Annotated in this window: 58 protein-coding genes (1 of these 58 running past the window's edge); 29 read left to right on the forward strand and 29 right to left on the reverse strand. The window is 67.9% G+C overall.

The window, feature by feature from the left end; all coding sequences use genetic code 11:
- A protein-coding gene (locus GLP40_RS27950) for a class I adenylate-forming enzyme family protein (protein WP_154790989.1) crosses the window boundary here: on the forward strand, positions 1–43 show its final stretch. Its footprint begins 1,529 nt before the window's first position; 43 of the gene's 1,572 nt are visible here — the last part of the coding sequence; its start codon lies off the left edge, out of view; it ends in the stop codon at positions 41–43.
- 142 nt (positions 44–185) lie between these two features.
- Here GLP40_RS27950 and GLP40_RS27955 read toward each other — a convergent pair whose 3' ends face one another.
- Positions 186–1,394, reverse strand: coding sequence for a L,D-transpeptidase (locus GLP40_RS27955; protein ID WP_154791076.1), 1,209 nt, complete (start codon positions 1,392–1,394; stop codon positions 186–188).
- A 97-nt stretch (positions 1,395–1,491) separates the two neighbouring features.
- Positions 1,492–2,586 carry a UDP-N-acetylmuramate dehydrogenase gene (locus GLP40_RS27960; RefSeq protein ID WP_328290772.1) on the reverse strand — a complete coding sequence of 365 codons (1,095 nt, stop codon included), beginning with the start codon at positions 2,584–2,586 and terminating at the stop codon, positions 1,492–1,494.
- A 41-nt stretch (positions 2,587–2,627) separates the two neighbouring features.
- On the opposite strand from GLP40_RS27960, the gene GLP40_RS27965 reads away from it, so the two are divergent.
- From GLP40_RS27965 to GLP40_RS27975, 3 genes are all read left to right on the forward strand, one after another.
- Positions 2,628–3,113 carry a DUF2505 domain-containing protein gene (locus GLP40_RS27965; protein WP_154790990.1) on the forward strand — a complete coding sequence of 162 codons (486 nt, stop codon included), beginning with the start codon at positions 2,628–2,630 and terminating at the stop codon, positions 3,111–3,113.
- Between the two features lie 85 nt (positions 3,114–3,198).
- Positions 3,199–3,714 (forward strand): DUF2505 domain-containing protein, encoded by a 516-nt coding sequence (locus GLP40_RS27970; RefSeq protein WP_328290751.1) that lies wholly within the window; start codon positions 3,199–3,201, stop codon positions 3,712–3,714.
- The gene (locus GLP40_RS27975; RefSeq protein WP_328290752.1) at positions 3,711–4,484 is read left to right on the forward strand and encodes a class I SAM-dependent methyltransferase; all 774 of its coding nucleotides are present in this window, start codon (positions 3,711–3,713) and stop codon (positions 4,482–4,484) included. Before GLP40_RS27970 ends, GLP40_RS27975 begins: the two co-directional genes overlap by 4 nt.
- Positions 4,485–4,585: 101 nt before the next feature.
- Here GLP40_RS27975 and GLP40_RS27980 read toward each other — a convergent pair whose 3' ends face one another.
- The gene (locus tag GLP40_RS27980) at positions 4,586–6,076 is read right to left on the reverse strand and encodes a hypothetical protein (protein ID WP_154790992.1); all 1,491 of its coding nucleotides are present in this window, start codon (positions 6,074–6,076) and stop codon (positions 4,586–4,588) included.
- Between the two features lie 60 nt (positions 6,077–6,136).
- Positions 6,137–6,754 (reverse strand): hypothetical protein, encoded by a 618-nt coding sequence (locus GLP40_RS27985; RefSeq protein ID WP_154790993.1) that lies wholly within the window; start codon positions 6,752–6,754, stop codon positions 6,137–6,139.
- A gap of 112 nt (positions 6,755–6,866) precedes the next feature.
- On the opposite strand from GLP40_RS27985, the gene GLP40_RS27990 reads away from it, so the two are divergent.
- Entirely contained in the window at positions 6,867–8,033 is a 1,167-nt protein-coding gene (locus GLP40_RS27990) for an LmeA family phospholipid-binding protein (protein WP_230330006.1), read from the forward strand.
- Here the strand turns inward: GLP40_RS27990 and deoC are convergent.
- On the reverse strand, positions 8,030–8,689 hold the full coding sequence (deoC, locus tag GLP40_RS27995; RefSeq protein WP_154790994.1) for a deoxyribose-phosphate aldolase: 660 nt from the start codon (positions 8,687–8,689) through the stop codon (positions 8,030–8,032). The genes GLP40_RS27990 and deoC overlap by 4 nt on opposite strands.
- 72 nt (positions 8,690–8,761) lie before the next feature.
- Between deoC and GLP40_RS28000 the strand changes: the two genes are divergently transcribed.
- Entirely contained in the window at positions 8,762–9,313 is a 552-nt protein-coding gene (locus tag GLP40_RS28000; protein ID WP_328290753.1) for a GNAT family N-acetyltransferase, read from the forward strand.
- A gap of 150 nt (positions 9,314–9,463) precedes the next feature.
- On the forward strand, positions 9,464–10,345 hold the full coding sequence (gene purU / locus GLP40_RS28005) for a formyltetrahydrofolate deformylase (protein WP_154790995.1): 882 nt from the start codon (positions 9,464–9,466) through the stop codon (positions 10,343–10,345).
- 63 nt (positions 10,346–10,408) lie between these two features.
- On the opposite strand, the gene GLP40_RS28010 is transcribed toward purU, so the two are convergent.
- The 6 genes from GLP40_RS28010 to GLP40_RS28035 all read right to left on the reverse strand — a co-directional run bounded on the left by GLP40_RS28010 (position 10,409) and on the right by GLP40_RS28035 (position 15,953).
- Positions 10,409–11,407, reverse strand: coding sequence for an alpha/beta fold hydrolase (locus GLP40_RS28010; protein WP_154790996.1), 999 nt, complete (start codon positions 11,405–11,407; stop codon positions 10,409–10,411).
- Positions 11,408–11,554: 147 nt separating this feature from the next.
- Complete coding sequence (locus GLP40_RS28015) at positions 11,555–12,577, reverse strand: alpha/beta fold hydrolase (RefSeq protein WP_154790997.1); 1,023 nt, start codon at positions 12,575–12,577, stop codon at positions 11,555–11,557.
- Between the two features lie 177 nt (positions 12,578–12,754).
- Positions 12,755–13,051, reverse strand: coding sequence for a DUF2516 family protein (locus GLP40_RS28020; protein ID WP_154791081.1), 297 nt, complete (start codon positions 13,049–13,051; stop codon positions 12,755–12,757).
- Positions 13,052–13,326: 275 nt separating this feature from the next.
- The gene (locus GLP40_RS28025) at positions 13,327–14,001 is read right to left on the reverse strand and encodes a heparin-binding hemagglutinin (protein ID WP_154790998.1); all 675 of its coding nucleotides are present in this window, start codon (positions 13,999–14,001) and stop codon (positions 13,327–13,329) included.
- The gene (locus GLP40_RS28030; protein WP_154791082.1) at positions 13,998–14,492 is read right to left on the reverse strand and encodes a helix-turn-helix domain-containing protein; all 495 of its coding nucleotides are present in this window, start codon (positions 14,490–14,492) and stop codon (positions 13,998–14,000) included. The genes GLP40_RS28025 and GLP40_RS28030 overlap by 4 nt, the downstream gene beginning before the upstream one ends.
- 165 nt (positions 14,493–14,657) lie before the next feature.
- Entirely contained in the window at positions 14,658–15,953 is a 1,296-nt protein-coding gene (locus GLP40_RS28035; protein ID WP_230330020.1) for a DUF445 domain-containing protein, read from the reverse strand.
- A 186-nt stretch (positions 15,954–16,139) separates the two neighbouring features.
- On the opposite strand from GLP40_RS28035, the gene GLP40_RS28040 reads away from it, so the two are divergent.
- The 3 genes from GLP40_RS28040 to GLP40_RS28050 all read left to right on the forward strand — a co-directional run bounded on the left by GLP40_RS28040 (position 16,140) and on the right by GLP40_RS28050 (position 19,690).
- Positions 16,140–16,880, forward strand: a complete 741-nt coding sequence (locus GLP40_RS28040; protein WP_407671687.1) for a TetR/AcrR family transcriptional regulator — start codon at positions 16,140–16,142, stop codon at positions 16,878–16,880.
- Positions 16,881–16,991: 111 nt separating this feature from the next.
- Complete coding sequence (locus tag GLP40_RS28045) at positions 16,992–18,425, forward strand: ABC1 kinase family protein (protein ID WP_154791000.1); 1,434 nt, start codon at positions 16,992–16,994, stop codon at positions 18,423–18,425.
- A 23-nt stretch (positions 18,426–18,448) separates the two neighbouring features.
- Positions 18,449–19,690 carry a saccharopine dehydrogenase family protein gene (locus GLP40_RS28050; RefSeq protein WP_154791001.1) on the forward strand — a complete coding sequence of 414 codons (1,242 nt, stop codon included), beginning with the start codon at positions 18,449–18,451 and terminating at the stop codon, positions 19,688–19,690.
- 15 nt (positions 19,691–19,705) lie between these two features.
- On the opposite strand, the gene GLP40_RS28055 is transcribed toward GLP40_RS28050, so the two are convergent.
- Positions 19,706–20,662, reverse strand: a complete 957-nt coding sequence (locus GLP40_RS28055) for a hypothetical protein (RefSeq protein WP_154791002.1) — start codon at positions 20,660–20,662, stop codon at positions 19,706–19,708.
- A gap of 83 nt (positions 20,663–20,745) precedes the next feature.
- Between GLP40_RS28055 and GLP40_RS28060 the strand changes: the two genes are divergently transcribed.
- From GLP40_RS28060 to GLP40_RS28080, 5 genes are all read left to right on the forward strand, one after another.
- Positions 20,746–21,375: a TetR/AcrR family transcriptional regulator gene (locus GLP40_RS28060; RefSeq protein WP_154791003.1), complete on the forward strand. Its 630-nt coding sequence runs from the start codon at positions 20,746–20,748 to the stop codon at positions 21,373–21,375.
- Between the two features lie 126 nt (positions 21,376–21,501).
- The gene (locus GLP40_RS28065; RefSeq protein ID WP_328290754.1) at positions 21,502–22,209 is read left to right on the forward strand and encodes an ESX secretion-associated protein EspG; all 708 of its coding nucleotides are present in this window, start codon (positions 21,502–21,504) and stop codon (positions 22,207–22,209) included.
- A gap of 71 nt (positions 22,210–22,280) precedes the next feature.
- Positions 22,281–23,132 (forward strand): polyphosphate kinase 2 family protein, encoded by an 852-nt coding sequence (locus GLP40_RS28070; protein ID WP_154791004.1) that lies wholly within the window; start codon positions 22,281–22,283, stop codon positions 23,130–23,132.
- A gap of 231 nt (positions 23,133–23,363) precedes the next feature.
- Positions 23,364–24,170 (forward strand): DsbA family protein, encoded by an 807-nt coding sequence (locus GLP40_RS28075; protein WP_328290755.1) that lies wholly within the window; start codon positions 23,364–23,366, stop codon positions 24,168–24,170.
- Complete coding sequence (locus tag GLP40_RS28080) at positions 24,170–24,736, forward strand: vitamin K epoxide reductase family protein (protein ID WP_154791006.1); 567 nt, start codon at positions 24,170–24,172, stop codon at positions 24,734–24,736. The genes GLP40_RS28075 and GLP40_RS28080 overlap by 1 nt, the downstream gene beginning before the upstream one ends.
- Before the next feature lie 45 nt (positions 24,737–24,781).
- Here the strand turns inward: GLP40_RS28080 and GLP40_RS28085 are convergent, their stop codons facing one another.
- Both GLP40_RS28085 and GLP40_RS28090 read right to left on the reverse strand, forming a co-directional pair.
- Entirely contained in the window at positions 24,782–25,930 is a 1,149-nt protein-coding gene (locus GLP40_RS28085) for a S1C family serine protease (RefSeq protein WP_328290756.1), read from the reverse strand.
- A gap of 64 nt (positions 25,931–25,994) precedes the next feature.
- Positions 25,995–26,732, reverse strand: a complete 738-nt coding sequence (locus GLP40_RS28090; protein WP_154791008.1) for a ZIP family metal transporter — start codon at positions 26,730–26,732, stop codon at positions 25,995–25,997.
- Positions 26,733–26,919: 187 nt separating this feature from the next.
- Between GLP40_RS28090 and GLP40_RS28095 the strand changes: the two genes are divergently transcribed.
- Complete coding sequence (locus tag GLP40_RS28095; RefSeq protein WP_154791009.1) at positions 26,920–27,972, forward strand: NAD(P)-dependent alcohol dehydrogenase; 1,053 nt, start codon at positions 26,920–26,922, stop codon at positions 27,970–27,972.
- Positions 27,973–28,112: 140 nt separating this feature from the next.
- Here the strand turns inward: GLP40_RS28095 and GLP40_RS28100 are convergent, their stop codons facing one another.
- From GLP40_RS28100 to aceA, 7 genes are all read right to left on the reverse strand, one after another.
- Positions 28,113–28,304: an antitoxin gene (locus GLP40_RS28100; RefSeq protein WP_154791085.1), complete on the reverse strand. Its 192-nt coding sequence runs from the start codon at positions 28,302–28,304 to the stop codon at positions 28,113–28,115.
- Positions 28,305–28,380: 76 nt separating this feature from the next.
- Positions 28,381–28,761, reverse strand: a complete 381-nt coding sequence (locus GLP40_RS28105) for a VOC family protein (RefSeq protein WP_154791010.1) — start codon at positions 28,759–28,761, stop codon at positions 28,381–28,383.
- Between the two features lie 108 nt (positions 28,762–28,869).
- Complete coding sequence (locus tag GLP40_RS28110; protein ID WP_328290757.1) at positions 28,870–29,574, reverse strand: helix-turn-helix transcriptional regulator; 705 nt, start codon at positions 29,572–29,574, stop codon at positions 28,870–28,872.
- A 41-nt stretch (positions 29,575–29,615) separates the two neighbouring features.
- A complete protein-coding gene (locus tag GLP40_RS34610) occupies positions 29,616–29,747 on the reverse strand; it encodes a hypothetical protein (RefSeq protein WP_268867186.1) in 132 nt (43 codons plus the stop codon).
- 127 nt (positions 29,748–29,874) lie between these two features.
- A complete protein-coding gene (gene metE / locus GLP40_RS28115) occupies positions 29,875–32,190 on the reverse strand; it encodes a 5-methyltetrahydropteroyltriglutamate--homocysteine S-methyltransferase (RefSeq protein ID WP_154791011.1) in 2,316 nt (771 codons plus the stop codon).
- Positions 32,191–32,477: 287 nt separating this feature from the next.
- Entirely contained in the window at positions 32,478–33,359 is an 882-nt protein-coding gene (locus GLP40_RS28120; RefSeq protein WP_328290758.1) for a 3-hydroxybutyryl-CoA dehydrogenase, read from the reverse strand.
- Positions 33,360–33,804: 445 nt separating this feature from the next.
- Positions 33,805–35,094, reverse strand: coding sequence for an isocitrate lyase (gene aceA, locus GLP40_RS28125; protein ID WP_154791013.1), 1,290 nt, complete (start codon positions 35,092–35,094; stop codon positions 33,805–33,807).
- Between the two features lie 515 nt (positions 35,095–35,609).
- Between aceA and GLP40_RS28130 the strand changes: the two genes are divergently transcribed.
- From GLP40_RS28130 to GLP40_RS28140, 3 genes are all read left to right on the forward strand, one after another.
- Positions 35,610–36,086, forward strand: a complete 477-nt coding sequence (locus GLP40_RS28130) for a DUF1772 domain-containing protein (protein WP_154791014.1) — start codon at positions 35,610–35,612, stop codon at positions 36,084–36,086.
- A 331-nt stretch (positions 36,087–36,417) separates the two neighbouring features.
- Positions 36,418–37,164 carry an NTP transferase domain-containing protein gene (locus tag GLP40_RS28135; protein ID WP_196054821.1) on the forward strand — a complete coding sequence of 249 codons (747 nt, stop codon included), beginning with the start codon at positions 36,418–36,420 and terminating at the stop codon, positions 37,162–37,164.
- Positions 37,165–37,177: 13 nt separating this feature from the next.
- Complete coding sequence (locus tag GLP40_RS28140) at positions 37,178–38,203, forward strand: XdhC family protein (protein WP_154791016.1); 1,026 nt, start codon at positions 37,178–37,180, stop codon at positions 38,201–38,203.
- A gap of 17 nt (positions 38,204–38,220) precedes the next feature.
- Here GLP40_RS28140 and GLP40_RS28145 read toward each other — a convergent pair whose 3' ends face one another.
- The 6 genes from GLP40_RS28145 to GLP40_RS28170 all read right to left on the reverse strand — a co-directional run bounded on the left by GLP40_RS28145 (position 38,221) and on the right by GLP40_RS28170 (position 43,319).
- Positions 38,221–39,318: an ABC transporter substrate-binding protein gene (locus GLP40_RS28145; RefSeq protein WP_154791017.1), complete on the reverse strand. Its 1,098-nt coding sequence runs from the start codon at positions 39,316–39,318 to the stop codon at positions 38,221–38,223.
- Between the two features lie 79 nt (positions 39,319–39,397).
- Positions 39,398–40,192 (reverse strand): ABC transporter permease, encoded by a 795-nt coding sequence (locus GLP40_RS28150; protein WP_407671689.1) that lies wholly within the window; start codon positions 40,190–40,192, stop codon positions 39,398–39,400.
- Between the two features lie 8 nt (positions 40,193–40,200).
- Positions 40,201–40,962, reverse strand: a complete 762-nt coding sequence (locus GLP40_RS28155; protein WP_230330007.1) for an ABC transporter permease — start codon at positions 40,960–40,962, stop codon at positions 40,201–40,203.
- Between the two features lie 11 nt (positions 40,963–40,973).
- Positions 40,974–41,768: an ABC transporter ATP-binding protein gene (locus tag GLP40_RS28160; RefSeq protein WP_154791020.1), complete on the reverse strand. Its 795-nt coding sequence runs from the start codon at positions 41,766–41,768 to the stop codon at positions 40,974–40,976.
- A 106-nt stretch (positions 41,769–41,874) separates the two neighbouring features.
- The gene (locus GLP40_RS28165; RefSeq protein ID WP_154791021.1) at positions 41,875–42,288 is read right to left on the reverse strand and encodes a hypothetical protein; all 414 of its coding nucleotides are present in this window, start codon (positions 42,286–42,288) and stop codon (positions 41,875–41,877) included.
- Positions 42,289–42,386: 98 nt separating this feature from the next.
- A complete protein-coding gene (locus GLP40_RS28170; RefSeq protein ID WP_328290759.1) occupies positions 42,387–43,319 on the reverse strand; it encodes a hexose kinase in 933 nt (310 codons plus the stop codon).
- 116 nt (positions 43,320–43,435) lie between these two features.
- Here GLP40_RS28170 and GLP40_RS28175 point away from each other — a divergent pair, with 116 nt between their 5' ends.
- Entirely contained in the window at positions 43,436–43,876 is a 441-nt protein-coding gene (locus GLP40_RS28175) for a DUF4254 domain-containing protein (RefSeq protein WP_328290760.1), read from the forward strand.
- A gap of 531 nt (positions 43,877–44,407) precedes the next feature.
- On the opposite strand, the gene GLP40_RS28180 is transcribed toward GLP40_RS28175, so the two are convergent.
- Complete coding sequence (locus tag GLP40_RS28180) at positions 44,408–45,925, reverse strand: ATP-dependent DNA ligase (protein ID WP_328290774.1); 1,518 nt, start codon at positions 45,923–45,925, stop codon at positions 44,408–44,410.
- A 174-nt stretch (positions 45,926–46,099) separates the two neighbouring features.
- Here GLP40_RS28180 and ramB point away from each other — a divergent pair, with 174 nt between their 5' ends.
- The 9 genes from ramB (at position 46,100) to GLP40_RS28225 (ending at position 55,041) form a co-directional block, all read left to right on the forward strand.
- On the forward strand, positions 46,100–47,509 hold the full coding sequence (gene ramB, locus GLP40_RS28185; protein ID WP_154791024.1) for an acetate metabolism transcriptional regulator RamB: 1,410 nt from the start codon (positions 46,100–46,102) through the stop codon (positions 47,507–47,509).
- Positions 47,510–47,569: 60 nt separating this feature from the next.
- Positions 47,570–48,193 (forward strand): hypothetical protein, encoded by a 624-nt coding sequence (locus GLP40_RS28190; protein ID WP_154791025.1) that lies wholly within the window; start codon positions 47,570–47,572, stop codon positions 48,191–48,193.
- 353 nt (positions 48,194–48,546) lie between these two features.
- Positions 48,547–49,782 carry an urea ABC transporter substrate-binding protein gene (gene urtA, locus GLP40_RS28195; protein ID WP_154791088.1) on the forward strand — a complete coding sequence of 412 codons (1,236 nt, stop codon included), beginning with the start codon at positions 48,547–48,549 and terminating at the stop codon, positions 49,780–49,782.
- Positions 49,783–50,044: 262 nt separating this feature from the next.
- Positions 50,045–50,932, forward strand: a complete 888-nt coding sequence (urtB, locus tag GLP40_RS28200; RefSeq protein ID WP_154791026.1) for an urea ABC transporter permease subunit UrtB — start codon at positions 50,045–50,047, stop codon at positions 50,930–50,932.
- Complete coding sequence (gene urtC / locus GLP40_RS28205) at positions 50,929–52,119, forward strand: urea ABC transporter permease subunit UrtC (protein ID WP_154791027.1); 1,191 nt, start codon at positions 50,929–50,931, stop codon at positions 52,117–52,119. The genes urtB and urtC overlap by 4 nt, the downstream gene beginning before the upstream one ends.
- The gene (gene urtD, locus GLP40_RS28210) at positions 52,119–52,985 is read left to right on the forward strand and encodes an urea ABC transporter ATP-binding protein UrtD (protein WP_154791028.1); all 867 of its coding nucleotides are present in this window, start codon (positions 52,119–52,121) and stop codon (positions 52,983–52,985) included. The genes urtC and urtD overlap by 1 nt, the downstream gene beginning before the upstream one ends.
- Positions 52,969–53,661 carry an urea ABC transporter ATP-binding subunit UrtE gene (gene urtE / locus GLP40_RS28215; RefSeq protein ID WP_154791029.1) on the forward strand — a complete coding sequence of 231 codons (693 nt, stop codon included), beginning with the start codon at positions 52,969–52,971 and terminating at the stop codon, positions 53,659–53,661. The genes urtD and urtE overlap by 17 nt, the downstream gene beginning before the upstream one ends.
- 12 nt (positions 53,662–53,673) lie before the next feature.
- The gene (locus tag GLP40_RS28220) at positions 53,674–54,465 is read left to right on the forward strand and encodes a GntR family transcriptional regulator (RefSeq protein WP_328290761.1); all 792 of its coding nucleotides are present in this window, start codon (positions 53,674–53,676) and stop codon (positions 54,463–54,465) included.
- A gap of 36 nt (positions 54,466–54,501) precedes the next feature.
- Entirely contained in the window at positions 54,502–55,041 is a 540-nt protein-coding gene (locus GLP40_RS28225; RefSeq protein ID WP_154791030.1) for a carboxymuconolactone decarboxylase family protein, read from the forward strand.
- 186 nt (positions 55,042–55,227) lie between these two features.
- On the opposite strand, the gene GLP40_RS28230 is transcribed toward GLP40_RS28225, so the two are convergent.
- Positions 55,228–55,893, reverse strand: coding sequence for a GNAT family N-acetyltransferase (locus tag GLP40_RS28230; protein WP_154791031.1), 666 nt, complete (start codon positions 55,891–55,893; stop codon positions 55,228–55,230).
- Between the last annotated feature and the right edge of the window lie 59 nt (positions 55,894–55,952).

The raw sequence follows: 55,952 nt of genomic DNA on the forward strand, positions 1-55,952 counted from the left end.
CCGGGCCGCGCTACGCGCGCGCCTGCGGCAGCGGTTCGGCTGAGATCCGGACGCTCGCGCAGGGCGGTCGGCATCGCCTCCGCGAAATCCGGCACCTGCCGCTCGGACAGCGAACCGGCACCGTCGATCACCGGAATCCGGGGGCCGTCCCATCTGCCGCGGAAGCAATTGCCGCGGAGGGAGTCTCAGCGGCCGCCGACGGGCTGGGGCGGCAGCGGGGTCGCCGAGATCTGGTTCTTCGGCTCGCCCTGCAAGGCCGACAGACCTTTCCAGGTCTCCCAGTCGATGGTCCAGTCGTAGATGTCGCCGTCGGCCGCGGAGAGCTGGATGCGGGTGCCGGTGACCTCGACCGGGTCCCCGTAGAGCGCGGTCGGGAAGTACGCCTGGGCATCGGACGGGCTGAGGTTGATGCAGCCGTTGGTGACGTTCGTATTGCCCTGGGCGGACAGCGACTCCGGATTGGCGTGGATGAACTCGCCATTGTTGGAGATACGCACCGCCCAGCGTTCCCGCACGTTCGTGTAGAACGGCGGGTTCGACATCATGAAGTCCTCGTACTTCTCCGTCACCACGTGGATGCCGGAGCGCGTGACATTACGGTCCTGGTTACCCTCCCCGTAGCTGCACGCGAAATCGAAGACGGTCTGGCCGTCCCGCACCACCTGCACACGGTGGGTGGGCGCGGCGGCCTTCACGATCTGGGCGCGACCGATCCGGAAGTCGGAGGTGAGGTCGGAGTCGCCGAACAGTCCGCCGCCCATGTCCAGGCCGTACAGCTTCGCGCCCACGTGCACGGTGGTGCCGGGCTGCCAATACTCGCGCGGACGCCAGTGCACCCGGGAGCCGCCATTCTCGTCCTGCAGCCATGCCCACGAGCCCTCGGTGACCGGGGTGGCGGTGACGACCAGCGCCTTCTCCACGGCGGCCTTGTTCTCGACATGTCCCTTGAACTGCAACATGATCGGCGCGGCGATGCCGACCTCCTGGCCGTCACCGATGTTGATGGTGGCGGGCGCGGTCGACTTGGGGCTGATGGTGGTGAACTTGCCGTCGATGGCCACCGGCTTGTTGTCGGTGCCGATGGCGGTGCCGGACCAGGTGTAGGTGGCGCCGTAACCCAGCGGCTCGTTCACCGTGAACTTGCTGCGCGCGGCATCGAAGGCGCCGGTTACCTGCTTGCCGTTGGCATTGGTCAGCGCCAGCTGGTCGATGCGGCCGTTGCTGACCGTCGCGGACACCGCCGCGGTCGGGTTGACGTTCTCGGCGCCGTTGCCCGGCTCCAGCTTGACGGACGCGACCGGAGCGGCCGGCTGCGCCTGGCCGCCGCCGCCCTTGTTCGACGACGAACACGCCGCCGCGATCACCGCCGTCGACGCCGCCAGCGCGGCCCGCATGGCCGCCCGGCGGGACAGTCCTCGATTGCTCACTTGTTCGACCCTACCCACGCAAACCGTGTATCCCGGACGCTGAATTGGTGGCGGAAGCCACTCGCTACAGGCTCACACCCACGGTCACAGGCTCGGGTTCCAAATGAATGCCGAAGCGCTCAGCAACCCCCTCGCGAACCGTGCGGGCGAGGGCCACCAGATCGGTCGCGGTGGCCGCGCCCCGATTGGTCAGCGCCAGCGTGTGTTTGGTCGACAACCGCGCCGGAGACCCATCACCCGGAAAGCCCTTGGCGAAGCCGGCGCGCTCGATGAGCCAGCCCGCCGAGAACTTTACCCCGCCGTCCGCGGGAAAGGTGGGCACGGTCACGTCCGCGCCCAGATGTGACGCGATCGCCGCACGCACCGCCGCCACCCGCGCATCCGGAATAACGGGATTGGTGAAAAAGGAACCCGCACTCCAGGTGTCGTGATCGGCCGGATCCAGCACCATGCCCTTGCCCGCCCGCAATCGCAGCACCGCCGCACGCACCTCGGCCGCCGGTCGGGACTCGCCCTCGGCCGCGCCCAGCGCGTTCGCCAGTTCCCGGTAGCCGAGCGGCGCGCTGGAACCGTCGGCGCGCAGGGCGAATTCGACCGCCAGCACCACGGCGGCGTCGCTGTGCTTGAGAACCGAAGTGCGATAACCGAATCCGAGCTCGTTCGGCCCGGCCCAGCGGATCTCGCCGGTCGCCCGGTCCAGCAACCGCACCCGGCGCAGCAAACTCGCCACCTCGACGCCGTAGGCGCCGACATTCTGGACCGGTGTGGCACCGGCCGAACCGGGAATTCCGGACAGGCATTCGAGACCGCCGAAGCCGGCCGCCACGGTCGCTGCCACCACCGCGTCCCAGTTCGCGCCCGCCTCGGCGATCACCGTGTCACCGGTGATCTCCACGCCCTCGGTCGCGATCCGCACGACGACGCCGTCGAATCCGTCATCGCCGATGAGCAGATTGGAGCCACCGGCGATGAGCAGCACCGGGATCCCGGCCGCGTCCAGCGCGCGCACGGTCGCCACCAGCGCGTCGGTGGTCGCGCAGTCGGCGACCGTGGCCGGGCCGCCGACCCGCAGGGTCGTCAACTCCGCGAGCGGCACCTCGGCACGCAGCCGCGCACCGGTCGCTGTCAGCCGGTCCCGCAGGTCGTCGAACGACACCACCCGAGAAGTACGCACAGCCACAGACGGTAGCCTGTCAGACCATGGCGACACCTCTGGCCTTCACTGCGCACTCGACACACCCCATGGCCGCCGTGCGCGCGGCGTTCGCCGACGAGCAGTACTGGAAGGACCGCATCGAGACGGTCGGCGGCCCCAACGCCCGCATCGACATCATCGTCATCGAAGGTGACCAGGTGCGCGTCGACATGGTGCAGACGATCCTGCCGGCCGATCTGCCCGCCCAGATCACCGCGATCAAGCCCGACGGCCTGATCATTCCGCGCACCGAGACCTGGCACGGCACCGGCGGCACCGTCGAGGCCCGCGTGGACGGCGCGCCCGCCACCGTGAACGGCACCCTGACCGTCATCGACAACGGCGCCGGCTCCACCTTTGTGGTGGACGCGTCCATCGACGTGAAGATCCCACTGTTCGGCAAGAAGATCGAGGCCGCCATCCAGCAGCACCTGAGCGAGCTGCTCGAGCGCGAGGCCGAGTTCACCAATAATTGGCTGAGCGCGCATTGAGCGACCCGCTCGAACCGTATTCCGATCGAACGACCCGCTCGGAGATCGCACTGACTCGGTTCGCCCGGCAGTAACCTCAGCGATCGTGGCCCGCCGACTCGACTACTCCGCGCGATATCCGCTGCACACCACACGTGAGGTGTACGCCGCGATGATGAGCCGCGAACACTGGGATGCCCGCATCGAGGAACTGCGCAAGCACTCTCCGAACGACATCGTCAGCCTCGACTCCAGCGACCACGGCATCACGATCGAACTGCGGCACGTACTCCCGCGCGACACCCTGCCCGACATGGCGCAGATGGTGGTGCACCGGGACATGGTGATCACCCGCCGGGAAACCTACGGGCCCTACGCGGCCGAGGTGATCGGCGAGTACACCGCCGAAATCCCCAACAGCCCGGGCACTCTCGGCGGCACCATGCGGTTGTTCGCCACCGAGACCGGCTGCACGCTGCGCACCTCCTCGCGCGCGCAGGTCCATGTTCCGTTCTTCGGGCGCAGGCTCGAACAGCTCATGCTGGTCAACCTGGTGGACCTGTTCCGCGCCGAAGCCGAGGTGACGAAGGTTTGGCTGGATCAGCGGCACCCCGTCGGGTGACCAAGCCGATCGGGACGATCACCCGCGGCACCACCGGTATCAACAGGCTCCGCCGCGGCGATCGCTGGATGATGCACGACCCGCTTGTCGCCAGAAGATTGCTAGAGGCGGCCGACCCGCTCGTCGTCGACCTCGGCTACGGCGCGAGCCCGGTGACCACCCTGGAAATGGCCGCCCGCCTCCGGACCGTCCGCCCCGACCTGCGCGTGGTCGGCCTCGAAATCGACCCGGAGCGTGTGGTCCCCGGCCGGGACGCGGTGGCCTTCGCTCGCGGCGGCTTCGAACTCGCCGGTCTGCGGCCGACCCTGGTGCGCGCCTTCAATGTCCTGCGGCAATACCCGGAATCCGCTGTCCCCGAAGCCTGGTCGACCATCCAGTCCGGCCTTGCCCCCGACGGCCTCCTCCTCGACGGCACCTGCGACGAACTCGGCCGCCGCTGCGCCTGGATCCTCCTCGACCGCACCGCACCCCTATCCCTCACCCTCGCCTGGGACCCTTTCACCGTCGCAACCCCCTCCGACATCGCCGAACGCCTGCCCAAGGCCCTCATCCACCGCAATATCCCCGGCGAACCCATCCACACCCTGCTCACCGCCGCCGACCGCGCCTGGGCGGTCGCCGCTCCGCTGGCCCCCTTCGGCCCCCGCATCCGCTGGCGGCATGCCACGAACCTGCTGCGCGAGCAGGGCTTTCCGCTCCGCCCCTACCGCCGCCGCCTGCGCGACAATGTGCTGACCGTCCCCTGGTCCGCGGTCGCACCCCTGCCCTGAGCGGGGTTTCGGCAAGTTGGGCCGTCCCCCTGCGGGTCCCGCACCTCGACGCCTTCGTGGACGCCATCGGCCGATTCGCAGGCCGCGATGATCCGGGCGGATCATCGGGGCCTGTGGAGCAGCTCCCGCACGGTGCCCGAGATCGCGGCGGGAGCCAGCAGCGAGCGCGGCGCGAAGGGTTGCCGCCAGAGGCCGCCGTGGGCCGCGCCGGTCGCGAAAAGGGCTTCCGGGTTGGGCATTCGAGGCGCGTCCTCCGCGTAGAGGTCGGCGACCAGTTTGGCGGCCAACAGGGTACGGGCGGTGGCCGGGTCGAAGACCTCGATACCGAAGCGGGAGGCGGCCCGGTAAGCCGCTGTGCGCCAAGCGTGTTCGCGGCTGAGACCGCGGGTCCAGGCGGGCGGGGCGACGGTGAAGGACACCGTGTGGTCCGCGGACTGGGCCAGCACGGCCCGCCAACGCGGAAGGCGTTGCGCCAGCGCGTAATCCGGTCCGGCCAGGGCAGGCAGATTGTCGAACAGACCCCAGGCGCCACCCTCGGCGTCGAAGATCGGGCGGGTGTAGCTGAGGCGATAGAGCGAGCGCGGAGCCACCCGGTGCAGCAGATCCTGGGCACTGCCGCGAAACCCGCGCTGCGCCAGCTGATCCCGCGCCGCAGCCACCACGGAGGCGGGTACGGCGTAGGTGTCCGTGGGCGACCCGAGCAATGCGAGGGCGGCGTCGGGGTGGCGCCGGAGCAGCATTTCGGCGAGGACATCCGAGGCCACGGCCAACCGGACACCGGCCGCCCCCGGCAGCCCGGCGTACAGGCCGAGCACCGGGCGGACGTCGCTGTGCGCGGTGATCCAACGCGCCAGCGCCGGAAAGCTTCTGGAGATGTCCACGCCGGGTTCGCCGTCCGCGACCGGGAACCGCATGACACCGGCGCCGGCCTTCGCGCTCGCCCGCAACCGCTCCCACCACACCCGGCCCGGCCGATCCACCGCGAGAACGTCCGCACCCCATCCCAGCAGCGGCCGCAGCGGCCCGAGCTCCGCGCCCGCACCGGTCACCGTGACCCGGAATCCCGGCAGCTGCAACCACTCCGGATGATCGATGACCCGCTCGACGGCCGCCACGAAGTCGGCTTCCAGAATGCCGTGCGTCTGCCATTCCGCGAGCCGCAGCCGCAGCGCGTCCTCGGACAGCAACAGCCCCCGCCAGGGCACCTCGAGGCGTTTCACCGCCGGGGCCTCGCCCGCCACCTCGGCGGTCTCCAGGACGGTCCCGTCGGCCTCGGCGTCCACATCGACGGTGTCCAGCGTCGCCACCATGCGCCCGACCGAGAACCGCAGCATGTGCCGCACCGAACGCAGCCCGGCGTCGGCCATGCCGAGCGAGACCTCCGGCGCGCCGATGGCCAGCGCCGTCATGCCCCGGAAGACCCGGTGGTAGCCGTGCCGCCAGTCCCGGCAGGTCTCCACCGACTGCGCCAGATCGGCATCGTAGGGCCGGATCGCGTCGGCGACCACGGCCGCCGAGAACATGTCCGCGATCCGCTCGGGCGGGCCCGGCGGAAACACCAGATCCCACACGTCAGCACCGACCGTCCCCATGGCAGTCACCCTGCCACGAAATGGGCCGCCGCAAAACTCGAAGCCCGCACGTCGCGGCCCCTACCGTGAGTCATCCCGCGTGCGGGTCAGCGCCCGGTGCAGCCGCGCCGCCGTGGCCGGATCCAGAGCGGCACTGGCGGCACGAATTTCGGCCCGTGCGCACCGGTGGATGGCGACCGCGTCGGCCACCACCTCATCCAGCGCGGCCTGCCCGATTCCCACCTCGGCCAGGTCCAGCACGGTCCGCAGCGGCGTCGTCACCAGGAAGGCCCCCGCCGACTCCACATCCGTGCGGGCGAACCCCCGCCGCAGCACCACCAGCCGCGGCGACAGCGGAAAACGCCCGACCCGCGCCGACAGGTGCACGAACCTCGGGCGCAACCGACCCAGACCGTGCAGTTCGGCGGCGCTGTGATGGGAGACGGCCGCGGACCCGTCGAACCAGGCCGACCACATGGCGTACTCGTCCAGCGGTCCGTCCGGCCAGTCCGCCATCCGCAGCAACCCCACCCCCGAACGCAGAACTCGGCCGTCCCGCAGCCCGTCGCGAATCCGGACCTCACATCCGGTGCGCAGCACCTGGCGGGTGGTGAAATAGCCGGCGTGCCGTGCGGCCAGCTCCCGCAACGCGTGCCATCCGTGTTCCGGATCGGGCTCCGGTGCCGCGTTTCCAGCCATGACTCTCAGGATAAGCCGCACCTATGTGTGATACGTCACAAATATGCCTGTGAGACGACACCCTCACGGGAAGCACAGAGCTCACTCAGAAACCTCGGGAAGAATCGCCTCCATGAGTTCGGAACCCACCTCGGACGACGCGACCGAGCGCGACGCCACCGCCGCGCAACAGAGCGAACCTGTCGCGCGGCGCAGCGATGCCGCCGCGCGGCCGATCGATTTCGGCAAGCCGGACAGCACACCCACCGAAGTCCTGGCCGCCCGGCACGGCTCGGCCACCGAGGTGCTGGGCGGTGCGCCCGCCGAATGGTGGGACGATTCCACCGCCCAGCTCGGCGACCAGGCCACCCAGGCCCTGCACCCCGGTGAGGCGGCCTACGCGCCCGGCGCGACCGCCGGGTCCGGCTACTCCACCGGCTCGACCGCGACGCCGGTGCCCCCCGGCGGCTCGGGCTACACCGGTGACCACACCGCCAGCTCGATCCCGCGGCCCGGTGGCGCACAGCTGCCGCCGGGTATGCCGCCGCCCCCGGCGAATGTCGGTGGCGGACAGGGAGGCTCGTCGGGCATACGGCGAAACCGCAAGAAGACGCTGCTCATCGTGAGCCTGGTGCTGGCGCTGCTGCTCGCGGGCGGTCTGGCCGGCGGCGAGGCCTACGCCCGCAACAAGGTCGAGAAGTGCATCAGTTCGCAGTTCCAGGCGCAGATGGGCTCCAAGATCGATGTCTCCCTCGGGTGGAAGCCGCTGCTGCTCACCATGTTCGACAACAAGGTCTCCTCGGTGACCGTGGACAGCGACGACACCAAGTTCGGTCCGGCCCAGGGCATGGTCGTGCACGCCACCTTCAATGACGTCGAAATGAACGACGGCGGCAAGCAGGCCCGCGTCGGCAGCTCCGACGCCGACGTCACCTGGAGCAACGAGGGCATCACGAAGACCCTGGGCGGCTTGGTATCCGGCACCACCTCGGATCCGAACACCGGCACGCTGAGCTTCGCGGTGCTGGGCGGTCTGGCCCAATTGCAGGTCCAGCCAAAGATTGTCGGCGACAAGATCGAGGTCGACACCCTGCAGGCCTCGCTGCTCGGCTTCGGCCTGCCCACCGATCTGGTCTCGGGCATCGTGAAACTCATGACCGAGAGCCTGCAGGCGTACCCGATGGGCCTGACACCCAACAAGGTCGAGGTCACCAAGGACGGCCTGCACGTGACGTTGAAGGGCGGCAACACCGTGCTGCAGGCGGATCAGAGCCAGCAGCAGCAACCGCTCACCTGCTAGCTCGGAAACCCTTCCAGCACTTCACGAGACCGCGACAGTCCCAGCCGCGTGGCGCCGGCGGTGATCAGCTCCGCCGCCTGCGCCGCGCTGCGGATACCGCCGCTGGCCTTCACCCCGAGTCGCCCGCCGACTGTGTCGGCCATCAGCTTCACCGCGTGTGCGCTCGCCCCGCCCGCGGGATGGAATCCCGTGGAGGTCTTCACGAAATCGGCGCCCGCGCGCTCGGCGGCCCGGCACACCTCGACAATGGCTTCGTCGGTGAGCGCGGCGGATTCGATGATGACCTTCAGCACCGCGCGATCCCCGACGGCCTCACGCACCGCGATGATGTCGGCGAGCACGGCGTTGTAATCGCCGGCCCGCGCCGCGCCGACATCGATGACCATGTCCACCTCGGCCGCGCCCTGCTCCACCGCCAGCCGCGCCTCCGCACCCTTGACCAGCGAATGATGTTTGCCGGATGGGAAACCCGCGACCGTGGCGACCACCAGGCCCGGCGCGCGCACCGGCAGCATGGACGGTGATACGCAGATCGCGTACACCCCCAACTGGCGCGCCTCGTCCACGAGCGCGGCGACATCGGCGGGGGTGGCGTCGGGCGACAACAGTGTGTGATCGATCATCTCCGCCACGTCACGACGGGAAATCTGTGCCATGAGCACCGAGTTTGGCACAACCACGGCGAATCTCGTTGCGGGCCGCCGCCGCAGTCACGCAGACTTGTAAGTGTGCTGATCCGTCGTGAACGTATCGGCGATGCCGCCGCCATCGACGCGGTACACCGCAGCGCCTTCGAACGCTCCGCGACCATCGGCGATCCGGTCGAAGTCGGTCTCGTCCACCACCTCCGCGACGACGGATCCGCCTGGATCCCGACGCTGTCGCTGGTAGCGGAGTTCCACGATCAGGTCGTCGGGCACGTCTGCCTCACCCGCGCGAGCATCGGCCCGTTCCCGGTCCTGGCGCTGGGCCCGATCGGTGTCCAAGCCGACCATCAGCGCAAGGGCATCGGTTCGGCCCTCATGCACGCCGCCCTCGGCGCCGCCGACGCCCTCGACGAGCCGCTGGTCGGCTTGCTCGGCAGCCTCGAGTATTACCCCCGCTTCGGGTTCGTCCCCGGCACCCGCCTCGGCATCATCCCCGACCAACCGGAGTGGGCCTCTCAATTCCAGGTCCGGCCGTTGACCGCCTACGAACTCGAGATCAAGGGCGAATTCCGCTACGCCGACGCCTTCTACGCTCCGCCGCCTCCCCGAGACTCCAGCGCACAGCTCGGCTGACGTCGACCGGGCGCCCGGCCGGATGCACACCGGTCTCCGGGGGTACCCGAGGAGTCACCCCGACCATTACGAGATCAGTCGGCACCTCGACGGTCGACAGACCGAACCCCTCCGGCCAGTGGCCCTGACGGTTGCTGGGAGGATGTCAGGATGAGTTCCACCCCGGACGACCGCCGCTTCGTGCTCACCCTGGGCTGCCCGGACCGTCCCGGCATCATCGCCCGCATCACCTCCTTCATCGCCGATTTCGGCGGGTCGATCGTGGAGGCGGGCTATCACTCCGACCTGGAGACCGGGTGGTTCTTCACCCGGCAGGCGATCAAAGCCGCGACGGTTCCGTTCGACCTCGACGAGTTGCGCGACCGCTTCACCGCCGTCGCCGCCGACCTCGGCCCGGAGACCGACTGGCAGGTGCACGACTCCGGCGAGCGCCGCCGCGCGGTACTGCTCGTCTCCAAGGACGGCCACTGCCTGCACGATCTGCTCGGCCGCGCCACCAGCGGCGAGCTGCCCGCCACCATCGAGGCCGTCATCGGCAATCACCCGGACCTGTCCGGCATGACCGAGGCGCATGGCGTCAAGTTCCACTACGTGCCCTTCCCCAAGGACCCGGCCGAGCGCGGCCCGGCCTTCGAGCAGGTGCGCGAGCTGGTCGACGCCCACGACCCGCACGCCGTGGTGCTTGCCCGCTTCATGCAGGTGCTGCCGTCGCAGCTGTGCGAGCACTGGGCGGGCAAGGCCATCAATATCCACCACAGCTTCCTGCCGTCCTTCGTCGGCGCGCGCCCGTACCACCAGGCCTTCGCCCGTGGCGTCAAGCTGATCGGCGCGACCTGCCACTACGTCACCGCCGAACTCGACGCGGGCCCGATCATCGAGCAGGACGTCACCCGTATCGACCACTCCGACACCGTGCGCGACATGGTCCGCCAGGGCCGCGATATCGAGCGCGTGGTGCTGGCACGCGGTCTGCGCTGGCACCTCGAGGGCCGGGTGCTGGTGCACGGCCGCCGCACCGTCGTCTTCGAGTAGGACCCGAAAAGCCAACGCCCGCCTCTGTTTTCACAGGGGCGGGCGCTTCATGGTCCAGTCGGGTCAACCCGCGACGGCCACCGGGCCGCGGCGCGCGGTCCGGATGACCCGGTGCAGCTCCGCATTGAATGCGTGCTCGGCTTCGATATTCACCAGATGGCCGGTCGGCAGGACGTGGTAGCGCTCCAGATTGCCCGCCGCGGCGAGGGCATCGGCGATCTCGCGCGAATGCACCTCGGGCAGCAGCTTGTCGTACGAGCCCGCGAGGACAGTGGTCGGCACGGTCAGATTCGCCGCGGCGCCCTGCAGATCGAGCTTGACCAGCCCCCGGGCCACGGCCGCCCGGACCGAAGGACGGCAGGAGCGGACGATCGAGACACCGAAGTCGACCTGGTCATAGGTGGCCGCCGGGTTGGTCAGCCGGTTCTTGGCGATGAGATTGACCGCCGCGCCGCCGGGCAGCGGGACCGGAGTGCCGAACAGCGCCACGGCCAGCCAGTCCGGACCCGGGATGACAGCGTTGAGCAGCGGAATCACGGTGGAGCGCGTCGGGATCTGGCGCGCGGCCGTAGTGGCCAGCAGAACCGAGGAGGCCCGCTGCTGCACCTGGTCCGGGTACTTCTGCGCCCAGGCCTGAATGGTGATGCCGCCCATGCTGTGTCCGACCAGCACGGCCCGCTGGCCCGGCCGCAGCACCGCGTCGAGGAGGTCGGAGAAGTCGTCGGCCAGCTGGTCGGCGCCGAAGGTCCGCGTACCGCTCTCACTCTCGCCGTGGCCACGCTGATCGAACGCGATCACCCGGTACTCGCCGGCGAAGGCGTTGATCTGCGGATTCCAGTACTCGATGGCACAGGACCAACCGTGGGTCAGCACAAGGACCTCGCCGTCGGCGGGGCCGTAGGCGTGCACGCGCAGTTTCGCGCCGTCACGCGTGGTTACGGGGATGACCTCAGCGGGAAGCGGTGTGTTGAAAGAAGCCGTCTTGTAGCGGCGGGACCGCAGTCCGGGGCGAAAGGAGGTAGTCAGCGCATCGACGCTCGCCTCCGGCATTTTCACCAGCATGAGCACTCCTTTGTGTTCCACACCACGGTAGCGCGCTGAACCAGGTGCTTGCAACTGCAAGCGGAGACATATCTTCTTGCTTCACAACAATGTTCGCGGCGATAGCCGTCCCAAATAAGGCCCCCCAGGGGTGGTCGAATCCACCCCTCAGGCGCCCACCGCCCGCGCGGGAATTCCGAACGCGGAGTTGGCGACGCGGGCGAGTTCCGCATTGAACTCCTGGTACGCCTCCACATTCCCCAGGTGACCGGTCGGCAGGATCCGGTATCCATCCAGGCTGCCGGCTGCGGAGAGCATCTCGACGATCCGCTCCGAGTGCGCCGGCGGGGTCATATCGTCGGCCGATCCGGCGATGACGGTGGTCGGCACGGTCAGATTCGCGGCCCCGCGACCGACATCCAAATAGGACAACAGGGTTCCGAACCGGCCGCGCACCCGCGACCGACATGAGCGCACGATGTTCAGGCCGAAAGCGGCGATGTCGCCGACCGAGGCCAGGCTCATGACCTGTCGGCGGAACACCCAGGTCACGAGCGGGATCGGCGGGAAGAGAGTCCGAGCGCTCAGCCCGAGCAGGCCGATCATGAAGGGCAGCTTGGCAATACCCCGATTGAAGAACGGGACCACGGTGGTCTCGGCGATCAGATCGCCGACCGCGGTATTGGCGAGCAGCACCGCCAGCAGCTGCCGCTGCACCCGCTGCGGATACCGGCCCGCCCAGGCCTGAATCGTCATGCCGCCCAGACTGTGTCCCACCAGCACCGCGCGCTGGCCCGGCCGCAGCACGGCGTCCAGGACATCGGCGAGATCATCGGCGAGCTGATCGACGGTGAGCGCGGCGGTGCCCTCGTCGCTCTCCCCGTGGCCGCGCACGTCGTAGGCGATGACGCGGTACTCGTCGGCGAAGGCGTTGATCTGAGGGTTCCAGTATTCGAGGCAGCAGGTCCAGCCGTGCACCAGCACGATGACATCACCGTCGGCGGGTCCGTAGGCGTGCGCCCGGAGCCGGGCGCCGTCGGAGGCGGTGACCGGGACGACCTCACAGGGACCGGTCGGCGGATTCAGGTCCGCGTTGTCGTAGGTCCGGGTGCGCAGGTCCGCCCGGTGCTCGCGCACCAGGTCACGAACCTTCCGGCCGAGGTCCGCTGGGTGAGGCAGCATTGCCGGCATAGGACGCTCCTTTGTGTTACTGACCGATACAGTAACCTGAGCCGCCTCCGCTTGCTAGTGCAAGCATCCGAAAGTTCCCGTGTCGGAACTCACTTCACCCCCGACGAGCGCGGAGGTGTGAGAAAAATGGCCGCCATCCGGATCATCCGGATGGCGGCCGAGTGTCTCGGAGCCTGGCTACCAGCGCGGCCCGCGCTGGATCTCATCCACCTTCGGCCTGACATCGGCGAGGTAGACGCCGGTCGCCACGATCGCCGCGATGCCCAGAATCCCCACCGGGGTCCGCGCCAGCAGCAGTGCGCCCAGAGAAGCCAGCAGAATCGCGATCCATACCGGCTTGGTCAGCTTGTCCACGGCCGTGAAGGCATCCGGACGCTGACGAATCGCATGCACGAGAGCGAACACCGTCATGCCGAGCGCGCACAGCTGCAACACCCACAGAATCAGCCCGGGAATTCCCATCACCCCACCCATCATACGGGCGAAGCCCTGTCCACCAGGGCTCCTGACCGCGACGCGAGTCCCGAACACCACGCGCACGGGGGGCAGCCCGCCTGTCCCGCCCAGGGGCACCGCTCGGCCACCGCGCGTCCGGGCACTGACCTCTGCACGAAGGCGCGCACGCCGGGAACACCACGGCCGGCCCGACCCCGCGGCCTTTCGAAATGCGACCTGGCTCCCCCCGAATGCGGTCGCCCTCGCACACGTGCGCGTGCGAGGGCGACAGGCTTTTTCGTAAGTGCGGAGTCTTACTTCTTGGTCGGGGCGGCCTTCTTGGCGGGCGCCTTCTTGGCCGGAGCCTTCTTGGCGGCGGCCTTCTGGGCCGGCGCGTCCTCGACCGGAGCGGTCTCGGTGGTGACGTCGACAACCTCGGCGTCGACGGCCTCCTCGGCCTCGGGCTCCACCTCGGCCTCGACCTTGCCCGAGCGGCCGATGTACGGGCCGACCTGGTCGGTCACCTTGCCGATGATGTCCTGGGTCTGCGACAGCAAGTCGTTGTAGCGGGTCTCGACCTGCTCGAAGCGCTCCTCGAAAGCCGGGTTGCTGCGCAGCTTCTCGACGGTCTCCTCGCCGCGGGCGGCCAGGTCGGCGTACAGGTCCAGCAGCTGGTGGTAGTACTGGTCGACCAGCTTGCGCAGCTCCTCCGAGGTGGCCTTCTCGCGCAGCTCGGCGAGGTCCTCGGGCAGCTCGGACGGCAGCGCCTGCACGCGCTGGCGCAGGGTCTCGGCCTGCTCCTGCAGGTCGGCCGGGATGTTGGCGAAACGCTCGCGAGCCTCGTCGATGCGCCCCTGGACGTCGGCGGAGGTGGCGCGCTCACGGATCTGCGCGACGGCGTCGAGCACGGCGGCGTAAATGGCATCGCCCGCGCCGACGGTGGCGTAGATCGGCTTGGTCACGGTGGCGGTCAGGTTGGATTCGGTCATGATGGTTCGTTCTCCTGGCGTGGCGGAACTTCGGCTATGCGGTGCGGAACCTCGTTGTCCCTGTCTCCCCCGGGAACGCCCCCCTTAAGGTCCGTTGCGTCCCCTCTGTCCTCGTTCGCCTGGTTTTCGCGGCAAAACGATTCATAGATGTCCAGGAGGACCTGCTTCTGACGTTCGGTCAGGCCGGCGTCAGCCAGCAGAGCATCCCGGACCGGGCCGTGCGGCCTCTGCTCGAGGTACCCGGCCCGCATGTACAAGACCTCCGAGGAGACCCGCAGACCCTTCGCGATCTGGGCGAGTACCTCGGCGGACGGGTTACGCAGCCCGCGCTCGATCTGACTCAGATACGGATTGCTCACCCCCGCCAGCTGTGCGAGCTGACGCAGCGAGACCTGGGCGGCCTCGCGTTGCGCCCGGATGAAGCCCCCGATGTCGTGAGCCGCGTTGGCTACGCGACCCGTCCGATCTCCGGCGGCGGACGTCTCCGCCATATCGCCCTCGATCGGTTCGGGAACCTCGGGATCGTGCTTCATCACTCACCTTCCGGCGGTTGTGCGGTCAATTCTAGGACGGGGTGCTAACTCTTGCAAGCGCTCTGCTAGCACCATTTCGGCAAACAGCCGGCGCTCCGCCCGGAGCGCTAATTGGTCAATTGTTCAGCCATTGAACAGCAAATGCGACACGGCATAGATGGCCAGGCCCGCCAGCGAACCGATCACGGTGCCATTGATGCGAATGAATTGCAGATCCTTGCCCGCCGCCAATTCGATCTTGCGGCTGGCCTCCTCCGCATCCCAGCGGGCAACGGTGTCGCTGACCAGCGATGCGAACTCGGCCCCGTAGTTGGCGACCAGGTACCGGACGCCGCGTTCGAGCCACCCGTCCACCTCGTCGCGCATCGCCGAGTCGGTCGAGAGCCGCTCGCCCAACTGCCGCACATTATCGGCCACCTTGCGGCGCAGCGTGGAATTCGGATCGTCGGCCGACTCCAGGATCATGCGCTTGGCGGCCCGCCAGGTGGCCTGCGCCATCCCGGTGACCTCGCGCCGGCCCATGAGCTCGGTCTTGATCTTCTCCGCCTTTTCGATCATGGCGTCGTCGAATTGCAGATCGTGGGCGAAATCCTCGAGGAAACGATTCGCGGCCAGCCGCACCTCGTGGTCGGGCTGGGTGCGCACCTTCCAGGTGAATTCCACCAACTCCCGATAAATGCGCTCGGCCAGCAGCGAATTCACGAATTTCGGCGCCCAGGACGGCGCGTCCCGATTCACGATGCGGTCGAGGGTCTCCTGCGAGTCCAGCGCCCACTGGTGCGCGCGCTCGCCCAGCAGATCCAGCAGCGGGGCCTGCCGGTTGTCTGCGATCAGCTCGTTGAGCACCTTGCCGATGGGCGGACCCCACAGTGGCTCGGCGATGCGCTTGACGATGGTGTGGTCGATGATCTGCTCGACATCCTCGTCGCGCAGCACGCCGATCACCGCGCGCAACATGGTCGCGCTCTCGTCGGAGACGCGTTCCGCGTGCTCCGGCGCGGCCATCCACCGGCCCAGCCGCAGCGGGATCTGCGCGGAATTCGTCTTGACGGCGACGGCCTCCGGCGAGAGGAAATTGGTGCGCACGAACTCACCGAGTCCGGCGCCCACCTGATCCTTTTTCTTGCGGATGATCGCGGTGTGCGGAATCGGCAGTCCGAGCGGATGCCGGAACAGAGCGGTGACGGCGAACCAGTCGGCCAGCGCGCCGACCATGCCCGCCTCGGAGGCGGCCTTCACATAGCCGACCCACGCACCGCCCCCACCGCGCGAGCTGATCCAGGCGCAGGTGATGTAGATGATCGTGGCCGCGGCGAGAAAGCCGGTGGCGATGGCCTTCATGCGCCACAGTTCGCGCTTCTTGCCCTCTTCGTCCAGGAGATCGGCGAACGCTCCGCCGCCGTTGAGTGTGGTCTTCATCGGCTTCGGCTCGCTCGTTTCGAGTACCCCGGCACTGCCGGCAGGTTGCTCCATATCGTCCATTCTGGCGCGTGGTGTGACGCACTCCCCGCCGCCGGGCCCTTCCCGATCGGCGACGATTCACAGCATGGGAGGCTTAAGCTGAATAGGCCCAGGCCCAGGACGCGAACAAGGAGCCAACGCAGCGTGACCACCAAAGGCAGCGTGAGTGCCGCCGTGGAGGCGGCCACCGGTCCACGCGGTGGTCGTGTCGACGGCCGCAAACGACGCTGGCAACAGCACAAGATCGACCGCCGCGAGGAACTGGTGGACGGCACCCTGGCCGCCATCCGCAAGCGCGGCGGCGACGCCGGAATGGATGAGATCGCCGCCGAGATCGGCGTCTCGAAAACCGTGCTCTACCGGTACTTCTCGGATAAGCAGGACCTGACCCGCGCCACCATGGAGCGGTTCATCGAGACCACGCTGATGCCGCGCATCTACGAGGCCATCAGCGACGACCTCGACGAGTATCAGCTGGTCCGCAACACACTGGCGGCGTACGTGCACACGGTCGACTCCGACACCGATGTGTACCGGTTCATCATGGGCAACGGCTCGGCCACCGACACCTCGACCCTCGCCGATTTCGAGAAGCTGTTCGCGCAGGTGGTCTCGGCGGTCATCATCGACAAGTCCTTCGACCGCGGCATCCAGACCGAAGGCGCGATGCTGTGGTCGTACGTGCTGGTCGGCGGCGTGCAGCTGGCGACGGACTGGTGGATCTCCAATCGCACCATGTCCAGCGAGGAAATGCTCGACTACCTGACGATGATGGCCTGGAGCGCCATCGAGGGCATGGTCCGCGCGGGCGGCGATCGGCATTACTTCAACGCGCGCCCGCACGTGCTGCCGGACCCGGAAAACCGCGAAAGCACTGCTAGCTGACGGCTAGCACTCGAGTTCGCTGTGTGGTTAGGCTGAACCCGGCGGACCGCACCACGGGGTGTCCGCCGTGTCGGCACCAACGGGGGTGTTGGCTCCCATGGAGGGTCACTGATGGCGAAAGAGCTGCCCACATCCAGGCTTGCGCGTGGGACGAAGCTGGGGATTGCCGTCGCCGGTAATGCCTTGCGCGCCCAGAAGACTCGACGATCCATGCGCGGCCGCTCCGAGGCTGTGCGGGCGCGGATGGCCGAGGAGTCGATGATCCGGGCGACCGAGCAGATGGTCATGGTGCTGGGCACCATGAAGGGTGTGGCCATGAAGCTCGGGCAGATGCTGTCCGTGCTGGACCTGGATCTGGTTCCGCCCGAACATCGGGAGCGGTTCCAGCGGCGGCTGGCGGTGCTGCGCGACAGCGCGCCCTCGGTGTCGTTCGAGGTCATGCGGGCGGTCGTCGAGGAGGACTTCAGGCAGCCGCTGAAAGCCGTTTTCGCCGAATTCGATCCGGAACCCGTGGCCGCGGCCTCGATCGGGCAGGTCTACAAGGCGACCCTGCACGACGGCCGCGCGGTCGCGGTGAAGGTGCAGTACCCGGGCATCGACGCGGCCGTGCGCGCGGATCTGAAGAACCTGGCCATGTTTCGGCGCATCCTGCAATCGGCCATGCCGTGGGTGACCCCGGCCGTGCTGGACGAGCTGCGCCTGAATCTGGAGAGCGAACTCGACTACGTGGCGGAAGCCAATACCCAGAAGCAGATTTCGGAGCTGTTCACCGGCCACCCGTTCATCATGGTGCCGACCACCTACCCGGAGCTGTCCACCACCCGCGTACTGGTGAGCGAGTACTTCCCGGGCCGCGGCTTCGATGAGATCCGGCAACTGCCCGCGGCGGAACGCAATCGGATCGGCGAGATCATCTACCGGTTCTACGTGGGCTCGCTGTTCACCTTCAACGAATTCTGCGGTGATCCGCATCCGGGCAATCTGCTGCTCGGCCCGGATGGGCGGGTGGCGTTCCTGGACTTCGGGCTCTACAACCGGATGGATCCCGAGCACGTGCAATTCGAGGCCATCTGTATTCGCGCGGCGGCCGAGGAGCGCGCCGAGGATCTGCGCGATCTCATGGTCGAGCGCGGCGTCATCGAGTCCCCGGACGAGATAACTCCCGAGGAGTGTCTGGAATACGTGTTGGCGGCGTGCGAGTGGGCGCTGGTGGACGAGGAAATCACCATCACTCCCGAATTGGCCTCCGGCGCTTTCGTGCTCGCGGTGGATCCGCGGGCCAGCGAGTTCGCGGGGATGAAGCAGCAGAATCTGCCGCCCGAGCACCTGTTCTCCCGGCGCGCCGACTTCCTCACCTTCGGCATGCTGGGGCAGCTGGGGGCGACGGGCAACTGGCATCGCATCGCGCGGGAGTGGCTCTACGGGGACGAGCCGGTCACCGAACTCGGCCGCGCCCATCACGAATGGCTGGCCGGCCGCCCGGCTCCCACGCCGACCACCGGGGGGTCGACCAAGAAGACCCGCAAACGCGCCGCCAAGGCGTAAACCTCACCCGACGGGAAAGAGCTATGGCCAACAGGGAATTCGACATCGTCCTATTCGGGGCGACCGGCTTCGTGGGCAAGCTGACCGCGCAGTATCTGGCCGAGGCCGCACCCGCCGGTGCGCGCATCGCGCTGGCCGGGCGGTCACCGGAGAAGCTGGCCGCCGTCCGCACCGAACTGGGTGCGGCCGCCGCGGAATGGCCGCTGGTACAGGCGGATTCCACCGATCAGGCCAGCCTGGACGCGCTGGCGGCACGCACCAAGGTGGTCGTCACCACCGTGGGCCCGTACCTGCGCTACGGGTTGCCGCTGGTGCGGGCGTGCGCCGAGAACGGCACGCACTACGCCGATCTCACCGGTGAGCCGCTGTTCATCCGGGAGTGCATCGACCGGTTCGGTGAGCGGGCCGCCGAGACCGGCGCGAAGATCGTGAATTCCTGTGGCTACGACTCGATTCCGTCGGATCTGAGCGTCTACCAGCTGTATCGGCGCAGTGTCGCGGACAATGCCGGCGAGCTCACCGACGTCACCCTGGTGGCTTGGCTCAAGGGCGGGGCCAGCGGCGGCACCATCGACTCCGGCCGCGCCATGATGGAGGCCATCGCGGAGGATCCGGCCAAGGCGTCGGTCATGTCGCACCCCTATTCGCTGAGCCCGGACAAGTCCATGGAGCCCGAGGTGGGCCGCCAGTCCGACCAGGCGCTCTCGCGGGCCTCGGCCATCGATCCGAGCCTGGACGGCTGGGTGGCGACCTTCGTCATGGGCGCGCACAATACCAAGATCGTGCGCCGCTCCAATGGCCTGCTGGGCTGGCCCTACGGCAAGAACTTCCGCTACCGCGAGGTCATGAGCGCGGGCTCCTCGGCCACCGCGCCGCTGATCGCGGCGGGTATCGCGGGCGGCATCGTGGCCACCATGGCGGCGGGCGCGGTGCTGTCGCGGGTGGCCTTGGGCCGCAGGCTGATCGACCGCATCGTGCCCAAGCCGGGCACCGGGCCGAGCGAGAAGTCCCGGCGGAGCGGCTGGTTCACCATGCGCACCTTCGCGCACACCACCTCGGGTGCGAAGTACGTGTGCACGTTCGCGGGCAAGGGCGATCCTGGATATCAGGCCACCTCGGTGATGCTCGGCCAGTCCGGCCTGTGCCTGGCCTTCGACGGCCTGCCTGAGTTGGCGGGCATTCTCACCCCGGCCTCGGCCATGGGTGACGCGCTGACCGAGCGGCTGCGCGCGGCGGGCATGACCATCGAGGTCGAGCCCGCCTGACGCGCGCCGGAGCGGCTACTCGGGAGTGCTGTGCTTCGCGATGAGCGCCCGGTAGCGATCGAAGGCGGGCTTCGGCGTGTAATCCGAACGCAGGAGCCCGAATTCGAGATTCATATCGCCCTGATCGCTGTACGAGTCGCGCAGGGCGAAGTGCTCGTAGGCGGTGATGTTGAGCTCGCCGGCCAGGCCGGCCACGGTGCCCACCACGGTCTCGAGCACTTCCGCCTGACGCTCGTAGGACCGATGCGGTCCGGTGGCCCAGCCGTTTTCGGTGATGTGGATGGGGGTGGCGTCGGGAATGCCCGCAGCGGCCAGGCTTTCGCGGCGGAAGCCGGTGAGGACGGCGGTAATCGCGGCTTCCAGTCCCTCGGCCGAGATCGGACGGAAGACGTCGGGGAAGAAATCCAGGCCGACATAGTCGAGCGCCTCGGCGAATTCGCGCCCGCCCCGGCGCCCCAGATCGCTCCAGAACTCCTGTGCCGGATCGAAAATCGGGGTCGAGTTGCAGCCGATGCGGACCGCGAGGCCGAGACGATCCACCTCGGCGCGGGCGGCACGCGCGCCCTCGATGATGGCCCGCCGGACCTGCGGGTAGCCGCCGTTGCCACCGGGACCGGCGTGGTTGGGTTCCTCCGCGATCTGCAGCGAGGCGAGCACCGGACCGTGCTCGCGAATCTGCTTGCGCAGGAACTCGAGCCAGCCGGTGAGATCGTCGCCGGGCTCGTGGAAGCACACCACCAGATCGAGCATGCGGTGCGGTGCGGTGTACTGCCAGGGTTGCGGCGGGGCTTCCTGGAAACCACCGCGGGCGTCGCTGTAGAGGACGTAGCCGCGCACTACGAACGGATGTGCGCCGTGCAGCACGTCCAGGGCCGCGGCAATGCGGTCGGCCCGCTCCGGTGGGCCGGGAGTGACATTGCCGAACTGGTCGCCGGCGAGTCCGCCCGCATAGATGCCGAATCTGAGCGTCATGGCCCGACCGTAGCACTGAATTTTGGTGTCACACCAATTTTAGTGTCACACCTATACTGCTCCGCGACAGGGAGGAGAGGTCGTTGGCACTGCGCGAGGAGAAGAAGCGCGCTACCCGGACGGCGCTGGCCGACGCCGCCATGACGTTGTTCGCAGCGAAGGGCTTCGACAGGGTGACCGTCGCCGAGGTCGCCCGCGCCGCGAACGTCTCGGTCAATACCGCGTTCAACTACTTCCCGACCAAGGAGGACCTGTTCTTCGACCGCCAGGACGAGGTCGCGAACCGCCTCGCCCAGGCGGTGCGCGAGCGAGAGCAGGGCGAATCGGCGGCCGCGGCCATACGGCGCGCCTTCCTCGACCGGATGCGGCGCGACGAGCCCACGCTCGGCCTCTCCCCCGGCGCCACCGCCTTCTGGCGCATGATCGACGAAAGTCCCGCTCTGCAGGCCCGATTGCGCCGGCTCGGCGAACAATCCGAAGCCGCGCTGGCCGAGGCACTCGCCGAGGCCACGAACACGAGTCCGGAGGACCCCACCGCACGGCTCGCCGCGGCCGCCCTCGCGGGCCTGGATCGCGCCCTGCACGCGGAGATCCGCCGGGCCACATTGATGGGCGCGGACCCGGATACGGTGCGCGCCACCGTGATCCGGGCGGCGACCGAGGGATTCGACGCGGCGGTAGCGGGACTCGCCGATTACGCCACCCGGCGATAGCAACCCGCGAGATTAGTGCGGTAGGTCACAGACCGTGCTCGCCGGTGACAGGCAGCACCCGCAGAATCTCTCCGGTAGGGTCGCGGACGGGACGGAGGTTGTACCCAAGAAAGGGGGGTCGGCCACGTGAAATGGATCCTGACCCCGGACGAGTTCGCGATGATCTGGACCCGCGAAACCGATCTGGAACGCCGTCCCTATCCGCTCGACACGAGCCCGGCGGCACCCGAGAATCTCGACGGCACACCGCGATTCGGGCCGATACTCGCCGGTGGCCGGTCACCGCGCTACCTGCGCCGCACCGATCCGGACCTGGCCGCCGCGCTGGCCCTGTGCGCCCGCACCGACACCACGACGGTCACCCTGTACGGCGAGCGAACGACCGGTCCGCAGGCGCGGCACATCCTAGCCTTCGCGGCGGTGGCGCAGCAGCGGGCGGGCATTCTCGTCTCGCTGCCGGACACGGTGACGGTGACGCTGTGTCCCGCCGAACAATTGGGGCGGGAACTGGTGGAGGTCATCGGGTCGGCACCGCCCGGACGACTGGAGCCGCTGCGGGAACCACAGCAGGCCGTGCTGTATCCCGACACCGCCGGCACCGGGGAGGAGGCCGATCGCTTCCGCCGCAAGCTGCGGGAGCCGGTGGACGGGCGCGGATTCATCACCGTCACGGTTGAACCGGCCAATCCGTTGTCCCCGCCGACCCGGCATCGCACCTGGCTGGATTTCTCCGGTGACGGCCGCTATCTGCTCACCACGGCCGCCGACCTGACCCTGGCTCCGGTCACCGACGAGGAATTGGCCGCGCAGCTGGTGCATCTGGCCCGCGTCTGAATGCGCCCTCCCCTGGTCCGATTCGGCGGGGTTACTGACGGGGACGCCGCGACCCGTGCTAACCATGACAGATGGCGAAGGCGACATCCTGGTCGGAACCGGTCACCGAGGCCCTACGCGCCGATGGCGTCGAGGTGAAGGATCTGAATTCATCCGCGACTCCGGGATTCAAGGGCGACAAGCGTGCCGGTGAAGCCCTGCTCGAGGAACGCCGCGCAGTGCTGTCGGATCTGCAGGAGAAGCTCTATGCCAACGGCCGTTCCGGTGACACCCGCAGTGTGCTGCTGGTATTGCAGGGCATGGACACCGCGGGCAAGGGCGGCATCGTCCGGCACGTGATCGGCTCGGTCGATCCGCAGGGCGTGGACCACGCCGCCTTCGGAGTGCCGACCGCCGAGGAGAAGAAGCACCACTACCTGTGGCGCATTCGCAAGAAGTTGCCGCGCGCCGGGCAGCTGGGTGTGTTCGACCGCTCGCACTATGAGGACGTGCTGGTGGTGCGGGTGCACGAGCTCGTCCCGCCGGAGGTGTGGGGCAAGCGCTACGACGAGATCAACAAGTTCGAGCGCAAGCTGGTGGACGAGGGCACGACCATGGTGAAGGTGGCCATGTTCGTCTCGCTGGACGAACAGAAGAAGCGGCTCATGCAGCGGCTGGACCGGCCCGACAAGTACTGGAAGTTCAACCCGAACGACATCGACGAGCGGGCCTACTGGCCGCAGTACCAGGAGGCGTACCAGGCAGTCCTGGACCGCACCAATACCGACTACGCGCCCTGGTACGTATTGCCCTGCGATTCCAAGTGGTACGCGCGCCTGGCCGTCACCGAACTGCTGATCGACGCCCTGCAGAGTCTCGAGCTGGACTGGCCGCCCGCCACCTTCGATATCGCCGAGCAGAAAAAGCGCCTCATGCAAGGGTGATCAACGACTCACCCCGCCTCCTTCCGACCGCGAACCTCAGTTTCGCGGCCTTCTCGATTCTGGATTACGGCTCGAAACACCGCCTTGAAGCGGTGGAGCGGAGGAGTGACGACCTCGAGACCTCGAGTCCGCGCACCCGCCCGGAGCGAAGCGGAGGGCATTTCGATACAGCGTTCTCTCAGGTTCACGGGTGAAGATGGGCGCGCACGTGTCGTGACAACGGAAGGCGTGGTGAGCACAGAGGTGAGCAACAAGCCGGGTGACCGCAACAACCCGCTCGCGAAGGCCGCACGGGCCGACCGCAACCGCAAGATCGCCATCCAGGTCGGCGTCGCCGCGGTCCTGGTCGGTCTGGTGGCGGCCATCGGCATCGGCCTGGCGATGCGCAAGTCGGACGACGAGAAGAGCAAGCCGTCCGCCACGGCGACCTCCTTCGCCCCGACCGTCACCCATGACGCGAGCGCGGGCGCGGTACCACCGAATGTCACTTCGGGCGGCGCCATCCGCATCGGCAATCCGGATGCCAAGGCGAAGATCCAGATCGTCGCCGACCTGCAGTGCCCGGCCTGCAAGATGTTCGAGGGCTCCAATTCCGACGCCCTGAGCAAGGCGGTCCAGAGCGGTTCCGCCACCATCGATTACAGCATCATCTCCTTCCTGGACCGCGCCTCCAACGGCAACCAGTACTCGACCCGCGCGGCCAATGCCGCCTATGTGGTCGCGGCCTCGGACCCCTCGAAGTTCCAGGCATGGCTGGGCACCATGTTCAGCAAGCAGCCGCCGGAGAACGGCAATGGCATGACCGATGACCAGCTCATCCAGATCGCGGTCGACGCCGGCTACACCGACCCCAAGGTGGCGCAGGACATTCGCGACGGCAAGTACGTCCAGTGGGTGAAGGACGAGACCAAGGCGGTCTTCGCCACCGGGCTGCAGTCCACCCCGACCGTGTACGTCAACGGCACCCAGGTGCAGGACGCCAAGTCGCTGATGAGCCCGGGGGGCATGACCTCGGTGATCGAGAACGCGGCCAAGTGATGATCGCCGCGGGACCCCGCTCGGCCTGGCCGCTGCTGCTGGGTGCGTTGATCGGCTGGGCGGCGTCGGTGACGCTGCTGGTCGAGAAGTTCAAGTCGCTGACCGAGCCCGGCTACAAGCCGATCTGTTCCATCGACCAGACGATCTCGTGCTCGACGGTCATGGAGTCGCCGACGGCGTCGATGTTCGGATTCCCCAATCCGATCATCGGCGTGGTGGGTTTCTCGGTGGTCGTGACCATCGGCGTGCTGACGGTGTGCGGGATCGCCCTGCCACGCTGGTTCATCGGCGGCCTGTGGTTCGGCCTGCTGCTCGGCCTGGCCGCCATCTGCTATCTCGTGTGGGACGCGGTATTCAAGATCCACGCGCTGTGCCCGTGGTGCATCGTGGTGTGGGCGGTGACGTCGGCGCTGCTGGCCATCGTGACCAATATCCTGTGGGGTCGCTCGCGCGGCGTGCTGCAGATCCTGGTGGAGTGGCGGTGGACACTGATCGCCGTCTTCTACGCGGTGGTCATCCTGATCGTGTACATCCAGTTCCAGTCGTACTGGAACAGCAAGTTCTGAGCGGCTGGTCGAAGGTCCTCCCCCGTGGAACTTCTGTCCAGGCGCTCAGTTGGGCGGGCCGACGGTGAGCGTCACGCTCACCGTCCGGTGCCCGCCATCCGGGTCGCTGACCTCGAGCCGCACCACATCGTCCGGTTTATGGGCGTTGAGTGCGGCTTTCAGCATTTGTGAGCTGGTGACTGCGCGGTCGTCGAGCGCGGTGATGACCTCGCCATCGGTGAGTCCGGCCGCATACGCGGGCAGACCGTAGATCGACACGTCGATGCGCGCGCCCGACGGCTGGGCGTCGGAGGTCAGGATGCCCAGGGTGGCGGTGGGACCGATGTGAACGGCGTCGGTGGGTGTGCCGGAACGGATCTGTCGGACGACGTTCATGGCGGTGTCGATGGGCACCGCATAGCCGTTGGGGCCCTTGCCCATTGCCTTCCGCAGGTCCCCGGAGGCGGCGGTGATGACGCCGACCACCGCGCCGTAGCGGTCGACCAGCGCGCCGCCGGACTGCCCGGCCGCCACCGCGGCCGCGATCTCGATCATGCCGTGCAGGGATTTCCGCGACAGGTCGGCGGCATCGCGGGCCACGATGGCCGAATCCAGGTTGGTGATGGGCCCGCCCACCGCGGTCGGCGAGCCGGTGCCGCCGGCATTGCCGATGGCCAGCACGTCATCGCCCAGGTGCAGCGGGGCGGAACTGCCGATGTGCGCGACCGGGAGTCCACCGGCGCCGTTCAGATCCAGCAGCGCGATATCGGTGCCGGAGTCGTAGCCGGCGACGGTGGCGGTGTAGGTCGCGCCGGTGCCGAGATCCGAAACCGTCACGGTGTCAGCGCCTTTGATGACGTGGTGGCTGGTGAGCACCTCGCCCTCCGCGCTCAGCACGATGCCGGAGCCGGCCGCGCCCAGACCGTAGGGACGGATGCCCGCGGTGATGTTCACCAGCGACGGCTCGGCCACCCGCGAGACCAGGTCGACGTCGAGCGGCGGCAGCGCCGGACCGCTCAGACCGGCGGTGGCGGCGTCGTCGCGGAACGGCCAGCGCGGCAGTTCGCCGCGGTAGCCGAGGAATCCGGTGACCGCGAGCACGGCCGCGATGACGAGCGCGAGCAACCGCCCGCCCCGCCCGGGCCGGTGACCGCGGGCCGGGTGGGGGCCGGTAGCGCCACCCGCCGGATGCCTCCCGCGTGTCTCGCTGTCCACAGACCCTCCCGATTGCGGTTCGCCCGCCGGCTCGAGCATGTCTTGCTATTGGTGTACCAGTATTTCAATGGCTCAGTGCCGCAACGGCCAACATGAACAGCACCCCGGCCAGTGTGCACACGAGCGGTCCCCTGGCGGGTTTGCCCGCGTGTGCCTCGGGCAGGATATCGGCCGTGGCGAGGTAGAGCAGGAAGCCCGCGAAATAACCGAGGTACAGGCCGACCAATTCTGACGGGACAAGGACCAGTGTGCCGATGATCGCGCCGACCACCGGGGCGATGGCATCCAGGCCCAGCATGATCAGGCCGCGCTTGCGGGCATTGCCGTAGAGCGTGGTCAGGGTGAAGGTGTTGAACCCGTCAGCGAAGTCGTGGCAGATGACCGCGATGGCCACCGCCGCGCCGACCGCCGCGCTGGCCTGGAAACCGAATCCGATGCTCAGGCCGTCGAGCATGGAGTGGAACACCAGGCCCGCGCCCGCGAACAGGCCCAGCGAGGAGAAATCGTGACTGTGCTGGTGCGCGGCGAATTCGTCCTCGTAGCCGGTGTGAATGGCGATCGAGCGCTCGAGCACGTGCACGGTGAAGAAGCCGATCACCGCGGCCAGCAGTGGCACCGGCACGCCGAGCGTGACGCGAGTGTCCTGTTTCAACGCCTCGGGCATCAGGTCGAAGGCCACCACACCCAGCATGACGCCCGCGGCCAGGCCGAGCACCAGGCGCTTGCTGTGACCGATGTGCGCTGCCGCCAGCCCGCCGATGAGAGTCGCGCACATCGACAGTACGGACAGCAGAATGGCCATTCCGCCAGCATGACGATGACCACCGTTCGGCGTCGAATGCCCACGCCGCGCCGAGCATGTGAAATCACGCCGCCCCGGGCTGAGATCTCACTCCGCTGCCCGGAGGTGAGACATCGCGCTCGCTCCGAACGTGAGAAATCGGACGAACGGTTGGTGATTGCGGGCATGCGGGAGTAGGCATGAGTGCATGAGCACTGCTACCGCCTATGCCGTCTCCGCCCCGGACGGGGCCTTCGAGAAGATCGCCATCGAGCGCCGGGAACTCGGCCCGCACGACGTGCTGATCGATGTGAAATACGCGGGCATCTGCCATTCCGACATTCACACCGCCCGCGATGAATGGCACGGCACCGCCTACCCGTGCGTGCCCGGGCATGAGATCGCGGGTCTCGTGGCCGCGGTCGGCTCCGAGGTGACCCGGCACCGGGTCGGCGATCGGGTCGGCGTGGGCTGCCTGGTCGACTCCTGTGGGCGCTGCGAACCCTGCCTGGCCGGCGAGCAGCAGTACTGCCGGAACGGCGCGGTCTGGACCTACAACTCCCCGGTGCCCGCCGAACAGCAGGCGGGCGGGCGCACGCTCGGCGGTTACTCCACCCAGATCGTGGTGACCGAGGGTTTCGTGCTGGCCATTCCGGAAGGCATCGGGCTGGACGTGGCCGCGCCGCTGCTGTGCGCGGGCATCACCCTGTTCTCGCCGCTGCGGCACTGGAATGCCGGGCCGGGCAAGCGGGTCGCCATCATCGGCATGGGCGGGCTCGGGCACATCGGCGTGAAGATCGCCGCCGCCATGGGCGCGGAGGTCACCGTGCTCAGCCACTCGCTGTCCAAGCAGGAGGACGGCCGCCGTTTCGGGGCGCACCACTACTACGCCACGGGGGACCGCGACACCTTCAAGAAGCTGCGTGGCTCCTTCGACCTCATCATCAATACCGTCTCCGCCGACCTGCCGATCGAGGACTACCTCAAACTGCTGCGGCTGGACGGCAGCCTGGTGGCGCTCGGCCTGCCCGAAAAGCCTTACACCGTGCGGGCCTCCACACTGGCCGGCTTCCGCCGCTCGCTGTCCGGCTCCATGATCGGCGGTATCGCGCAGACCCAGGAGATGCTGGACTTCTGCGCCGAGCACGGCATCGGCGCGGAGATCGAGGTGATCGCCGCCGACCGCATCGACGAGGCCTACGAGCGCGTGGTCGCCTCCGATGTGCGCTACCGCTTCGTCATCGACGCCGCCACCATGTGATCCCGCGATGTGTTCGCACCGAGCGCGTGCCGGCGCGAACACACTCCCTTTCGCCGGGCTGATCCGCGCGAAAAACCCTGCGGCAGTGGCGAAACCGGCGGCAGCACTGCCGCCGGCCGCTCGATGACCGCGTCTCGCCGCTACTGCCCTGTCTGCTCGCGCAGCGCCTGCTTGGCCGCCTCCTGAACCTTGTCCACCGCACCGGCGAACTTGCCGTCGGTCTGCTGGTCGACCAGATCGCCGGCCTTGTCGATCAGCGGCTCCAGCTTGTCGGCGTGCTGGCCCGCCAGCTCCGCCGCCTTGCCCGCCGCATCCTTCAACTGGTCGAACATGCCCACGATCCACACTCCTGTCTCGAATCAACGTCCGTGACAGGCTAACTCCGGACCGCAGCCGGACCGGAGCCGATCAGTTCTCGGGCGGCGGGCTGAAGATGCCGAAGCGGTTGCCGGAGGTGTCGAGCAGTTCAGCGAAGACCAAGCCGTTCTTGGCGGTGACGGGCTGGCGGAAGACCTTGCCACCCTCCTTCTCGGCCGCGGCCAGGACCGTGGGAACGTCGCGGACCAGCACGTAGAAGATGGCGTGATTGCCGGAGGCGTCGTCCAGATGCGCGATGCCACCCGCGGGCATCTCATTGCCCGGGTAGGTGACCAGGTCGTAATTGCCGTCCTCGTTCGGGTCCGGGGCGAAGTTCCAGCCGAAGAGTTCCTTGTAGAAGGCCTTCACCTGTTCAGGCTGATCGCTGCCGACCTGGAACCAGGCGACGGTGTCGAAGGGCGGAGTGCTCATCTCTGTCTCCCGAAGGGTCATGGTGGATTTCCTTGCCGCACCACGATCTCCCGGCCGAACGACAACCCCCTGTCGGTGTTTCCGGATCTGTTGTCGGTGTTCGCCGGTCTATCCGAGCGAGATCATCCGCACCTCGTGCACCGGCCCATCCGGGCGGCACGTGTCGATGGTCCGCTCCGGCCCGATCCACTCCGTCAGCTCGATGCCCTTCATCCGATCGAGCCGGAAATTGCGGGGTTCGTCGCGCAGGCGACACCAGGCCAGCAGGTACCAGCCGTGGGACCCGTGCAGCAGCGCCACCGGTTCCACCTCGCGCTCGCTGAGCACACCCGAGCGATCCAGATACTCGATGCGCAGCACGCGCCGCGCCACAACGGCCTGCTCCACCTCCGGCGGTATCGGCATCGGGGCGGCGGCCTCGGGCGACTCGAACAAGAGCACCCGCAGCGCCAATTGCCGTGCCGCGTCGGCATTCTGCTGCGACATGGCCGCCAGGATCTTGCGCAGGGCGCTGCGCCCGGCGGCCGCGAACGGCCCGTCGTCGGCCCGCGCCACCGCGACCGCCAGCGCCACCGCCTCGGCCGCGGTGAAATTCAGCGGCGGCAGCGACATGCTCTTCTCCAGCGCGTATCCACCCCGCCGCCCCACATCGGCGTATATGGGCACCCCCGACTGCTGCAGCGCGCTGATGTCCCGTTCGACCGTGCGCACGCTCACCCCGTGCCGCGCGGCCAATTCCCGTGCCGTACGCAGTCGCGGCGAGACCGCCCGCAAATCCTCGACAATCGCGTAGAGCCGATCCGTGCGGTTCACGCCCACACCGTAGCGGCGCCCACCGACAATCTCCTTCGTACTCAGCGCCCCGACTTCCACGGCGGATCCGGCGGCACCTGATCCCCCTTCTGGTCATAGGAGTCGTAGTGCCGCTTCTCGGTCTCGGGATCGTCCACCGGCTGATCGCCCTTGCCCGTCGGATCCATGGTCACTGCCTTCCTCGAAAACCTGTGGCCCACACGCTAATCGCCCCTTCATGACCGATTCGTGACGGCGGACGCGCGGAACCCCGGTCCGATCGGAGGATCGAACCGGGGTTCCGGGGTGAGCGCTACTGCCTCAGGCGGTTTCGCCCGCGGCGGCCTGCGCGCGGCGGCGGACGCGGCGGGCGGCGGCGACCATATTGCGCAGGGACGGGTCGAGCTGCCAGTGGTGACGGGTCTTCAGGCCGCCGTCCGGATTGGCCCACAGACGCTCCGGGGTGACGGCTTCGGCTGCGGCGCTGAGCAATTCGTCCAGCTCGTCGATGTCCGGGATGCGGGCGGAACGGCTCTCGTACACACCCGGGCCCACGCCGTGGGTGAGGCCGCGGCCTTCGGCGCAGTCCTCCTTCAGCGCCTCCAGGACCCACTCGATGGAGCGGGTGGCGACGATGGCGGTGACGTCGGCGTCGAGTTCCTCGATGGCCGCGACCACGTCACCGCGGCTGGAGTAGCCGATGTGCGTGTGGATCTGGGTTTCCGGGCCGACACCGGAGGTGGCCAGCTTGAACGCGCCGACGGCCCAGCGCAGGTACTCGGCCTGGCCCTTCTTGCGCAGCGGCAGCAGCTCGCGAATGGAGGGCTCGTCGACCTGGATGACGGCGATGCCCGCCTTCTCGAGGTCCACCACTTCGTCGCGGATGGCCAGGGCCACCTGGTCGGCGGTCTCGTAGAGCGGTTGGTCCTGGCGCACGAAGGAACGGGCCAGCATGGTGACCGGACCGGTGACCATGCCCTTGACCGGCTTGTCGGTGAGGGACTGCGCGTAGGTTGTCCACGACACCGACATGGGCTCGGGGCGGGACACGTCGCCGTACACGATCGGCGGTCGCACGCAACGGGATCCGTACACCTGCACCCAGCCGAAGCGGGTGGTGGCGAAGCCGTCCAGCAACTCCGCGAAGTACTGGATCATGTCGTTGCGCTCGTGTTCGCCGTGCACCAGCACGTCGAGGCCGATGTCCTCCTGCAGGCGGATGGTGGACTCGATCTCGGCTTCGATGCGCTTGCGGTACTCGTCGTAGGACAGCCGGCCCTGATCGAGGTCGTGGCGGGCCTGCCGGGCCGCGGCGGTCTGCGGGAAGGAGCCCAGCGTGGTGGCGGGCACCAGCGGCAACCCCAGCCTGGCCTCCTGCGCGACCCGGCGGGTCTCATAGGGTTCGCGCACCCGCATCTGCGGGGTGATGGCGTAGACGCGCTGCCGCACCGCGTGCTTCTGCTTGAAGTGCACCGACGTCGGCTTCTTGCGCCATTTCTCCGAGGGGCCCTCGGTGAGCGCCTTGGCCAGCGAAACCACTTCCAGCACCTTCTGTTTGGCGAAGGCGAGGCGGTCGGCGACGGGACCCTCGAGGTCGTATTCGACAAGCACGTCGTAGGGCACGTGCAGCAGCGTGGCGCCGGTGGACACCACCATGTCGGGGCAGACCTGGGCGAGCGCGTTGAGATACTCGAGCGTCACGAACCGGTCGGCGCGCCACACATTGGTGCCGCTGATGACGCCGGCGTAGAGGCGCTTGCGCTTGATGCCCGGGATCGCGGCCAAGTCCTCGGGACGAACCCGATGGCTGGCCAGGTCGAGCCCGATGGCCTCCACCGAAGTGCGGCACAGGATTTCGATGGCCTCACCGAAATCGCCGTACTGCCCGGTGACCAGTATGCGCGGGCGCAGCGGGGCCTTGGACAGCCGCTGGTAGGTCTTCTCGAACAGCTCCATGGTCGATGGCGAGCGGTCGCTGGTGAAGCAGGGCTCGTCCAACTGCACGCAGGTGGCGCCGCGCTTGGCGAGGATCTCGAACAATTCCTCGTACACCGGCAGCAGCTTGTCGAGCAGCACCAGCTTGTCGAATTCGGTCTCGCCGGGGACATGGCCGGTCTTGGACAGCAGCAGCAGCGACAGCGGGCCCAGCACCACCGGTCGCAGTTCGATGCCGACCGCCTTGGCGCGATCGAATTCGTCCAGCAGCGCCTCGGGGTGCAGGGAGAATTCGGTGTCGTGCTCGAGTTCGGGCTGCCGGTAGTGATACGGCGTGTTCAGCAGCTTCACCAGCTCGAGCGGCGGCAGATCCGGCCGGCCGCGAGCCATCAGGAAGTAGAAGTCCAAGGGGTGCAAGCCTTCTCGATACAGCTCGAACCGCTTGGGGACCGCGCCGAACAGCAGCGCGTTGTCGAGAATGTGGTCGTAGAAGGAGAAGGTGTTGCCCGGGACCTGGGTGAGCCCGGTGGCGGCCAGCTCCAGATACTGGCTCTCCTGAATCTCGCGTCCGACGGCGAGCAGCTCGTCGCGCGACAGCGTGCCGTGCCAGTACGACTCCAGAGCACGCTTGAGTTGCCGGTGCTCGCCGATTCGCGGGTATCCCAGGATGCTGGAACCGAACCCGTCGGTGACGTTGACCATGAGCGGGACACACTCCCTTCCGAGCTGCCGGTCCGACTCGACCTATTGGCAGCTTATGCCCGGTAAAGGTGGACGCCGCCACATGCCCGGCGACGCGCACCTTGGGTTGAAACGCGCTCTCCCGCCGCCCCGCGTCCGCAGCGGGCAACGGAGAGCCGTCGGCGTCGAGCACCCGCGCCTGCGGTCGGGGGCCGCACCGATTTCGGACGTTCCCGACGAGTTGCCCGGATCCTGACGAGATCAGTCGTCGCGCTGGATCCGGGACTCGCCGAGGGTGTGCCCTCCCGCTACGTGCGCGAGGCGGGCGAGTTGTACTGGTAGAAGCCGGCGCCGGCCTTCTTGCCCAGCAGACCGGCCTCGACCATGCGCATGAGCAGCGGCGGCGCGCTGTAGAGCGGCTCTTTGAACTCCTCGTACATGGAATCCGCGATGGACTTCACGGTGTCGAGGCCGACCAGGTCGGTGAGCGCCAGCGGCCCCATCGGGTGGGCGCAGCCCAGCACCATGGCCTTGTCCACGTCGTCCTTGGTGGCGAACCCGGATTCGACCATGCGGATGGCCGAGAGCAGGTACGGCACCAGCAGCGCGTTGACCACGAAACCGGACCGGTCGGCGGAGCGCACGACCTGCTTGCCCAGGACGTCGGAGGCGAACTGTTCGGCCCGCTTGGAGACGGACTCGGCGGTCTTGAGGGTGGTGACCAGCTCGACGAGCGGCAGCACCGGGACCGGGTTGAAGAAGTGCATGCCCACGACCCGCTCCGGGTTGTTCGTGGCCACGGCGATCTTCATGATCGGGATGGAGGAGGTGTTGGAGGCCAGCACCGCATTGGGATCGGTGACGACCTTGTCGAGTTCGCTGAAGATCGCGGTCTTCACGTCCTCGTTCTCCACGACGGCCTCGACGACCAGCTGACGGTCGGCGAAATCGCCGAGGTCGGAGGTGAAGCGCAGACGCCAGGCGGCCTGCTCGCGCTCACGTTCGGTGATCTTGCCGCTGGACACCCCGCGGTCCAGCGACCGCAGGATGCGGGCCCGGCCGGCCGCGGCCAGTTCCCGGGTCTGCTCGAAGACGAGCACATCGACGTGTGCCCGGGCGCAGACCTCCGCGATGCCCGCGCCCATCTGTCCGGCGCCGATAATGCCGACGCGCTGAATCTTTTCGCTCACGTCCCGCTCCGTTCCGCCTCCCCGCATACTTTGCGGGCGGCTAAGTGCCGTTACCACTCCGCACCCGTGCCTGCGTCAGGTGCCGAACCAATTTTGGTCGTACCCGGGGAGTTACCCCGACCGCCACGAAATCAGTTGTCCCGTACCGAACGAACACCTTCGGCATATCCCAAATTCACGCTATAGGACGATGCCCTCCCCGCCGGGGCTGTCGACGGGAAGGGCTGTGCCGCCTCTTCGCCTATTCAGCGGGCGGCTGAGAGCCGTCGGCGTCGCGCACCCGCGCCTGCGCTGGGTGCCGGACCAATTTCGGCCGTACCCGGTGAGTTGCCCGGACCTTCCGAAATCAGTTGTCGCGTTTCGACTCTCGACGGTTCCGAGGCCCCGGGGCGGCGCGGTGTGATGCGACTGCCGCCCCGGGAGATTCCCCGGAACCGGTTGCTACTCAGTGGAACTGGCCCTCTTCGGTGGAGCCCTTCAGCGCCGCGGTGGAGGTGTTCGGGTCCACGGTGGTGGCGATGGTGTCGAAGTAGCCGGCGCCGACCTCACGCTGGTGCTTGACGGCGGTGAAGCCACGCTCGGCGGCGGCCTTGAACTCGCGCTCCTGCAGGTCGACGAAGGCGGTCATGCCCTCGCGGGCGTAGCCGTAGGCCAGGTCGAACATGCCGTAGTTCAGCGAGTGGAAGCCGGCCAGGGTGATGAACTGGAACTTGAAGCCCATCGCGCCGAGCTCACGCTGGAACTTCGCGATGGTCGCGTCGTCCAGGTGCGCCTTCCAGTTGAAGGACGGCGAGCAGTTGTAGGCCAGCAACTGGTCCGGGAACTCGCCGCGGACCGCCTCGGCGAACTTGCGCGCGACCTCGAGGTCCGGCACGCCGGTCTCCATCCAGATGAGGTCGGCGTAGGGCGCGTAGGCCTTGGCACGCGCGATGCAGGGCTCGATGCCGTTCTTCGTACCGAAGAAGCCCTCGGCGGTGCGGGTGCCGTCCAGGAACTCGCGGTCGCGCTCGTCCACATCGGAGGTGATGAGGGTGGCGGCCTCGGCGTCGGTGCGGGCGATGATCACCGACGGCACGTCGGCGACGTCGGCGGCCAGACGCGCGGAGGTCAGGGTGCGGATGTGCTGCTGGGTGGGGATCAGCACCTTGCCACCGAGGTGGCCGCACTTCTTCTCCGAAGCCAGCTGGTCTTCCCAGTGCACGCCGGCGGCGCCGGCGGCGATCATGGCCTTCTGCAGCTCGTAGGCGTTCAGCGCGCCACCGAAGCCGGCCTCGGCGTCGGCGACGATCGGGGCCAGCCAGTTGGCGACCGAGGTGTCACCCTCGACCTTGGCGATCTCGTCGGCGCGCAGCAGCGCGTTGTTGATGCGGCGGACCACGGCCGGCACCGAGTTGGCCGGGTACAGCGACTGGTCCGGGTAGGTGTGGCCGGACAGGTTCGCGTCACCGGCGACCTGCCAACCGGACAGGTAGATGGCCTTCAGGCCGGCGCGGACCTGCTGCACGGCCTGGTTGCCGGTGAGGGCGCCCAGGGAGTTGATGTAGTCCTCGTTGTTGACGAGATCCCACAGGATCTCGGCGCCACGACGGGCGAGAGTGTGCTCCTCGACGACGGTGCCCTGCAGCTTGACGACCTGATCGGCCGTGTAGTTGCGGGTGATGCCCTTCCAGCGCGGGTTGGTGTCCCAGTCCTTCTGGATCTCCGCAGCGGTCTTCGGGGTGCCGACGTTCGACATCTCTGACTCCACTTCTTCGTTCGGTCTCGGTAGTAGCCCCGCCGGTCGAACCCTGAAGTACGTTCGACCACTGCTGGAGCGGCAATTTGCAGACTTGCTAGGCCCGCGAGGTGTACTTCCACACGATGGCACACGAAAAAATATGCGTCTACCTGTTGCAAGTGTGAATCCCCGCTAGCTTTCACCAGCATTTTGCTAAGCATGCAAAATTTGCCTGCGAATAGCAGCGCTGAAATCTACTTGCCAGTAGCGCTGACATGCGGTTTTGCATAACGCCCGTACTGTTTGCGTGACGGGGGCCACCGGCGCACGACGCGCCGACGGCAGTTCAGGTGTGAGCACCTTCACAGCTCATTGCGATCTTGATTGTGGTGAGGCGAGCCACCTCCGGTGCTCATCCCGACCATCCCAATCGCCTCGATTCTCAAAATCTAGCAACGCTAGACAACCTAGCTCCAACTTGCTATCGTCGCTTCAGTTCCTAGCTCCGCTAGATTTCTTCGAAAGAGGCCCCGATGCTCAACCTGACCGGCCAGTCCCTCGCCGCCCTCGCTGTTCTCGCCAATGCCGTCATCTACGGCACCGACTGGTGCGCGGCCCTCATCAGCCGCGCCGTCTACCGCCGCCTCGACGACGCCGCCGTCACCGTCAGCGCCGGCTGGGGCCACTACTACGGAGACAAGCGCATGCCGATCTTCGGCGCGGGCGGCGTCCTCACCACGGCCCTCACCGCCCTGATCGCCGCCATCGCCGGCCAGACCGCCCCGGCCATCGCCGCCGCCATCGCCCTCGCCGCCCTGGTCACCTGGCTCGCCTTCTACGTCAAGGTGGCGAAGCCGGTGAACACCGCGCAGAAGGCAGCCGCCCAGTCCGGCATCATCCCCGCCAACGCCCGCGCCTTGCAGGACCGCTGGGACAGCATCATCAACCTCCGAGTAGCCCTCCAGCTCATCGCCCTCTGCGGCCTCCTCGCCGCCCTGGCCCTCTTCTGACCACCGCCCACCGGACGCCCCGCAGGCCCCGCACCGAATGGTGGGTTCACGCGGTCGTCGCAACGCTCTCGACCGAGACGTTGCGGCGACCGTATCGCTTTCGGAGAATTCGGCGGATCTGGGTGGACGGCTTGTCCGGCTGGCCGATTCGGGTCTGCCGGACGCGGGTGATCGACCGCTTGCCGCGGCAGGGGAACCGCTGCCGGAGCGGGTGCGGGAGGATCCGCGGCGGCTCGGATTCGACTGTTGGTCTACTTGCGGGCGGCCGGTGGGGCAACCCCTGGCGGTCGCTTGGTCAGCGCAGGTGGGCGGGCGGGATTACCCTGCTCGCGTGAGTCCCGAACGCTGCGATGGAATTCTGCTCGCGGCCGGTGCCGGTCGGCGGTATGGCATGCCGAAAGTGCTGGCCGAGGGTGGTGCCTGGCTGCGCGCTGCGGTGGACGCGCCGCGCGGGGGCGGCCGCGGGCGGATCTTCGTGGTACCGGGGGCAACGGGGCCCGCGCAGCGCGGGCCGGACGAGGTCCGGATGGTGTCGCAAACCTCGGGCATCGCCATTCCCGAAGGCGTGCAGCCGATCTGGGCCACGGACTGGGAACTCGGATCGAGCGCCTCGACGCGCTCGGCTATGGCCGCGACGGGCGTGGGCATCGGCGAACGATCCCATGAAACCGCCGGTAGAACAATAGATTCAATTATTGCCGCGCGGATTGACACGGCGAGGAATACACCGGCGCGGAATTCCGGCGCGTGGAATGCTGACACCGCCGGACGACCCGGTCCCGCGGAGTTCGTGGCGATCATGCCGGCCGACACACCGGATGTCCGACCCGCCGTGGTGGAGCGGGTGGTCGCGGCGGCGCGGGCGAGCGAGAGCCGCTCGGCGCGCACCTTCTTCGGTACGACCCGGGGGCATCCGGTGGTCCTGGAGCGGGCGCACCGGGCGGGGGTGCGCGCGAGCGCGGCGGGAAATTCGGGGGCGGGCACTTATTTACGACAACGAGCGGATATGGTGTGCGTCACGTGCGATGACCTCGCAACGGGGATCGATCGGGATTATCCGGCGGACAGCGCACTGTGAGCGGGAGCATGTGATGCGGGAAATCATCGACGACCTTCTTCGAATTTGGCACAGCGGACGCACCGGGGGCCTGGCCACTCTCGTTCGGACACAAGGCACTACGCCCGTGCCCATCGGATCGGCCATGGTGGTGGACGCCGAGGGCCGCGCCTTCGGATCGATCTCGGCGGGTTGCGCCGAAGCCGCCGCATATGAGGCCGCGGTCGAATCGGCGCACACCGGACGGCGCGGGCTGCAACGGTTCGGGCCCGGCAGCGGGCTGGATGCCCAGATGGACTGCGTCGGTACCCTGGACGTTTTCACGGAACCCTTCTCCCGCAGGCATTTTCCCGAGTTCCCGGATGTGGCGGCGGATATCGCGGCACAGCGTCAGGTCACGGTGTTCACGGTGGTCTGGCACTCCGATCCTGACGTGATCGGTCAGCACCTCATCACCGACCGCAAGCACGGCACCGAACTGGTCTCGCTCCCCGACTCCGATGTCTTCGTGTCCTCCTTCGCCCGGCCGCCGCATCTGATCCTGGTGGGGGCCAATGCTTTCGCGAGCGCGCTGGCCACCCAGGCCAAGCTGCTCGGCTACCGGATCACCATCGTGGACGCGCGACCCACCTTCGCCAATGCGACGGCCTATCCGGGCTGTGAGGTGGTGGTCGACTGGCCGCACCGCTACCTCAACACCCTGGCCTCGGCCGGCGAGATCGGTTCCGACACCGCGATGGTCGTGCTATCGCACGACCCCAAGTTCGAAATCCCCCTGCTCACCGTGGCTCTGCGACTACCCGAGCTGGGATACCTGGCCGCCCTGGGTACCTCGGCATCGCACGCGCATCGGCTGGAGGCCCTGCAGGCGGGTGGCTTCACCGACGAGGTCCTGGCCCGCCTGCACTCGCCCGCCGGTCTCGACGTGGGTGCGCGCACCCCGGCCGAGACCGCCGTCTCGATCGCCGCCGAACTGCTGGCGGTCCGCAACGGCACCTCGGCCGAGCCGCTGTCCGCCTCCCCGGGCACGGGCCGGCGGCACGTGCAACTGGTTCGCTGAACCACGCGCGATCGGCGCTACGACTTCAATTCCGGGTGCTCGGCGAAGACCTCCTCGAGCACCGACAGATCGAACAGCTTGTCCGCCTTGATATCGATCTTGGCCTTTCCGAGCGCGGCGATATTCTGTGCGATCAGGTCGTCCGTCATGGTGAACAGCCCATTCGCCTTGGTGTCGGCCGAAACGACCAGACCGTTCTGGGCCATCGCCTCCATCGTCTGTTCCCGCTGTTCCAGACGCTGGTCCTTGCCGTATACCTCGACGGCCAACCGCGCGGCCTCCTCGGCATTGGCGACCGCGTCCTTCCAGCCCTTGATCTCGGCCACCAGGAACGCCTTGAGCTTGTCACGCTCCTTGTCGATCGTCTTCTGGTGCACAGTCAGCGTCTCGGCGACCAGCGGTAGCCCGAAGTCGGCGAACAGGAAGTTGTAATTCTGGAATCCCTTGGAGGCCAGCGTGATCGGCTCGTTGGTGGCGTAGCTGACCCAGCCGTCCACCTCGCCGTTGGCCAGCGGCGTCGGATCGTACTGCGCGGGCACGATGGTGACGTCACTCGGGGACATGCCGTTGGCGGTGAGCAGGGCGGTGAAGATGAGCTGATTGGTGTCCTGTACGCCGATCTTGCGCCCCTTCATCTCCTGCGGGCTGTGGATCGGGTTCTTGGCGGAGCTCACGATGCAGAATGGGTTCTTCTGATAGGTGGTGCCGACGATCTTCGCGGACAACCCCTCCAGCACGGCGGGCGCGGTGGTCTGCGGCGCGGACATGCCGATCCAGATCTTGCCGGTGCCCAGCCCAGCCTCCACCGACGTGCTGGCCGCGCCGCCCGCGACCAGATTCACCGACCCGAACCCGGCCTCCTTGTAGTAGCCCTTGGAATCGGCGAAGTACTCACCCGCGAATTCGATGTTCTTCAACCAGGACAGCTGGACGGCGACGGTCCCGAACTTGGATCCGTCCGCACTGCTGCCATTGCCGGAGCCCGAGTCCGTGCCGCACGCGGCGAGCAGGCCGGCCCCGCCCAGCGCGGCACCGGCCAGCCCTGCGTAGCGGAAGAAGGATCGCCGACCCATGGACAACTGCGAGGCCGGAACCGGCCGGAACAAACCACTCATGCGGCGAATGTAGGCGGTTTCGATTTCGGATTTTTTGCTTTTCCAGAGGTATTTGTGTGCGCCGCGTTAACTCGTGTGCTCACTCTCGATCCTGTTGCGGCGAGAAACGCGCCAGCACCAGGTTTTCCAGCACGCCCACCACCGCGTACGCGAACACCGACACCACCGTGACCAGCGCGATCGATGCCCACAGCCGGTTGTACTGGAAGGTGGGAATGGCGCGAATCAGCCCGGCCCCCAATCCGGTTCCGCTGCCCAGCCATTCGCCCAGCAGCGCCCCGATCAGCGCACCCGGCACCGAGACGCGGGCGGCCGCGAACACCGACGGCAGCGCGGCCGGAATCGCCACCATGCGCATGGCGGTCCAGTTCGAACCGCCGTACGCCACCACCAGTTCCGTGGCCTGGCCGGGCGCGGACCGCAGGCCGGTCATGATCATCACCAGCGCTGGGAAGAACACCACGATGGCCGCCATGACGGTGACGCCCAGCAGTCCGCGCCCGAAGACCAGCACGATGATCGGTGTGATCGCCACCAGCGGCACCGACCGCAGCAGCATGGCGACCGGCATGAAGGCCTGCGCCACCGCCGGGATGCCGATGAACAGCGCCGCCATCACCAGCGCGGCGCCCATCCCGAAACCGAATCCGATGAGCGCGTCCCGCAACGTGATTCGCATTTCATCGAAGATCACCCGGCGGGCGGTATCCGAGGTCGGTCCGGTCACCAGGTACTTCCATACGTCGCCCGGACTCTTGCCGACCAGCCCGACCTGCGGGTACAGCTTCAGGAATCCGTACCACAGCGCCACCAGCAGAATCAGCGAAACCAGCAGCGGCAGTAGGAATCTGCCGATCGGCCGCAGCACGTTCAGGGTTCGCATCACGCCTCCGCTCGCGTCCACGGCACCGCCACCCGGGCCACCAGCGCCACGATCGCGTAGCCGAGCCCGGCCAGCGCCGCCGCGGCCAGCGCCATGCCCCAGGTGCGGGGCACGTTGTAGGCGGTCTGCGCGGCCGTCAGGGCTACCCCGATGCCGCTGTCCACGCCACCCAGGTATTCGCCGATGATCGCGCCCAGCACCGCGGACGGCGCGGCGATCTTCAAGGCGGCCAGGGTATTCGGCAGCGCGGCGATGAGCTGCACCCGCCGCAGCCGCTGCCATCGACCGCCGCCGTAGGCCCGCACCAGATCCAGGCTGGTGCGATCGGCCGACCGCAGCCCCGACACCGTCCCGACCATGGTGGTGAAGAAGCAGTACATGGCGGCCAGGAACACCGTCGGCGTGCGCCCGCCGAACACCACCAGGATGATCGGGCCCAGGGCCAGCAGCGGCGTGCAGTAGCTCAGGATGGCCAGCTGGGTGACCAGCATTTCGATCGGCGGAATCAGCACCACCAGCACCGCCAGCGCGATGGCCAGCGCATTGCCCCACAGGAACCCTTGCAGCGCACCCCAGGCCGTGATCCGGAAGTTGGGGCCGTACAGCGCCCAACCGTCGGTGTGCATGGTGCGCACCACGTTCCATGGGCTCGGGATGGTGCCGCCCGCGACCCGCAATTCGGCCAGCAGCGTCCACAGCACCAACAGGACGAGGATGCCCGCCAGTCCACCCGGTCGCGTGATCCGTATCCGTTCTCTCATTGCGCCCCGGTTCATTCCGACGCCACCCCGCCACGCCCGAACAACAGCTCCGACAGATAGTCGTGCAGCTTGTGGAACTCCGGCGCGCGCATCATCTCGGGGGTGCGCGGCCGCGGCAGGTCGATGTCCACGACCTCCACCACCCGGCCCGGCCGCGGGCTCATCACCGCCACCACATCGGAGAGGAAGACCGCCTCGGCGATCCCGTGCGTGACCATCAACGTGGTCGCGGGCTTTTCGGTCCAGATGCGCAGCAGCTCCAGGTTCAACCGCTGCCGGGTCATATCGTCGAGCGCGCCGAAGGGTTCGTCCAGCAGCAGCACCGACGGCTTGACCACCAGCGCGCGGGCGATCGAAACCCGTTGTCGCATACCGCCGGACAGTTGCGCGGGCTTGGCCTTCTCGAAGCCCTCCAGGCCGACCAGCCGGATCAGATCGGCGATCAGATCCCTGTCCGCGGGCAGCCCCGCCACCTGGAGGGGCAGCTTGATATTGGATTCCACACTGCGCCAGGGCAACAGCGCCGAATCCTGGAAGGCGATCCCGAACTCGTGCCGCCGCCGCAGCTCGGCCGGCGTCTCACCATTGATCTTCGCGGTCCCCGTCGACGGCGACTCCAGATCCGCGAGAATGCGCAAGATGGTGGACTTGCCGCACCCGGAGGGCCCGAGCAGCGACAGGAAGGCTCCCTGCTCGGTATGCAGATCCACCGTGTCCAATGCCTGCACCACGCGCCGCCCGGAGCGGAAGGCCTTGCTCAGCCCGCTGATGTGAATGCCCGTCCCCACGGGGACTTCCGAACTCATAGGCCAACGGTAGGTGCCGCCAATTGCACGCAGATTGCGAATGGACAGACGAAATGACCGACTTGTTACACCGGCGGTCGTCGAGATCGCGGGCGGGGGTGCGGTCCTACCACCACTGTGACGGGGGTTCGAACCAGTCACGCGCGTCGCGGCGGAACAGCAGCACGATCACCGCCAGCGACACCAGGGGCCCCAGCGGCCCGGGCGGCCGACCCTCGATGATCGACGGCACGGTCCACAGCATGTTCATGACCGCCACCAGAATCGCGACGATCCGCACCGACTGCCCCTCGGAATTGAAGGCCAGCGCGATCAGCCCGAGCAGGAACGCCGGGATGAACGGCGCCGCGGTCCCGATCGCGGCCTTGGTCCCCAGCAGCCAGCCGGACGCGGCCACGGAGATCACCCCGAGGCCCGCCATTCCCAGGGCCAGTATCCGCGCCGCGCGCACCGCCCGTGGCATTCGATAGCTGTCGTCCACACCCGCCCCCCGGTCGAGCTGAGTTCCCAGGTCCGACACTCCCCCAACCTAACCCCGTACAACCCGCCGACCCCGCCACCACGCCGCCGCGGGACACGGTTCACAGCCGCCTCACATACGGCGTGTCCCACGGGATGTCACGGGCGGGCAGCGACGGGTTCCACTTCCCGCACCCGCACGGTGGGCAGCAGCCGATCCCGCAGTACCCGGTCGATCTCGCCCGCGACCGGAATGACCACGGCGGCACCGGAAGTCGCGACCGCGTCGGCGAGCAGGCTCGGCCAGTCCGGCGTCGCGTCCGCGGCCAGGGCGGCGATGATCGCCGCCACCGCCGCGTCGCCCGCCCCGGTGGGGTTGCCCGCCAGCGGTTTCGGCAGGGCCGCCGTCCAGGCCCGGGTCGGGGTGATCGCGACCATGCCCGCGCCGCCCCGGGTCACCACCACCGCGCCCACGCCGTCGGCGATGAGCGGGTCCACCGCCGCGAGGATCTCAGGAATGGTGCCGACCGGTCGGCCGGTGAGCCGTTCCAGCTCCTCGACATTGGGCGTGAGCACGACGCCGGGCACGCGCGCGGCCAATTCCAGCGGCTGCCCGTCGACGTCGCAGATGGTCGGCACCCCCCGGGCGAGGGCGGTGCGCGCCAGTTCGGCGGGCAAGCCGGGGCTCACGCCGCCGGGCAGCGAGCCGGAGATGACCAGACCGCTCACATCGGAGAGCAGGCCCGCGACCCGCACCCGCAATTGATCCACCGCGTGCGGTTCGGTGACCCGCGGCCCCGGCTCCCACAGCGCGGTTGCGGTGCCGTCATCGGATTCACTGATCACCACGGTGCGCCGCACCCACGGCAGCGCGTGCACGAAATCCACGGGCATCTCCAGTTCGGCGGCGGCGGCGAAGGAATGGTCCGAGAATCCGGTGGCGCGCGCGTATTTGCCGAGCTGATTCAGAACCCGGGTGACATTGATACCCCGCCCGCCCAGCCGCTGATCGACCGAGCGCACCCGCTGTGCCCGTCCCCGCTCGAAAGTCTCCACCCGATAGGTCATGTCGTAGGCGGGGTTCATGGTCACGGTGAGGATCACCCCACCATCTCGGCACGTCACAGCACCGGACGCAACCCCTGTGATGCAAAGTGGCACCGAATGTCGTTGCCATTCGGAGATATTCGAGGGGCAGGATGTCGGCCGTGCATCCGCTCCCACCGAAACACCTGCTGCTGCAGGCCTGCCGCGGCCTGCCCCCCGACGATCATCCGGTATTGCGCTGCGCCGGCTTACTCGCGGACCTGCACGAGCGGCGGCTCACCGGGGCGAGCGGCACCGATCGGATCGACCACGACCGGGCCCGGCTGGTACACGATATCGACCGCTGGGTCGCGGCCGAACTCCCCAAGGCCGCCCGCGGCGCACACCTGCATACCGAGACCGTGGGGACGGTGGTGGACCGGCTCGCCCAGTTCTCCGCGCTGGCCTACCTGACCCTGGCCATGTCGCCCGACGACGCCGTGCACGACGCCGCCCAGCGGCTCACCGAACTGGCCGTCGCCTACGAGGATCTGGCCGGCGAGCTGGCGGCGGGCCGCCGCCGGCTGCCGAATCTGACCGGCACCCACGACTACGAATCCTGACCGCGCACGAATCCCGATCGCGCGCATGAGGAGGAGCATGACCGCGTGACCGCGAAATGACCGCGGCCGGCGGTGCCCGGCGAGGGGGCGAGGCACCACCGGCCACACAGGTGGACCATGCGCAATCCACCGTCGATGTCGAGCGGGCGGCACGGGCGCACAGGGAATCCGCGTGGGAGATGCGGTGGCAGTTCCTGCTACCCGTCACCTGACAACCGTCCGGTCGAACCTCGACACAGTGAATCGTGCCCCGCGAAGCTCGGAGCGTCCCCTATTCCAGCTGTGAATCGCCTGTGAGAGGCCCAACTCTCGGGGCTCTCAGGGGGCGTCGCCCCCGAATCCTCGGTAGCGATTTCGGGGGCTCCGCCCCACATCCCCGGCGGGAGCAGTGTCGGGAGCTCCGCCCGCATCCCCGCGAGAAGCAAAGTCGGGACTTCCGCCGACAAACCCGGCGAGAAGCAAACGCGGCACCTGCATCCACACACCCCGGGCATGGCGACGCGGCGGGCTCGGGTGGGTAACGCCGGAAAGCTACTTCGTGCCGGGTAGTAGTGCGCGGATGGCGTCGATGGTGTCGGCCTGGTGGGGTTCTTTGTCGGGGCGGTAGCGGACCACGCGGGCGAAGCGCAGGGCTACGCCGCCGGGATAGCGGGGGCTGGTTTGGACGCCGTCGAGGGCTATTTCGACGACGAGTTCGGGGTAGAGGTGGACGGTGTTGCCGTCGCGTTCGCGTTCGTGGCGGGGGAATTCGGCGGTCTGCCAGTGCAGGAGCGCGTCGGTGAGGCCCTTGAAGGTTTTGCCGACCATGATCGGGCCGCCGCCCTCGGGGTCGCGGGCGCCCAGATGGAGGTTGGACAGGTAGCCGGTGCGGCGGCCGTAGCCCCATTCGGCGCCGAGGACGATGAGGTCGAGGGTGTGGGTGGGTTTGATCTTCTGCCAGGAGCGACCGCGACGGCCCGCCGCGTAGGGCGCATCGAGGGATTTGATCATGATGCCCTCGTGGCCGGCCGCCAGCGCCCCGTCGAAGTATTCGGCGGCGGCTTCCGGACCGGGTGCGATAAGGGCCGGAATGCTCAGGCCGCAGGCCACTTTGGTGAGCGCCTCGCGGCGGTCGCGCAGCGGGGCGTCGAGCAGGTCGGCGCCGTCGAGGTGGAGGCAGTCGAAGAAGTACGGGTGCAGCAGCAGTTCCCGGGCGGTGGTCGCGCCGAAGCGGCTCATGGTCTCCTGGAAGGGGCGGGGGCGGCCGGAATCGTTGAGCGCCAGCGTTTCTCCATCCAGCACCACACTGGCGCAGTCGAGTTTCCGCACCACATCGACCAATTCGGGCACGCTGGCGGTGATGTCGCGCAGCGTTCGGGTGAACACCCACACCGTGTCGCCGTCGCGATGGACCTGGATCCGCGCGCCGTCCATCTTGTGCTCGACGCTGGCCTGCCCGTCGAACTCGGCCATGGCCTCCTCGAGGGTCGCGCCGGGTGAGGCCAGCATGGGCTGGATGGGCCGGCCGACCTCGAGCCGGAAGGCTTCCAGCGCCTCGACGCCACCGGTACGCGCCGCGAGCGCGGTGACCGGCAGCCGCCCGGACAGCATGTGCGCCCGGCGCACCGTCGCGATCGGCACCGCGAAGGCCACGGCCACCGCTTCGGCGACGATCGCCGTCAGCGCGCCCTGCCGCATCTCCCCGGTCAGCAGCCGCAGCAGGAAATCGTGCTCGTCCTTGGTCGCGGCGCCGAACAGGGCGCCCAGCAATTCCTGCCGGCGGGCGGCCGACCCGCTGCCCCCGACCTCGGCGAGCTCGCCGAAGAATTCATCCACATCGTTCACGGACAGGGTGGGCGACCGAGCGGACTCGATGTCCAGCGTGGTCAGGGTCCGCCATCCCGTGCCGATCCGCCCTTGCGACAGATCTCCCGACAACCACGCCACGACCTGCGCCAACTCTTGCGGCGCGGCCCGCTTCAGCAGTTCGGCGAAGATATTGATCTTGTTCTTGCGCGACGATGTCGCCCGCACACCCTGTGACGCCTCAACCACATCGGACAAGAGCACCATTCGACGGTAACTCCCCGGACCGACAAATCCGGAGGTTCGGAGCCAGGCCCCCGAAACCCGCTCTCAGTGGTGTCGGGGGCGAAGAAGCCCCGGGAGAGTGTGACCCAGAGCTCACAGCTCTGTTAATCCTGCCGTTGGCAACGGTGCGAATGCACCCATAAACTTGGGCGCATGGCCAAGACTTACGTCGGTGCGCGGCTGCGGCAGCTGCGTACCGAGCGCGGTTTGAGTCAGGTTTCACTGGCCAAGAAACTCGAGATCTCCGCGAGCTACCTCAATCAGATCGAACACGACGTTCGCCCGCTCACCGTACCGGTCCTACTGCGCATCAGTGAAGTCTTCGGCGTCGACGCCGGCTTCTTCTCCTCCCAGGACGACACCCGGCTCATCGCCGAACTCCAGGAGGTCGTGATGGACCAGGAGCTCGGGGTGGAGGCCGACGCGCAGGAGATCGCCGAAATGGTCTCCGCGCACCCGAGTTTGGCGCGGGCCATGGTCAACATGCATCGCCGCTATCGGAATACCACCGCGCAGCTGGCCGCGGCCACCGAGGACCGTTTCGCCGACGGCAGCGGCTCGGCGGCCATCTCCAAACCGCACGAGGAAGTGCGCGACTACTTCTATCAGCGGCAGAACTACATTCACGAATTGGATACCGCCGCCGAGGAACTCACCCACCGCATGCGATTCCACGGCGGCGACCTCAAACGCGAGATCCCGCGCCGTCTCAGCGATGCGCACGGCGTGCAGATCGTGGAGCGCATCGACCTGGGTGACGGCGTGCTGCACCGTTTCGATCCCGAACAGCGCCGCCTGGAGATCGCACCGCACCTCTCGGGCGGGCAGCGGGTGTTCAAGCTGGCCGCCGAACTCGCCTATCTGGAATGCGGCGACCTGATCGAAAAGCTGGTGGCCGAGGGAAATTTCTCCAGCCAGGAGTCGGTCGTACTGGCGAAACTGGGCCTGGCCAACTACTTCGCGGCCGCCACCGTACTGCCGTACACCCATTTCCATGAGGTGGCCGAGGATTTCCGCTACGACATCGAGCGGCTGTCGGCGTTCTTCACCCAGAGCTACGAGACCATCTGCCACCGCCTGTCCACCCTGCAGCGCCCCAAACTGCGCGGCGTGCCCTTCTCGTTCGTGCGAGTGGATCGGGCCGGCAATATGTCGAAACGCCAGTCCGCCACCGGTTTTCACTTCTCCTCCAGCGGCGGCACCTGCCCGCTGTGGAATGTGTACGAGACCTTCGCCTACCCCGCGAAGATCATGACCCAGATCGCCCAGATGCCCGACGGCCGCAAATATCTATGGGTGGCGCGCACGGTGGAACGCCGCGCCACCCGATACGGTGAACCCAGCAAACTTTTCGCTATCGGACTCGGATGCGAATTGCGTCATGCCGGCCGCACCGTTTACGCCGACGGCCTGGATCTGAACGAGCCCAAAGCGACTCCGATAGGTGCGGGTTGTCGAGTATGCGAGCGCGCCAACTGCCCACAGCGCGCATTCCCACCACTCGGCAAATCTCTCGATATCAGCGAGCACCGAAGTTCCATCTCGCCGTACATCATTCAGTGACCGATTCGATGGGCTATCCGGACGGTAAACGGCCGTGAAATCCCATACGAACATGATCATGTGAAAATCAGAAAGCTTGTCGCCACGGCCGGTCTCACCATCGCCGCCATGGCGATCACGGGGGGCACTTCCTACGCCGCGCCGGAGCCGACCGCGGAGGACGTGCAATCGATTACGCACCTGGCCGGAGATCAGGGCGGCATCCACTACGACACCATCCGCTCCGATGCGGACAAGACCGTCAGCACCACCCTGTCCGGCGGCACCTTCGTGCTCACCGACGCGGGCGTTCAGGTCCTGAACGCCGCCGGTGTGGTGACCACGACGGCGCCCATTGCCATTACCGATGGCACCAATATGGTCGCGCTCCAGCCGAAGATCACCGAGGGCGGCACAACGCTGGTCGCCACGCCGATCTTCGAGCCGATCCGCTGGGACTGCTCGCCGAGTTCGCCCCGCTCGCGCAGCATCGAAACCGGAGCCGGGCTGGCCAGCATGGTCGGCGCTTTCGCCGGCGGCATCGTCGGCATCGCGATCGCGGTCGCGACCATGGGGATCGGCATCATCGCACTGCCTTTCACCGCGCTCATCGGAGCACTGATCGGCCTCGCGGTCGGCGGAGCCGCCGGTGCGGCGGTGCCGAATTCGGATAAGCAGGATGCCTGGGAGTGCAGCGGGCCGTAACGCTCGCGAAGTCAGCTCTGGGCGGGACATCTCACCGTCCGAGTCGAGCCGGTGTCAGCTTTCGCCGACACCGGCTCGAGCCGTTTATCTGCTCTGAACTGCAATGATGTTCCTGGCGCACAGCACGAACCGCACTGCGGTGAACAGAAATTCACGCCGTGGCAACATAGGAAATCGGGCATTCATCGAGAGTCATTCCGGCGCAACACTTCCCGTCTACCTTTCGTTCCACGAATACAGCCGCTGTATACGCGGCGGTATTCGCAAGCGGCGCACCTGGCGTCGCCGAATACCGTGAAGTGAAGGATCCGCCCATGCACGATTCTCCCCGCCGGGACAGGGCTTCCCGCCTGATGAAGGCGATCACCATTCCTACCGCGCTGGCGCTGTCCGCCGTCATGGTCGCCGGCTGCGGTTCACGCGACAGCGACACCGCCTCCGGCTCCAATGCCAAGTCCTGCGTGGACACCTCGAAGGACACCATCAAGATCGGTTCGCTGCACTCGCTGACCGGCACCATGGCCATCAGCGAGGTCACCGTCGCCAATGCCACCAAACTGGCGGTGGACCAGATCAATGCCGCGGGCGGCGTGATGGGCAAGAAGCTCGAGGTGGTGCTCGAGGACGGGGCGTCGGATCCGAAGACCTTCGCGGAGAAGGCCGAGAAGCTGATCAGCTCCGATTGTGTGGCCGCGGTGTTCGGCGGCTGGACCTCCGCCTCGCGCAAGGCCATGAAACCCAAATTCGAATCGCTGAATTCACTGCTGTACTACCCGGTTCAGTACGAGGGCCTGGAGGATTCGAAGAACATCTTCTACACCGGCGCCACCACCAACCAGCAGATCATCCCGGCGCTGGACTACCTCGTGCAGAAGGGCGTCACCTCCCTCTACCTGGTGGGTTCGGACTACGTCTTCCCACAGACCGCCAACCGCGAGATCAAGGCCTACGCCAAGGCCCATGGCATCGAGATCAAGGGCGAGGACTACGCGCCGCTGGGCTCCACCGATTTCTCCACAATCGTCAACAAGGTCCGCACTGCCAAGGCGGGTGCGGTGTTCAACACCCTCAACGGCGACTCCAATGTGGCTTTCTTCCGCGAATACGCCAACGCGGGTCTGAAAGCCGCTGACATGCCGGTGGTCTCGGTATCCATCGCCGAGGAGGAGGTCGGCGGTGTCGGCGTGCAGAATGTGGCGGGCCAGCTGACCGCCTGGAACTACTACCAGACCGTCGACACCCCGCAGAACAAGGCGTTCGTCACCGCGTACAAGGCGGCCTTCGGCGCGAACAAGCCCACCTCCGACCCGATGGAGGCCGCCTACACCTCGGTCTATCTGTGGAAGGCGACCGTCGAGAAGGCGAAGTCGTTCGCGGTGGCCGACATTCAGCAGGCCGCGGATGGCGTCAGCTTCGACGCGCCGGAGGGCACCGTCACCATCGACGGTTCCAACCACCACATCACCAAGACCGCGCGCATCGGCGAGATCCACCCCGACGGGCTCATCTACACCGTGTGGGACTCCGGCAAAGCCATCCAACCGGACCCGTACCTGAAGAACTACGACTGGGCCAAGGGCCTGAAGTAATTCGGCGGCCGCCGATGAGGGGCGGCTGGTGCGGCCGCGAGGCCGCACCAGCCGCACGGCGGGCAATGACTCTTCAGCACCACTACACGCAATAAATCGAAAGACGATCCCTATCCACCGCCCCGATGGTTCGCGGCCCGTCTCGTTCTGGACCGCGGCTCCGTAGGCCCGCGCCTTCGGAGCGAGACGGGGAGCGGAGGGAGGGAGGAACGAACGAGACCTCCTGGGCCGCGAACCCGCCCGGAGCGAATCGGAGGGCACATTGAACACAGCCGCTGTCGGACAGCTGTTCACGGGCCTGAGTCTGGGCTCGATCCTACTGCTCGCCGCGCTGGGCCTGTCCCTGACCTTCGGTCAGATGGGCGTCATCAATATGGCGCACGGCGAATTCATCATGGCCGGTTGCTACACGACCTACGTTGTGGAGCAGTTGATCTCGGCGACGGGCGTGGCGCTGATCGTGTCGCTCTTCGTCGGCTTCCTGGTCGGCGGGCTGCTGGGCGCGGCCCTGGAAATGGGGCTCATCCGCTGGATGTACGACCGCCCGCTGGACACCCTGCTGGTCACCTTCGGTGTCGGGCTGATCCTGCAGCAGGCGGTACGCGACATCTTCGGCGCACCCGCCAAGAACGTGGTCGCGCCGGACTGGCTGACGGGCGGCCTCACCATCGCGGGCACGGTGGTGCCCAAGACCCGGCTGTTCATCATGGCGCTGGCCGTGGTGGCGGTGATCGCGCTGGCCGCCGCGCTGAAGATGACGCCGCTGGGCCGCCGGATCCGGGCGGTGGTGCAGAACCGCAGTCTGGCCGAATCCTCAGGCGTCTCTTCGCGTCTCACCGATGTGAGCACGTTCTTCATCGGCTCGGGCCTGGCGGCCGTGGCCGGTGTCGCGCTGACCCTGATCGGCTCCACCAGCCCCACCATCGGGCAGTCGTATCTGGTGGACGCCTTCCTGGTGGTGGTCATCGGCGGCCTCGGGCAGATCAAGGGCACCGTGATCGCGGCCTTCGCCATGGGGCTGCTGAATTCGTTCGTCGAATACTCGACCACCGCCACGGTCGCGAAGGTGATCGTCTTCATCGTGGTCGTGATCTTCCTGCAGGTACGCCCGCAGGGTCTGTTCACCGTCCGGACGAGGAGTCTGGCTTGACCGTCATCCAGCGTCTCGGCGCGCATTCCTCCGTGAAAGCCTTGGGCGGCTTCGTCATCGCCGCCATCGTCCTGTTCGGCGTCGCACCGGCCGTGCTCACCGATTTCCGATTGAGCCTGCTGGCCAAGTTCCTCTGTTTCGCCATCGTCGCGGTGGGCATCGGGCTGGCCTGGGGCCGAGGCGGCATGCTCACCCTCGGGCAGGGCGTGTTCTTCGGCATCGGCGCGTACATCATGGCCATGCACATGCAGATGGCCGATGCCGCCAAGGCGCACGAGGATGTGCCGGAGTTCATGACCATAGCCGGCGTGCCCGAACTGCCCTCGTATTGGCGGCCTTTCGAGTCGGCGCCGGTGGCGGTCCTCGCCATTGCGATGCTGCCCGCGACCATCGCGGCGGTGCTCGGGTTCGGTGTCTTCAAACGCCGGGTCAAGGGCGCGTACTTCGCGATTCTGAGCCAAGCGCTGGCGGCGGCGCTGGCGATTCTGCTCACCGGCCAGCAGACGATCGGCGGTTTCACCGGTCTCAGCGACTTCCGCTCGTTCTTCGGCTTCCGCCTGGACGATCCGGTGAACCGGCGCATGCTGTTCTTCATCGCGGCGGGCGCATTGCTCGCGGTGGTGGCGGTGGCGCGGCAACTCATGCGCAGCCGGTACGGGGAATTGCTTGTCGCCGTGCGCGATCAGGAAGAGCGGGTCCGCTTCCTGGGCTACGACCCAGCCAATATCAAGATCGTCGCCTATGTGGTGGCCGCCTTCTTCGCGGGCATCGCGGGCGCGCTGTTCACCCCGATCGTCGGCATCATCTCCCCCGCCGACATCGGCGTCGTCCCCTCCATCGCCTTCCTGATCGGCGTCGCCATCGGCGGCCGCACCACCCTGCTCGGGCCGGTGCTGGGCGCGGTGGGCGTGGCCTGGGCGCAGACCACGTTCTCCGAGCACTTCCCGTCCGCGTGGACCTACTTCCAGGGTGCGCTGTTCATCGTGGTGGTCGGCTTCATCCCCGCCGGACTCGCGGGATTCGGGCCCATGGCGAAGCGGCTGCTGGTGCGGCCGCGGCCCACGCCGGCCCCGGCCGCACCGGAACCGGCCGCCGAGCCAGAGACCGAGACCGCGGCCGGAACCGAGCCGGAGTCCGAGACCGAGCCGGAGTCCGGCGCCGCGGCCGAGCAGAAGGTGGAAGCATGATGACCGCACCCGAACCGAAGCTCGGCGGCAACGCCGGAATGGACAGCGAGTACCTCGAAATCCGCGGCCTGTCGGTGAGTTTCGACGGCTTCAAAGCCGTCTCCGATGTGGACCTCACCGTCCTGCAGGGCGATCTGCGCTTCCTCATCGGCCCCAACGGCGCGGGCAAGACCACCCTCATCGACGCCATCACCGGTCTGGTGCCCGCGACCGGGTCGGCGCAGAAGACCGGCAGCGAGCTGATCGGCCGCAAGGTGCATCAGATCGCCCGACTCGGCGTGGGCCGCACCTTTCAGACCGCGAGCGTGTTCGAACAGCTCACCGTGCTGCAGAACCTCGACATCGCGGCGGGCGCGGGACGTTCCGCGCTCACCCTGCTGCGCCGGCGCGCCTCGGTGCTGCCCGCCATCGAGGAGGCGCTCGAGACCACCGGGCTCGCCGCGCTGCGCGACAAGCCCGCCGGCGTGCTCGCACACGGCCAGAAGCAGTGGCTGGAGATCGGCATGCTGCTGGTACAGAACGCCTCGGTGCTGCTGCTGGACGAACCGGTGGCCGGCATGAGCGCCGAGGAGCGCGAGGAGACCGGAAACCTGCTGCGCCGCATCGGCGGCGAGCGGGTGGTCGTCGTCGTCGAGCACGACATGGACTTCATGCGCGCGTTCGCCAGTTCGGTGACGGTGCTCGCGGGCGGCCGCGTCCTCAGCGAGGGCACCGTGGAACAGGTGCAGGCCGATCCGAAGGTGCAGGAGGTCTACCTCGGCACCGCCGCGGCCGGTGAGCTGCCGCCCGCGGAGGCCATCGAGGCCGCGGGCGCGGAACAGGAATCGGATGAGTCGAAGGAGGCCGCGGATGCTGGAACTCGTTGACCTACACACCGGCTACGGCCGCACCGAGGTGATTCACGGTGTCTCCCTGACGGTTCCGGACAATGGCGTGGCGGCCATCATGGGCCACAACGGGGCCGGGAAGACCTCGCTGCTGCGCGCGGCGGTCGGACTGCTGCCCGCCAAGTCCGGGAAGATCCGCTTCGGCGGCGAGGACATCACCAAGATGTCGCCGTCACGGCGGGTCAAACGCGGCCTGGCCTACGTACCGCAGGGGCAGCAGAGTTTTCCACAGCTGTCCACAATGGAGAACCTGCAGGTGGTGGCGGACGGCCGCAAACGGGGCAAGGAACTCATCGCCGAAGCACTGGATTTGTTTCCCGCGCTGCGGGAACTGTCGTCCCGCAAGGCCGGACTGCTCTCCGGCGGCCAGCGTCAGCAGCTGGCCATCGCCCGCGCCCTCATCACCGAACCGAAGCTGCTGATCCTGGACGAGCCGACCGAGGGCATCCAGCCCTCGGTGGTCGCCGAGATCGAGCGCACCATCATCGAGCTCACCGGCCGCGGCGGGTTGAGCGTGCTGCTGGTGGAACAGCACATCGGTTTCGCACTGCAGGCCGCACAGCAGTTCTATGTGCTGCGCTCGGGTCGCGTGACCTCCTCGGGGGTGGGCGGCGCGGGCGCGGAATCCGCGGTGCGCCTGGCCATGGCGATCTGATCGGACACTTTCGTGAACGCGCGCAGGGGGCGTATTCCGTTGTCCGAGCGGGTCTATCGGTCCCTCCGGCAGGATCTCGCGACCGGGGTGCTGGTGCCGACCGAACGGCTCGGCGAGGAACGGCTCGCCGAGACCTACGGCGTGTCCCGAACCCCCGTCCGCGAGGCGCTGGCCCGCCTCTACGCCGACGGCCTGCTGGAACGCCACGCCGACGGCCTGTACCCGTACCGGCCCCGGGTCGACGAGCTCGGTGACCTCTACGAACTCCGCATCATTCTGGAGGCCAGAGGAATCCAGCGCCTCCAGGCCACCCCCTCGGGTCTTCCCGAACCGCTGGCCGACGCCGCCCGGCCGGATCCAGCCGGCGCCCGAACCGATACCCCGCGACCCGAGCCCGCGCTGCCCACGGCCACCCCGCACGACAGGGCCGCGCTCCACCGCGAACTCGAGATCTGGCGCAGGATTCGCGAACACCCACCCGAGCCCGGAGCCGCGCTCATCGCCGCCGATGAGCAGTTCCACACCACCCTCTTGCGGGCGGCCGGGAATTCCGCGCTGGCCGAAGCGCTCTCGACCGTGCAGGCCCGCGTCCGCCCCGTCCGCGCCCTGGACATGCCCACCCCCGAACGCATCGCCGCCATGGCCGAGGATCACATCGCGATCGCCGAATTCCTGCTCGGCGGCGAACTGGATACCGCCCTGCGCACCCTGCTGGCTCACCTCACCAGCTCCCGCGCCCACGTCCTCACCCGCGCCCGCCGCGCCCTGGAACTGACCAAACTCGCCCGCGCGGTGCGGGAATGATCACATCCGCGCGTCGGATGCTGTTGACTAGGACCTATGCCGTCGACGAAGCCACGCATCGCTCCCGGCCGGCTGCGGGAGCTCGGGCCGGTGAACTGGGTTGTCTGGCAAGCGCTTTCGCGCGCGGCCGGGACGCAGGACGCGCATCTGTTCAGCACGCTGGGCCGGACCGGCGGACTGTTCCGCGGGTGGCTGCACTACTCCGGGCGGCTCATGCCGGGCGGCAAGCTGCGGAGGTACGAGTCCGAACTCGTCATCCTGCGCGTCGCGCATCTACGCGAATGCGAGTACGAGACCGACCATCACATCCGGCTGGGCCGCCGCGCGGGCGTCACCGCCGAAATCCTGGACCGCCTGCGCGAGGGCCCGTCGGCGCCGGGCTGGACCGACAAGGAACGCGCCCTGCTCACCGCCGTCGACCAGCTCGTCACCACCCGCGACCTCGACGACGCCACGTGGCAGGCCCTGGCCGCTCACTACGACGAGCGCCGTCTCATCGAAATCGTCCTGCTCACCAACCAATACGAGGGCCTCGCCAGCACGATCACCGCCCTCCGCATCCAAACCGACCACTGACCTATCCGAGCCGGCCGCCGAGTTCGGGGTCGGTCGGCGAGTTCGGGATCGGTCGGCGGATCCAGTCGGAGCGTGACCCGTGTTGGGATCCGGATGCCGTAGCGGCGAAGCCGGTGCCGGCGATCCCGGTGTCGCGGTGATGTCGGACCGGGTCAACGCGGCGCGTGGTGGCGAACTCGGAGGAGGTCACCGGCGCAGGCGATGGACCGGCTGGGTGGCGGCCTCGGGAATGGTCTCGGCGTACGTGACGCGATGCGCCGGTTCGGCGGAGCGGGTGGGCTGGACGCGGGCGTGCAGGTGCATGTCGTGCCAGCCGTCGGCGTGCAGGCCCGCGCTGCGGTTGATGCCCTCGAGGACGAAGCCGGATTTGTGGGCCACCCGGCAGGATTGGGCATTGTGGACGGAGTGACGGAGTTCGAGGCGGTGGAACCCGGCCACCTCGAAGGCCCAGCCGACCAGGGCGTCCACGGCGCGGGGGGCGATGCCCCGGCCGCGGGCGGCGGGGACCACCCAGTAGGCGATTTCGGCTTCGCCGTGCCATAACTCCATGTGGTGCAGGGACGCGCGGCCCATGAGGCGGCCGGTACGGCTGTCGGCCACAGCCCAATTGGCGGCGGTGCCGCTGTGCCAGGAACGCGCCCAGGAGTCGACCCAGTCGCCGGCCTCCTCGACGGTGTCCGCGGTGCGGACATGCCAGCGGCGAATGGCAGGGTCCTGGAAGGCCGCGTAGACCTCGGGGCCGTCGCGGCGCAGCCAAGGCCGCAGCACCAGGCCGTCTCCCACCGGGAGCACCGGCTGCGCTGCCCGAGTGAAGGTTTCGGCGGCAACGATTGCCGGGACTGCTCGCGGCATAGCAGGAATTCTGCCCGCGATAGGCCCGTCCGCGCGGCGAAATTGAGACCATCGTCCCG

This window comes from Nocardia aurantiaca, from assembly GCF_009708175.1.
Lineage (GTDB): Bacteria > Actinomycetota > Actinomycetes > Mycobacteriales > Mycobacteriaceae > Nocardia > Nocardia aurantiaca.

Excerpts from the sequence above, each read along its gene's own strand:
- GLP40_RS27955 (WP_154791076.1), bottom strand. The coding sequence starts at position 1,394 with ATGCGGGCCGCGCTGGCGGCGTCGACGGCGGTGATCGCGGCGGCGTGT.
- GLP40_RS27965 (WP_154790990.1), top strand. The coding sequence starts at position 2,628 with ATGGCGACACCTCTGGCCTTCACTGCGCACTCGACACACCCCATGGCC.
- GLP40_RS27980 (WP_154790992.1), bottom strand. The coding sequence starts at position 6,076 with ATGGGGACGGTCGGTGCTGACGTGTGGGATCTGGTGTTTCCGCCGGGC.
- GLP40_RS27985 (WP_154790993.1), bottom strand. The coding sequence starts at position 6,754 with ATGGCTGGAAACGCGGCACCGGAGCCCGATCCGGAACACGGATGGCAC.
- GLP40_RS27990 (WP_230330006.1), top strand. The coding sequence starts at position 6,867 with ATGAGTTCGGAACCCACCTCGGACGACGCGACCGAGCGCGACGCCACC.
- deoC (WP_154790994.1), bottom strand. The coding sequence starts at position 8,689 with ATGGCACAGATTTCCCGTCGTGACGTGGCGGAGATGATCGATCACACA.
- purU (WP_154790995.1), top strand. The coding sequence starts at position 9,464 with ATGAGTTCCACCCCGGACGACCGCCGCTTCGTGCTCACCCTGGGCTGC.
- GLP40_RS28010 (WP_154790996.1), bottom strand. The coding sequence starts at position 11,407 with ATGCTGGTGAAAATGCCGGAGGCGAGCGTCGATGCGCTGACTACCTCC.
- GLP40_RS28015 (WP_154790997.1), bottom strand. The coding sequence starts at position 12,577 with ATGCCGGCAATGCTGCCTCACCCAGCGGACCTCGGCCGGAAGGTTCGT.
- GLP40_RS28020 (WP_154791081.1), bottom strand. The coding sequence starts at position 13,051 with ATGGGTGGGGTGATGGGAATTCCCGGGCTGATTCTGTGGGTGTTGCAG.
- GLP40_RS28025 (WP_154790998.1), bottom strand. The coding sequence starts at position 14,001 with ATGACCGAATCCAACCTGACCGCCACCGTGACCAAGCCGATCTACGCC.
- GLP40_RS28030 (WP_154791082.1), bottom strand. The coding sequence starts at position 14,492 with ATGGCGGAGACGTCCGCCGCCGGAGATCGGACGGGTCGCGTAGCCAAC.
- GLP40_RS28035 (WP_230330020.1), bottom strand. The coding sequence starts at position 15,953 with ATGAAGACCACACTCAACGGCGGCGGAGCGTTCGCCGATCTCCTGGAC.
- GLP40_RS28045 (WP_154791000.1), top strand. The coding sequence starts at position 16,992 with ATGGCGAAAGAGCTGCCCACATCCAGGCTTGCGCGTGGGACGAAGCTG.
- GLP40_RS28050 (WP_154791001.1), top strand. The coding sequence starts at position 18,449 with ATGGCCAACAGGGAATTCGACATCGTCCTATTCGGGGCGACCGGCTTC.
- GLP40_RS28055 (WP_154791002.1), bottom strand. The coding sequence starts at position 20,662 with ATGACGCTCAGATTCGGCATCTATGCGGGCGGACTCGCCGGCGACCAG.
- GLP40_RS28070 (WP_154791004.1), top strand. The coding sequence starts at position 22,281 with ATGGCGAAGGCGACATCCTGGTCGGAACCGGTCACCGAGGCCCTACGC.
- GLP40_RS28080 (WP_154791006.1), top strand. The coding sequence starts at position 24,170 with ATGATCGCCGCGGGACCCCGCTCGGCCTGGCCGCTGCTGCTGGGTGCG.
- GLP40_RS28090 (WP_154791008.1), bottom strand. The coding sequence starts at position 26,732 with ATGGCCATTCTGCTGTCCGTACTGTCGATGTGCGCGACTCTCATCGGC.
- GLP40_RS28095 (WP_154791009.1), top strand. The coding sequence starts at position 26,920 with ATGAGCACTGCTACCGCCTATGCCGTCTCCGCCCCGGACGGGGCCTTC.
- GLP40_RS28100 (WP_154791085.1), bottom strand. The coding sequence starts at position 28,304 with ATGTTCGACCAGTTGAAGGATGCGGCGGGCAAGGCGGCGGAGCTGGCG.
- GLP40_RS28105 (WP_154791010.1), bottom strand. The coding sequence starts at position 28,761 with ATGAGCACTCCGCCCTTCGACACCGTCGCCTGGTTCCAGGTCGGCAGC.
- metE (WP_154791011.1), bottom strand. The coding sequence starts at position 32,190 with ATGGTCAACGTCACCGACGGGTTCGGTTCCAGCATCCTGGGATACCCG.
- aceA (WP_154791013.1), bottom strand. The coding sequence starts at position 35,094 with ATGTCGAACGTCGGCACCCCGAAGACCGCTGCGGAGATCCAGAAGGAC.
- GLP40_RS28130 (WP_154791014.1), top strand. The coding sequence starts at position 35,610 with ATGCTCAACCTGACCGGCCAGTCCCTCGCCGCCCTCGCTGTTCTCGCC.
- GLP40_RS28140 (WP_154791016.1), top strand. The coding sequence starts at position 37,178 with ATGCGGGAAATCATCGACGACCTTCTTCGAATTTGGCACAGCGGACGC.
- GLP40_RS28145 (WP_154791017.1), bottom strand. The coding sequence starts at position 39,318 with ATGAGTGGTTTGTTCCGGCCGGTTCCGGCCTCGCAGTTGTCCATGGGT.
- GLP40_RS28155 (WP_230330007.1), bottom strand. The coding sequence starts at position 40,962 with ATGAGAGAACGGATACGGATCACGCGACCGGGTGGACTGGCGGGCATC.
- GLP40_RS28160 (WP_154791020.1), bottom strand. The coding sequence starts at position 41,768 with ATGAGTTCGGAAGTCCCCGTGGGGACGGGCATTCACATCAGCGGGCTG.
- ramB (WP_154791024.1), top strand. The coding sequence starts at position 46,100 with ATGGCCAAGACTTACGTCGGTGCGCGGCTGCGGCAGCTGCGTACCGAG.
- urtA (WP_154791088.1), top strand. The coding sequence starts at position 48,547 with ATGAAGGCGATCACCATTCCTACCGCGCTGGCGCTGTCCGCCGTCATG.
- urtD (WP_154791028.1), top strand. The coding sequence starts at position 52,119 with ATGACCGCACCCGAACCGAAGCTCGGCGGCAACGCCGGAATGGACAGC.
- urtE (WP_154791029.1), top strand. The coding sequence starts at position 52,969 with ATGCTGGAACTCGTTGACCTACACACCGGCTACGGCCGCACCGAGGTG.
- GLP40_RS28225 (WP_154791030.1), top strand. The coding sequence starts at position 54,502 with ATGCCGTCGACGAAGCCACGCATCGCTCCCGGCCGGCTGCGGGAGCTC.
- GLP40_RS28230 (WP_154791031.1), bottom strand. The coding sequence starts at position 55,893 with ATGCCGCGAGCAGTCCCGGCAATCGTTGCCGCCGAAACCTTCACTCGG.